Source organism: Paenibacillus sp. IHBB 3054 (assembly GCF_051594305.1).
Classification (GTDB): Bacteria; Bacillota; Bacilli; order Paenibacillales; family Paenibacillaceae; genus Paenibacillus_AQ.
On the sequence record NZ_JBOFBG010000053.1, the window covers coordinates 1 to 43,496 of the forward strand.

Here is a 43,496-nt window from a genome sequence, read left to right on the forward strand (position 1 = left end):
CAATTTACATGCATCAACTGCATTTTGAACAAGTTCTCTAATCGAATGGATTGGTTCATTATAAATTGACTTACCCATAAATAGTTGATACACCTTATCCATATCTGCCTCAAACGTATACGGAGTGTACTTGTAGCCGTGCTCAATAATGTTACAATTAACAGTCAGTGGAAGACAGAAGGGCCATTCTTCTTTGACTTCTGTAAATGTTCGTTTAGTAGATTTAATTTCATTTTGGATGTCTTCGCAAAATTGACTTAACGTATGATGTATAACATGATCGTAACAGTGCCCGTTATAATTTATTGCTTCTTCATTAATGGACCAATTGGAGATTGATAAATGTTTTCCCCACTCCAAATATGATCTATTTAGATAACTCAACGATGATTGAGGGAGCAAATAGTGAAATAAGACATTTGGTGTTCTCTCTCTATCAAAATCTAAAATGTCTGACAAACGAAGTGCCGCCGCCACTAATTGTAAATTCACTTTGCAGCCACCAATTGGATAGTCAATAGGAAACCTAAGTCTTCCAGGATTCAGCATACTGAACTGTGCTAATACTTCAGCGGGCTCATTGTGACTAACACATATTTCCACTAATATATCCAAGAAAGAATCACCTTGATAATTTAGTGCACTATAGATATTAATAATAGAACTCGGATTTTTTTGGTGAAAATTATGAAGCATACAAATAAGTTCATTGTACCTTTCTCTATTACCATGTCTCTCTCTAGTATCGAGGCATAACATTGCTTCTTGGGCCGAAGTAAGTCTCTGTAATGCTATAAATTGCTCGGAAGAGTCTTCACGAGTTATTTGTGTTTCGTTTATCATATGTTGATATTGATTTCTTTCGGTTATAGTCATGTTGTCCCATAAAGCCCTTAATCGAACCTCTCTCTCTTCCTTATTTAAGGCCATACCAAGGTCATGGAAAAATGAAGAGAATACAAGTAGCGCTATTTCAGGGGATTTATCAACTCTCTCTTCTCTAAACTCAAAATATTCCACATTAATTGAGCTACTTTCATACCATGGTTTTTATCATGCATTGTAAATAGCTCCAACTCTCTTGACGTTGCTCTATTAAGAATGGGCACAAAAACGTTGTTAATTAAATTTGTTAAATTATTATGTAATATCTCACAAGCTTCTTTCTCCTTTTTGCTCACCCCATCTTCTTTCCACGATCTATCTCCAGTGGAGTAATTCTTTAACAACTTCATTAGTTCCAAATCTTTAATTTCATCAGGTACGTTTATCGTCATATTACACCCTACCTTACATCTAGTTTTCTGACTAAATAATCTTTCGACACATTTACAATTTTACCCTTTACCCAGTGTATATAATTATTAATGTTATAGTTATTGGGCTAGATTATATCCAATAACCTCATAATTGAATCCAGTTCTAACATAAAGTATTTAACATTAATACTTATTTTTACATCACACAAGTAAAAAATTCAAAGTCCCTACTTCCTCACTCTGAAGTAATAGAAAGAAACCACCCCCAAATAATCTCCCGATTATCTGGGGGTAGCCCGCTTACTCTTTATTCACTCTTACATCCTATTATCTTCCTCAACCTCTCCTCTTTCACCCCCTCCCATTTATTTCCTTCCCCCGATACCTTAAAGCTAGCCGAAGTATTCAGGAACTTCTCGAAGGTGCGCCCGTCACCGTGTTGTTATTGAACACCGAGGTTCCGGTGGTGGAGCCTTGAATGTACACGTCGTAAGTCACCGAGATGTTCGCTGCCGGTTCCTCGATGAGGATGCCGGAGTAGGTCCTGTCTTGGATGGTGTTGCCGGATCGGTTACGGCCAGGTTCTGGGCTTTGCCAATTGTTGTTTAGCCAGTAGGCCCAGATGGCGCCGATCTGGTAGCCGTAGTCGCGGTGGGCGGAGCCTGTGCGCAGCAGTATGTTTTTCTGAATCGTCAGGGTATAGGTCATGGACGGCGGGTTGAAGTTCGTGCCGAGGGCAATTCCGGCGCCTGTCCGCTCGGTATCTGTAAGCAGGTTGCCGATGATTTTGTTGTCTTTGCCGCCATTAAAGGCGATGTTGTTCGCCAGGGTTGAAATCTGAACGATATTGTAGCTGAATGTATTGTTGGTATTCAGATACGTCGTCTCCGGTTTGCGGATGGAGTTGTTGGTGATAGTGAAATTGGCGGTGCCATAGTGGAGGGTGATTCCTTCTGCCCAGGCATTTCTGACTCTGGAGTTCGAGATAGTGAGCCGCTGTCCAGATAGAGTCTTGTTCCCGTGCTGTTATCCCCCACGCCCCAGATTCCTGTGTTCAAGTTGAATCTGCCTAATGGAATCCACGCGCCTGCGTGAGTGCCGCCGGAGTTCTTGACCGCGCTAGACCGCACTCGATCCCCACCTCTGCCCTCTTCCTAATAATTCTCCCCGCGATAATAGCGCTCCAGCTTATGCTCCAAGTGAATGAGTTGAGCTTTTTTCTTTTCAATATCGTCCAAAAGGGCTTGCTTCTGGTCCTGGATGAGTTTGGTTCTCTCCGGCAAGGTAGATGTTCCGGCTTTGACCATATCGTAGTACTTTTTGATCTCCTCGACACTCATTCCCGTTTCCCGCAGACATTTCAGAAATAGCAGCCAATCAATCTCGTTGTCGGTATACAGGCGGTTGTTTTGCTCATTGCGGACTACGGGCTCCAGAAGACCTTTTCGTTCATAAAAGCGAATCGCTCCAATATTTATCCCTACTTTTTTGGCAACCTGTCCAATGGTGAAAATTTTTGCTCACATCCTGACTTTTAGTGTTGACCTACACTTAGTGTAGCATAGTAAGCTACAAATTGTTGATAGATCATATCTTGCAGAAAGAAGGATGAAGATGACAAAAACCGCTTTTGTAACAGGTGCCAATAAAGGGATCGGCTTTGAAATCGCAAGACAGCTTGGTGAAGCCGGATGGAGGGTATTGCTTGGCGCACGCAGCATCGAACGGGGGAAGGCCGCAGCTTCTGAATTAACTAGCCAAGGGCTGGATGTGGAGTTCTTACCCATTGACATGACGAATCTGGAAAGTATTGAGCAGGCAGCCGATACGATTCGCAGCGATTATTCTGATCTGACGCTTATCATTAACAATGCCGGCATGCCGGGGGCGTTCTCCGGTTCATTCAGCGATACCCGGGAGGAGCATTTGCGGAGCGCTTTTGAGGTGAATTTCTTCGGCACCTTTCGCTTGAACCAATGGCTTTTTCCCATAATTAAAGAGAATGAAGGAACGATTGTGAATGTCTCCACCGATATGGCGTCACTGTACTTCATGCAGAATTCGGAGTATGCGCTGAATGCGTTTGACTACAATTCCTCCAAAACCGCAAACAATGCGATGACTGTAGCCATGGCCATAGAACTCAAACACAGCAAAGCTCAGGTATTCGCAGTAACCCCCGGCTTCACGAAGACGGATCTGAATGGTAATGCGGAAGGCGGGAAATCCAAAGAAGCTGGGGCGTCCATTATTGTGGGCTATGCCACGGATGGCAAACGCCATAACGGAGAGTTTTTGGATGTGAACGGGGTTTACGCGTGGTAATGCTGGTAATGAACGTGCTGTAACCTGCTCGGCTATTAATGCCCAACAACACAAAGGCTCCGTTACCGGAGCCCTGGGGTTTAACCATCTATTATCCTTCCATACCTGAAGCGTTCTCCCAACATTCAATGTGATCCAGACCTTTAATACTGTCTTTAACAAAGACCGGGTTTTTCCCAGCCTGTTTCTGCCGCTTGTAATCACGAAGGGCAGCAAAGGCTACTTTGGATAGGAGAAGGATGGCAATCAAATTAACTACCACCATGAGCCCCATAAATAAGTCAGCCAAATCCCATACCAGTTGAACCTTGGCAACCGAACCGAATATAATCATGGCCAAAACACTGTATCTGTAGAATATGACTACTGATTTCTTTGAGTTTAAGAACTCTATATTCGTTTCTCCGTAATAATAATTTCCAATTAACGTGCTGAACGCAAATAAGAACACCATGATAGCCAGAGAACCAGATGCCCAAGAACCGATATGCTCGCTTAGTGCAGCTTGCGTAAGCTTGATGCCATCCAGCCCAGGCTGCTTATACGCATCGGATAGCAAAATAATGAAGGCGGTGCTCGAACAAATAAGCAACGTATCTGTAAGCACACCGAATGCTTGCATAAGTCCTTGTTTTACGGGATGACTTGTCGTTGCCGTTGCTGCAGCATTCGGCGCACTTCCCATTCCCGCTTCGTTCGAGAACAAACCACGCTTCACCCCTTGCAGAATCACCGCCCCAAGAGACCCTCCTATGACTTGCTCAAATCCGAATGCACCCTTCACAATAAGCGCCAGAACCTCCGGCATTTTGGTAATGTTAATCAGCACAATGCATAAGGCAACAGCGATGTAAATCACGGCCATAAAGACTACAATATACTCGGACAATTTGGCAATACGTTTGATGCCGCCAAAGATAATACTTGCAAACGCAACAGCCATTAGAAGCCCAACAATAAAACGATTGGTGCCGAATGAATTTTCAAAAGCAACGGTAATCGTGTTGGACTGGACCGCGTTAAAGACGAGGCCGAAAGACAACGTGATCAGCACGGCAAATAAAGATCCCATCCAACGTTTCTTCAAGCCTTGCTCCATATAATAAGCAGGACCCCCACGAAATCCCGTCTTATCTCTAACTTTATACACCTGTGCTAAAGTACTCTCAATAAAGCTGGATGCTGAACCAATAATCGCAATAACCCACATCCAGAAGACAGCGCCCGGCCCACCTAAGGCAATTGCAATTGCAATTCCTGTTATATTGCCTGTCCCCACCCTGGCTGCCATGCTGATACAGAATGCCTGGAACGATGAGATGCTGTCTTTAGATTTAACATTAGACTCTTTTAGAACAACAAACATTTCCTTGAACATGCCCAATTGTACAAATCTCGATCGAATGGTGAAATAAAAACCACAACCAATAAGAAGAACAATCAGAAGCTTAGACCATAAAAAATCGTTAGTTAGACTGATACCCTCTAATACTTGTTGCATGTAATTCCGCCTCTCATCCTTTTATGCCGACACCTCAGCTGCTTACCCTCTCTAACATAGTATTTTCAAATATAGCAGTCATAATTTCAAAAGCCAATAAAAAAGTTATGCAAAATACTTCCATATGAGCACGCTCTGATGAATGGAACAAGCTGATGGCTTTTCTGAAGGAGATTATTCCTGATCCAACGGCTGCTGTATCCCGTCCTCATAGAAATCGAACACCACCTGCTGCCGCGTGCCTCTTACCGCATAGAATACATCGGCCAGCGACTTCCCTTTCTGCTTCTGCCTCAGCTCATTCTCCAGCCACTCCCGGGTCAGCCCATTCCGCTTCAGATTGTCCTCCACCACCACGCCATCCATAATCAGCTCCACGGGAAAAACCTGCGATTGCAGCTGCAGCCCCAGATCCTGCTTCGTGACGAACTGATACGCTTCCTTCTTCAGAACAGAGACCTGTCCGTTATCCTCAAGCACCGCATATTCGACCTCTTCGATATTAAATATATCCTTCTCTCTCAGCGCCTGGTCCAGCGAATCCAGCGTATAGTGGATCTTACGCATGTTGGCTTCCATGATTTTGCCGTCCTCGATCAGCACGGTGGGGGAGCCGGAGATCCAGCTGCGCAGGCTGCGGCTTTTGAGCGCAATGAAGGAGAGCAGGAACGAGATGGCTGTAATCACAACCAGAGACAGGACAAGATATGAGGATTTCAGGCTAATATTGAAGGCCAGGTTGGCCGCCAGGGAGCCCAGCGTAATGCTGGTCACGAAATCGTTCGACGTCATGCTCGAAAGGGTCTGCTTGCCTAAGATTCGGGGAATGAGCAGCAGCAGTCCCACTGCGAGAATGGTCCGCATTAGAATTTCTACATAGTTCATCTTCAAGCCTCCTCCCCCCATTATTTCCAAAAGGGTTCAAATGAAACAGCAGGGCTTGAGAATGCGCAGCGGGACCTGGTTGATTATTTAAGCAATGTAAGGATCTCCTTCACAAAATTATCGACGAATGACCGTTCAGGACGGGATTTCAGGATTACCGTGAGTCCTATCAGCGACACGACCAGTGTCTGTGCCAAACTTTTGGCGTTAATAGAGGTATCCAGCTCGCCTGAACGCAACCCCCGTTCAATCGTTTCCTGAAATATTACCGAAAGATACATCTGGTGCTCCCTCGTCAGGATTTCAAACTTCTCATCATGAGGTGCAAGCTCCACCATTGAATTGATGCAGAAACATCCCCAATTCGCGCCGTTTCCATATTCTTTTGCCACCAGAGCATCAAAAAAATCACGGAATGCCTCTCTAACCGTTACATTCTTTTGAAGGCTGGCACGAACATCAGAAGCGTGGGCACTTGTGTATTTCCGCAAAGCTGCCTCAAATAGTCCTTTTTTATCTCCAAAGGCCGAATAGATGCTTGGCCGCTGAATGCCCATAGCAGATGTTAAATCGCTTAATGAGGTCGCTTCGAACCCCTTTTCCCAAAATAGCTGCATAGCTGCATCCAGTGCCTTTTCCTCATTAAATTCGCGAAGCCTAGCCATAGTACACCCCTTTACGTATCGAACGGTATGTTATTTATATATAATACCATAGATCACTTATCAAAAATCCACATTTTTTAGCTCAATCCCCCGCATAATTTTGGTTTAACTCCTTGACAACCAGCATTTTATAGCAGTATATTTTCTAAGACTAATTATGTACCGATCAGTATGTTATTGTAAAATTTCTCAATATTAAATTCATGGAGGTATTAACTTTGAAGAAGCTTGATGCAGAAACGAAGTTCATTGCAGTAGAGGATACAGGCACCGGATTGGAGCCAGCTCAAGCAGAAGCACCCCGCTCTGCAATCCCCCGTTATGTGCCGCTCTTGTTTGCCATCGCCTGCGGGCTTGCTGTCGCCAATATTTATTACGCACAGCCTTTGCTTGACGCTATTGCGGATGAGTTCCGCATCCCCCATTCATCCGCCGGAATCGTTATTACAATCACACAAGCATGTTACGCCCTGGGACTGCTGCTGCTGGTGCCGCTCGGTGATCTTCTGAACCGGCGCTCACTAATCGCCGGACAGATGCTTTTATCCGTCCTGGCTTTAATTGTGGTGGGAACTGCCTCTTCCAGCATCGTATTGTTCATAGGAATGGCCACGGTTGGCCTGCTCGCCGTAGTGACGCAGACGCTCGTTGCGTTCGCGGCAACCCTTGCGGCGCCAGCCGAACGCGGGCGTGTCGTCGGTCTCGTAACCAGTGGAATCGTCATCGGCATTCTGCTTGCACGGACGTTTGCCGGCCTATTGACGGATTTAGCCGGCTGGCGCTCTGTTTACATAGTCTCTGCTGGATTATCGCTGCTTATGGCTGGCGTATTGTTCCGGGTACTGCCTCATGATGAGCATGAAAGAGAGTCATTATCCTATTTGCAACTGCTGCGCTCTACACTCACCTTGTTCTTGCAGGAACGAGTCCTGCGCATTCGTGCTGCCCTCGCCCTGATGATTTTCACTGCTTTCAGTATCCTATGGACTTCGCTTGTGCTGCCGCTTAGTGCTCCGCCGCTTTCTCTTTCACACACTGCAATTGGAGCGTTTGGCCTAGCTGGAGCCGCCGGGGCGTTAGCGGCAGCGCGGGCAGGGCGGCTTGCCGATCTGGGGTTAGGACAGCGGACCACTGGCGCGGCACTGATTCTGCTGCTTGTGTCATGGCTGCCTATCAGTTATACCGAACATTCACTTTGGGCCTTAATCGCTGGTATCCTCCTGCTTGATCTGGCAGTGCAAGCGGTACATGTCACCAACCAGAGCATGATTCTCTCTGTGCGGCCTGAAGCGCGAAGCCGGCTTACCGCCGGTTACATGATTTTTTATTCTATTGGCAGCGCCACCGGGTCCATTGCGTCGACTACGATCTATGAACACATGGGCTGGAATGGAGTATGCTTGCTGGGCGCAGTTGTCAGTGCATTGGCCCTGCTCTTCTGGGCATTGACCCGCCGATTGTACTGATTCCAACATCACAAAAAGCACTCATCCCTTTAAAGATGAGTGCTTTGCTCCAGCAGAATAAATTATGCTGTTGCGTATTTTTCCTTTAGAAATGCTTCAAATTCTTCAATATCCGCGAAGCGGTTGATCTCCACTCCCTTGGAGCGGAAAAGCCCTTCCAAATCAGCGTTTAACCGTTCCACAGCGGTTTGTAACGGTGATAGGTCATCCGGGTTCAGCAATCCAGCCAGCTCCGGGAATCCCAACCGCCGGTATACGTTCTTATAAGCCGAATGAAGCATCAAATCGCTAGGCCAGATTCCCGTCTCTGCAAGAAATAAAAAGCTGGCGATCTCCTCCTGTGCCTGTATGGCGGAAAAGAATGCCGTATCATAATCATTCCTTTCGCAAGCGGTAATGATTTTGTCCAGAACGCCCTTCACCTCTTCATAACAACCCTTCATGCGATCGGGGTAAGAAGGTGCGTCATAACCCATTTCCTGCTCCGCCGAGAGGATAGCAAATATACCAGTTACCAGTTCCTCACAAGCTTCTACAATCTCGCTTGTTACGCTGCTGCGCATAATGGTTTCCATCAGCGGCTCCAGGCGGGGCGGTTGTAACGGAAGGCTGAGAACTTGCCCCCGATTCTTACCGAAGCCGCTTTTATAGTATGTTCCATTCAGCAACGCCAGGCTTTGCAGCCCCCTCGTTAATAAGCCGTACGCTTCTGTTCTATAATACGCTATATTCTCGGATGCACCGGCGCGGCAAAGGTTATACAAATGTGTGTATACATTGCAGAACTCGGCTTCTGCTTTTCCGACCCTGTTGCTTCTGTTTTCGGGGGATTGCATGCTGGAAATAGGTTCACGCAGCTTCATGAATCTTTCCCGGTCTTCCTCTGAGCGTACATACAGCAGCTTGCAGTCAGCGATAATCGAAGTTTTGAATTCCTCGAATGAGGCCATGCTTGCCGCACGTTCCCAACTGATTGGCCAAAAGTCGAAACTGATTTCATCAATAATAAACTGAATGCTTGCCCCGTAACCTTTAGGCGTAGCCGGAATGAAAAAGAAGTCCAGGTCCGAGCGTTTAGTAGCCGTCCCTTGAGCATATGACCCGTAATAAGCAACCAGCGCGATATCTTCGGAATAAACTTTTTCAATTTGATTTACAAGCGTCTTGGCAACATCAAACACATTCAACATTTTATTTCCTCCCGTTGTGTAAGCCTTGCCCCGTCATCATATCAAAGTTTAATCCACCCGTTTAGGCAGAGTTCAGCTATAATTTTTGTCTACTGTCCAGAAGAACCGGCTATGTCCCTTCTTATCAAATGCAAAAAGGCCCTCCTTATAGAGAGCCTCTGCATTACAACTATTCAGCATGACGTCATTACACTGAACTACACAATTCTATCCGCGGCAACTCAGTTCTCCGCACTCACCAGTCCGCGAATAAAGGCCTCAAAATTATTGGCCAGCTTCGTGATCTTGTAGTTATTGTCCTTGTCCACATGAACAACCTCCGGTTCGCCGTCATTGCCGGATGAGCGGTAATCCAGCATTACTACTTCATGTTCTGCGGCAGGGGTGTCGCAAATAACTACACCAATCTCAGGGTAGCCGCCCTCTTCAATCCTAACCCGGCTGCCCGCAGCGCCGCACAGCGATTGACTCTTATCCCGTCCAATGCCCAGAAAACCGGAAATTTCGAGAGACTCCTGTCCCAAAGGAATACGCGTGTTGTGTGGAATCCCCCCGTTATGTAATTTCATCATGGAAGTATAGAACGCCGGCAGTTTGAAGACCAGTTCTTCCTCCACGGAAGCAATCAGCTCATCCGAAGGCAGCTCTGATACGTAGGTATCGAGCGCATACTCACTGTCATCCCAAAAGTTGGAGAAATCGAATTTTTGTACAGGCTTCTTGACAGTGGACTTCTTCTTAGCGGCTTTACGGCGGCTGAGTGCCAGAAACTCCAGGGTATCTTCATCTTCAGGGTCCAGCTTGTCAGCGATTTCAAACTCTCTGATGGCTTCATCATATTGCTTCAGATAGTAATGGCAGAAGCCTACGCGGAAATGCCACAGCGGATCCTCTTCACCCTCTTCGGCGATTTCCTCAAAAAGCTCCAGTGCCTCTTCATAACGTCCGAGATTATTCAGCGCTCTGCCCAAGTGGCTATTCAGCACATAATCCCGTTCCTCCGGATCAATCTCCTCAATCGCATCAACGATCTCCTGAATCTCATCTTCTTCATGCCACAATTCCAGTTGTTCCAACAGATTTTCACTCATTATTTATGCCTCCCAGTTCGATAACTACTACCTATAGGAATTATACCATTTCCAGCCTGATTCCAGCCAACCAAGGACGAAGTGGACTTTATGCTGCACCGGAAGACGCACAAGATGATGTTTAAATCATAGCAAGATTTATCAAAATCGGTTCAGATGTATGTTATATAGTATTACTTGTCAGAAGGGGTGAACACACTGTACTACCATTTGATCCATACGAGCATTGAATATATTGAACAGCATCTAGAAGAGGAGCTCAGCCTGGAACGGATTGCACAAGAAGCGGGGTTCTCCAAGTATCACTTCCACCGGATTTTTCGTAAATATGTCGGCAAAAGTGTGTATGAGCATATCCGCACCCGCAGGCTAAGCTGTGCGGCAAATCTCCTGCTTTATTCGGAGGAGCGTATTCTTGACATCGCACTGCAATATGGATTTGAGAGCCAGGAAGCCTTTACCAGAGCTTTCAAGGAAATCTATGCTTTACCGCCTGCCCAATACAGAGCGCAGATGAAACTGCTGATTCAGGAAAGAGAGGTCTACACAATGTCCGAAATTAAAGGCTGGAAAGTTACCGGAACGACTCCGGAGAAGTATAAGGTGACGCTGGATACCCGAATCCGCTATAAGACCACCCCCTCTGTCTGTCTGCAGTCTACGGCCGGAGAAACATTTGAGTTCAATGATTTCGGTACGGTGATGCAGCAATTCCAAGCCCAGCCGTATACGGGAAAGCGGATGCGGTTTTCCGGCTTTGTCAGTACGGAGAATGTCACCGACTGGTGCGGTTTATGGATGCGGATTGATGATAAGCTGCAGAACCTGTTAGCCTTCGACAACATGCAGCACAGAAGCATTCGGGGGACCACGGAATGGAACCATTACGCTTGTGTGCTGGATGTACCTGCCGAAGCCGTATGTATTAATATCGGAATCCTGTTGACAGGCCCCGGGAAGGTATGGCTGGGAGATTGTGAATTTGAAGAAGTGGGCAAGGATATCCCGGTAACGGATGGCCTGGTGGATGCAGAAGTCTTTCCGCCGGAACCGCAAAATCTGAAATTTGACCAATAGTTTCTTATACCGCATAGGTTTGGGGAGGCTGTAATTTGTTTTCATTCATCGGAGAAGTATTAAAGACAGGCATTAAATTTCTGACGGAGCTGCTTTCAGGGGAATTACCCGGATATTTCTATACATGCTGCATCGGAATTGCCCTGTATATCCTCATCTATTCCTATTGGGAGAAACGGTCGCAGTTCACTGCAAGAAGCTATTTGAAAAATATTCTTATAGAAACAGCTTCCCATCTGATCGCCTGGATCGCGGCCATGCTTATCGCAAAGTTTTTTGCAGGTATTATCGACCAAGGGGTTGCTCCGATGGAGGACCGCACCTACTATACGGCCGGTATGCTTATGCTGATTACGTATGATCTGTCCGTAGTTTTGTCACTGATTACCCAGAAATTGAACATGAAAAGAGATGCCGGGGAAATAAGCTCCTTTGTCTTCGGTCTGGGTTTGGCTTATGCCACCTTCCTGTTGGCCGGGAAGTATTGGTTTGCGGAATTGACGATGTCACAGCCCTATCTAATCACCCTATCCATTATCACTGCCATTTTTGCTGCACTGTTCAAGATCTCGCAAAGGGAAGAGTTCGGTTAGATACCCGGCAGCATCATGCTGGCGGAAGAATCAGTGTTATTAGAGAGAAACGGCTACTGTTCTAATAAGAACGGTAGCCGTTTCTTCGATCCTTTTACTCCACAATTCCCCTGCCATTATTCAACAAGGCCCTGAAGGGAGCGCAATGTTCCATTAAGGACTCGAAATCCCCTTCGCCCGCAAGACAGCCGTTCTCCATCACAAGAATCTTGTCGACCTCTTTAATAAAATTCAGCCTATGGGCTATAATGATCACCGTTTTGTGCTGAAATTCGCGGAAGACCGTTTCCATGATGCTTTTCTCCGTAATATTATCGAGGGCTGATACCGGTTCATCCAGAATGACAATATTTCTCTTCTGCAAAATAGCCCGGGCAAAGGCCAAACGCTGTCTTTCGCCTCCCGATAATTTGAGGCCTTTCTCCCCTACCAGGGTATCCAGCTGGTCCGGCAGCTGCAGCACCTTCTCCTTCAAATGAACCTTGTCCAGAACAGCATACAGCTCTTCATCCGGAAGGCTCTGCTCGAACACCATATTCCCCCGGATCGAATCGTCAAAAATCGGACTGTCCTGGGAGAGATAGGAGATATGTTCGTAATAGCTGTTCAGACAAATCTGATCCAACTCCATGCCGTCGAGCAGAAGCTGGCCTCCGCTCTTTTTCAACAGTCCGGCCATTAATTTGATGATCGTCGATTTCCCGCTTCCGCTCAGTCCCACCAGAGCAACCGATGTTCCGGGCGCAATCGAAAAGGATAATTGCCGCAGAACCGGAACCTCTCCATATCCAAAAGACACATCTCTAAATTCAAAAGCACCCCGCAGCTCCGTAACTGCTGTTCCGGCCTCCAGATTCCGGTCCTCCGGCGCATTGATGAACTGCTCAAACCGCTGGTAGGTTACCTTATTCAGCCGATAATTCACGAACAGCACATTGAAAATGGCAATCGGCGTATAAATTTTATCAATAAACATAAACAATGCGACCATCACCCCAAGGGAGGCCTGACCTGATACCACGTTTCTCACCCCGTAGATCAGCACAATCACTTTGATAACGGTAATAAACAGTTCGAAGATTGCAAAAAAGGACTCATGAATCATTTGCAGCTGAGCGCTTTTGTGAATGATATTTCTTGCGGTATCACTTATTTTACAGATCTCCTGCTCATACTTTCTGTTCGTCCGGAAGACGACCAGCTCCATAAATCCACGAATGGAATATCTGGACATCGCTTCTTGCTCTTGAAGTATGGTCGACTTGATCCGGTACAAAACTTTGAGCAATACGTTCGTGATCAGGAAGATCACAACATAGCCGGCAGCAATCACCAGCATGATCCGCATATCGTAGAAGCTGATGAAGATCAGGCTGAAGATGATCGTGGGCAGCAGCTCATGCAGGGTTTTGAGGAAAAAGGAGTAAATAATGCTGTTGCCGGCCGCTGCGCCGTTCTCAATCACTTTGATCATTTGGCCCGTACCCATCTCCTGATAGGCCAGATAATCGATTTTGGATATTTTGGACAGCGCCAGGATCTTCAATCGCTCCGTGATACTGTTCGACAGATGGGCGCTGGGATATTCATCCACATAGTTAAGGACGACCACCAGACCCAGCAGTACCCCATAGCTCACAATAAAACCCGATATTTCTCCTAAAGATGTTCCTTCCACAGCCCTATCCAGGATCTTCTGAAAGACCACAATCCCCAGACTGCTTAAGAATTGAATGGCAAAACCTAAACTGATATACAGCACAATCCACCCTTTCAGATGGACAAGACATTTTCTCAACATCACAGATATCCCCAATCTTTCAAATGAAGTATATAAAAAAGCCGGGACTTCCCTCGCCGTTCAACTCCAGAGAACCCCCACAATTCAAAAATGTGTGGCCCAAAGTTAAACCGCTTAGTGTCCCGGCTCCGTAAAATGACTGCCCGACACCATTCCGAATGCTAGTAATAGTCGATCAAAGAGACAGACTGCCCCCTTGATAGCTGGTACGCGTGTTACCCAGCCCGATTACTAGTTCCTCGGAACGATACGGAAAGACATCCATTCACCTCATTTGTCAGATTCTCCATATTATATATTTCGTATTGTTATTATTCAAGAGTGAAAAGCAAGGATACTGCCCTTTCTTGTCGAATACCTATGCCTTGAAGGCAACTGCGCATTGTCACAATATCTGCGAGGGTGGAGGAGTGTATATTATGGCTTACACGATTAATAATCTGAAAGATAACAGCAATGTGGTGATTAAGGAGCAGCTTGGCGGATTTACGGTCATCGAATATAAAGAGGATCTGAGCAGCACCACACTGCTGGAAGCCCAAAACAACTTCTTCATGAGCAAAAGCAATATGCGCAACAAGCAGCTTATGATTGAACTGAGCAACAGTGAGGTTATGCTGAGCGCAGGGGCGATGCAATATATGATTGGCAATATTGAAATGACCTCCGGGGTTAAGGGTGTTGGAGGGCTCATGAGAAACATCGTCTCCAGTGCGGTGACCGGCACCACGGCAATCAAACCGCTTTACAAAGGTACGGGAACGATTCTGCTGGAGACCACCTATAAATATTTGTGGCTGATTGATGTCGACAACGACCATATCGTCATTGACGATGGCATGTTCCTGGCTTGTGAGTCGACACTGGACGTTGCTGTCACTGCGCGTAAGAACGCATCCTCTGCCGTACTGGGAGGAGAAGGACTGTTTAATCTAAGCGCCAAAGGAAAAGGCATCCTGGCACTGGAAGCACCGATTCCTTCCGAAGAAGCCGTCGTCATCGAATTGCAGAATGATGTACTGAAGGTGGATGGAAACTTTGCGTTAATGTGGTCCAATTCCCTGGACTTCACCGTCGAGAAATCCGGCAAAACCCGGATGGGCTCTGCGGCCTCCGGCGAGGGACTGGTCAATGTATACCGGGGCACGGGTATGGTGTGGCTGGCACCGCTGATTCAGTACAAAAACAGTCTGTTCCAAGCGAATCCCACGTCTTGATCCGTAAACTAACTTATATTTTGAACAAGGGCCATCCGCTTGGATGGCCCTTTGTCTTCTTCGGTATCGAGGGATTTAATTCCTATTCCTGCCCTGTTACCCTTTTTTTATCGCTGCGGTAAGGACCATCTGCCCCCGTGGTGTTTCTCCACCGGCGTCTGGCTCAAGAGTGATCGCCACTGTATCGTATTCCTGCGGTTTGAATGAATAATAGAGCGCGCCACTCCCCTCACTAGATACAAAGGTTCCCGCATTCTGCGGGGCATCTCCCTTGATCAGCCATACCTGATACACTTCCGTTCCTGTCAGCTCGGGCAGATTCTCCGCTTGAATGACAAGATGGGTGCCGCTGCTGTCAACGAAAATCGTTGCCAAACCGCTGGCCACAATATCCTTGGCCGCCGGACTCAGCGCGACCGACTCATCAACCTTAAGCTCCTGTGCCGGCTTCGTGCCGCCGGCAAGCTGCTGCTGGAGCTGGTCCACATCCTGCCGCAGCTGTCCCGCATAGATCATCATAATCAGCACCGCTGCAGCAAGACCCAGGCTTACATACCGCCAGAACGGGATTTTTTTGGCGGGCGCTGCCGGGGGAACTGTCTTCACTTCGCGTTCTACAGGAAGTGCCTGGACCGGCTCCTCTTCTATTGAACGTTTGACCTGTGCCGGAGCATCCGCTACCAGTACCCGGGACATTATCCGTGCTTTCATTCCCGAGGGCGGCTGAACAGGCTCGGAGGCAAGAGGAAGCAGGTCCATCACGCCGCGATATTCCTTCACCCGCTTGCTACAATCTGTGCACTCCATTAAATGAGCTTCGAATTTCTGCATTTCATCTTCAGGCAAGGCTTCCAGAACATACAATTCAACCCGTTCACATCTATCGTTCGTCTCTTCAGTCATGAACATGCTCCCTCCTTCCCCAATGGCTCAATCGCTTCTGGAGCTGTTTCATCGCCAATCTTACCCTGCTCTTGACCGTGCCCAGCGGAATGGATGCAAGGTCTGCTGCCTCCTGCTGGGTTAAGCCCTGATAATAGATCATATCCAGAACCTGCTGCTGATCCCTGCTCAGCTCTCTCAACGCTGCCCTTACCTGCTCTCCAGCCATCAGCAGCTCGACCGTTTCCTCGGTCATCGTCGCCTGATCCTGGATCAGCTCCAGACTCTCTGATCCGGCTTGCTGCGGAACCCTTGTGCTCCGCTTGCGAAGATGGTCTATGGCAATATTGCGGGTCACCGTGAACATCCAGCTGGTGAGCTTCCCCTTGGCCGCATCAAAGTGCTCTGCATTCTTCCAAATACGCAGGAACAGCTCCTGCATCACTTCCTCAGCCGCCATCGAGTCCTTTACTATCCGGTAGGCAAAGCTATAGATCACCTGTTCATATCGGTCGTAAAGCCTATCGAGGGCATCCGGGTCTTTTTGCATTATGCGCTCAATCAATTGCCCATCGTCAGCTGTATCAAACAATCCCAGTCCTCCTTTTTCCCAGCGTTCCTCTACACTCATTCATTCAATTTTTCGCAAAAAGTTTTCTCACCCTGTGATCCAACTCTCACTATCCTGCGTTTCACTGAGTATAACCGCTTTTGTTAAGTGGCTCAACTTTGATTGAAGGAGTGAGAAAATGAAAAGATTACAAAGTAAAATGGCCATTCTTATGTTGTGTTTAAGTTTTTAGACCGGCTGCTTAGCCCAGCTGGAACGAAGCCACTCCGCCGATTGTTCCATGTAGCCCAAATGGTCCACTGCATCAAAATGCTCAATAGCCAGCGTATCATCGTAACCGCTTGCCTTCAGCCGGGTCAGAATCTCTTCAATCGGGATGAAGCCGTCCCCGGCGGGCGATGGGAACAGCCGGGCCCCACTCATGGCCAGCTTCGGCATGCCCCCATTCTGTTCATCCAGTGAGCGGTCTTTGCAGTGGACATGGACGATTCTGTGCTTAAGCTTCTCAAAGGCTTCCAGTTCATCCTCACCACGGTAAATGAAATTCCCTGTATCAAAAGTGATGTGCAGCTTGGGCACCTGCTCCAGGAACCAGAGCAGTTCATCCGAGCCGGAGAACGGCGCGCGAATGTCATCGAAGTCCTCCATCGTCACAAGAATGCGCTTACGTTCAGCATAATCGCAAATACTGTTCAAGGTCCCGGCCATCTTCTGCAGCGCCTTATTGCGCTCCTCGGCACTTGCTGATTCATCCACGAATCCGGGGATAATGAGCACTTTTCCCGCTCCCAAATATTCCGCCGTGTCGATAAATTCAAACCCCGGCTTGGCATCGGGGTCATTTCCAAAATCAAAAAAGCCGTACATCGACGCGACCGAAATACCCGCTTTTTCCAGCCGTTTCTTCATGACCTCCTTGCCGCAGCCTAAGGCCTCTTCCAGATCTAGCTCTACCGCACTGATGCCAAACTCATGTACTCTATTCAGTACTTCCTCCAATGTCAGCCCGGTTTGCTCGCCTGCCCTCACGATATGATTGTAAAACACAGATATGCGCACAAGAAATCTCCTTTCAGTGTCTTCAGCTGAAGCTGGCACCATTATATCACTTTAAATCACCCTAAATCACATGGGTCGAGGAACAGGATAAAGCGGTCCGCACTCCACCCAAAATATTGAATAATGATTTAAATTATGTTAATATGCGAACACAAGTTCCTATTCAATAGCTCAACTAGAGGGGAAATTCACTATGGAAAACAAAGATGATGCAGAAATGATCACAGACCGCCAGATCCTGGAATTAATGCAGGCTGTCAGGCAAAAGGACCCGGAAGCGATGCTGCAGCTTATTCAGCTCTATAAAGAAGATATAGTAAACATAAGCAAATTCATTCACATGCCCAAAGAAGATGCTGTTTCTGAAATCATCCTTGAATTTCTGGAGTATATCCAAAGGAGCGATTGATTCTGATATAATGTATTTTATTTCCTATACCAATTTATGGGGTGCTCTTTATATGTCAATTCAAGCCGTGTTATTTGATTTTGATGGGACGCTTGCCGATACTTTGCCGGTATCCTTCAGTGCCTTTAAAGCCGTGTTTAAGCAATACGATAATCGAGAGGTTACGAATGACGAACTGGTTGCCATGTTTGGCCCGACAGAGGAAGATATCATTGGCGGCAACTTCAAAGATAAAGCCTCCGTTCTGCAAGGTATTCAAGATTATTATTCGTTATATGAGAAGGGGCATTTTGAAGAAGATTTCCAGCCCGATCAGGGAATTATGGATCTGCTTCATTTATTGAAGGGACAAGGTGTGAAGCTTGCTGTAATCACGGGGAAAAGCAGACGCGCGTTTGAGATATCAACCGGGGCTTTGAACATGATGGACTTTTTTGATATCACGATTACAGGGGATGACGTGGATAGACCCAAGCCAGACCCCGAAGGTATACATAAAGCTTTGAACATACTGGGCCTTGATCCGGCAGATGCTGTATTCGTAGGTGACAGCAATGCAGACATCCTCGCAGGCAAGGCTGCCGGACTGCGCACTTACGGTGTCCGCTGGTTATCCACTTTCCAGAGCCTGGTCTACGATGTTTCGCCGGATGGCATTTTCAGCAATGTGGACGAATTCCGTGAACTTCTTGCTAAAGAGATCCGCATTCAAGATAATTAAGGGTTGGAAGATGCACAAAAGCGGCCAGCGAATGTTATCGCTGAAGCCGCTTTTGTCTTTTTATACCTTTTTCACAAACTCCGATTTTAATTTCATGGCCCCAAACCCGTCAATTTTGCAGTCAATATCATGATCTCCATCAATCAGACGAATATTTTTTACTTTTGTGCCTATTTTCACGACCAAAGACGTTCCTTTAACTTTCAGGTCTTTAATCACTGTTATCGTGTCACCATCGTTCAGGACATTTCCATTGGAGTCTTTAACAATCTTTTGAGCTTCGCTGTCCCCGGCTTCTGCTTCCAGACTCCATTCATGGGCACATTCCGGGCATACGAGCAAGCTGCCATCCTCATAAGTGTATTCCGAATTACATTTTGGACATTTTGGTAAATACGACATAGTATTGTTGTTCCCCATTTGCTGTTTTTCTATATAGTCCCATAATCCTTCCCTATTGGCAATCCTTAAAGAAACCACTCCTGAGCGGAGTGGTTTCTTTAGATACCGGATCACTGGACAGATCCTTGGCACAGGTCCTTATGAGGTACGCTTTAACGCACGTTTTCTTCTTACCACATGAATTCTCTTTTTTCTGGCCAAACGTTGCCTTCTCATTGCCAATTTGCGTGCTTTTCTCTTCTTTGCACGGTGTCCTTTAATCAGCCTTACCCGCTTGAGAGAGCGGAATTTGAGACGGATCAAACTTTTTCTTCTCAGTCTTAATTTTAACCGCAACACTCTACGGCGTTTCAGTCTGTGCCGCTTTACGGGAGGCTTCGCCGGAGCCGGTGGGGCCACCTCAGGGACTATGGGTGGCGGTGGTGGCGGTGGTGGCGGTGGTGGCGGTGGCGGCGGAAGCAGTATTTCTGCAGGCTGATGCACCTCTTCCACATGCTGTACCTCTTCTACATGATGGATTTCTTCTACATGATGGATTTCCTGGGCGGGTGGCTCAGGGGCGATGTAGACCGGCTCCGGTTCATAAACTGGCTCTGGTGTGAATTCTTTAGACCATGGAGTCATGGAAAGGAACCTATTGTACAGCGGTGATGCGGGAGACTCCGGCTCCCACCATTTGGTGTCTCCGGCGAAATGAACAATTTTATTATCTAAATCCAGCTCATCATTGGCGAACGTATTAAACCGCAGATCCATCTGCAAAAAGTTGGAGCTGTACACGGCATTCAGAACATCCTGATCAGGCATGGTCATCGTTGGATAATAGCGCAAGAAATGAAGCATTTCTCCATACCAGTTCGGATGCTTGCGGATATTGTCTAGCTGGAACAAAATGACTCCCGAGTTGAAATACACCTCCGCATTTAATCCAAGTGAAATAAAGTACTCCAGCATATTTTCGCCCTGATCCAGTACTGCGCCCAAATAGCGTTCTCCCAGATCGACGCTCCACAATTCGTTAATATCCATATTGACCAAAATGTCGCAGTCCAGATAAATAACCCTGTCAACCTGAAGAATTAGCGGAAACAACAAACGGTACATACTGGCTATCGTCCAATAGTCGATTTTTTGCACACCGGACGCAACCTCTTTCAAGTCATCAGGAACAGTAACATGATAAAAATAAATGTTGTGATAGAATGTTTCCACCAGCTGGGTAAGCTTCCACTTGTTTTCTTCGCTTAAGGTATCATCGTGCACAATGTGCACATTGATCGGTTGCTGGGTATTGGAAAAGATTGATGCAAGTACAACACCAGCATGTTCGGTATAGCTCCCATCTTTGTCATTGATCGTCAAAACCAGCTCAATCATTCTCAAGGATCACCTGCCCTTAAAAGTATACTTCTGCACATTTGTCTGATGCATTAGACTACTTTAAGTGTATGTTTATCCCTGTGTCTGGATTGGACTATTCCCCAGTACGTATCTAATTTATTTTGAATCGTCGTTTTGCGGGTCAGAATGGAGTCTTGTGACCGTTGAACGATCGCCCAGAATATGACGCGCCGGCTGCTCCTGAATTTCCTGTTCGGCCAGATGAACATGTGATCCAAATACACTTCCTGCCGCATGGACATGGGACAACCGTACCTCATCCGTCAAAATGCTATTGGTAAGAATGCAATCTTCGACGACACAATTCGGCCCAATATACACATGGGGTCCAATCACACTGTTCATTACGAGGGCGGTTGGGTCAACAATGACAGGAGGAATCCACTGAACCTTACTGTTCGGATCAGAGCGGTCTGCAAAGTTCTTTGGATCATGATCCATCTTGTAACGATTCGCCTCAAGCCAGCGTTCATGGGTTCCGATATCAAAAAATGGCGCTTCCGTCACACTGTACGCCACATGCCCGCCTTGTGAGATGATCATTTGAATGGCATCAGTCAACTCATATTCTCCACGGGGAGAAGGCGTAAGTCTCTCAATGACCGGCCAGATTGCCGCAGTTAAAGCATAGACGCCGACAATAGCCAAGTTGGATTTCGGAGATTTCGGCTTCTCCTCCAGACTGACAATTTGCTGGTCCTCAATCACAGCAACACCAAATTGACTGGGGTCCTCGACCCGCTGAAGCAATATCGAAGCCTCAGAATGATCCGCGTCCAGTGAGCGAATCAAGGGCTCTATATCCCCCTCATATAAATTATCGCCAAGCATCAATACAAAAGGAGAATCCGCCATAAAAGACTTTGCACTTTTGACCGCATCCGCCAGACCCTTAGCTTCATCTTGCAGCAGAAAGGTTAATGAGGCGTTCCACCGCTCCCCAGCCCCGATCGTTTCCCGGATCTCCCCTTGTGTAGCGTTCACTACGATTCCAATATCGGTAATACCGGCCGCAACAAGCTTCTTAATGATGGAGACAAGAATATACTCCCCGTTAACAGGCAACATGCATTTGGGTTTGGTATAAGTCGAAGGCCGAAGTCTTGTTCCCTTGCCGGCGCATAAGATTAATCCTTTCATAACCATCCTCCTCACTCTTAAAATCTGCAATCTTTGAAACTCGGCAAAAATGAGTCTCTTTATATTTTATGCACAAGCTGTGAAGGGGCTTGGGTATATAATAAGCAGCAATAACCTATTAATCTATCATCTGGATAGACTGCACGAAATGGCCCTTTTTGTAGAACAGTATCCTTCAGCTAAGCGTATGTTTGCTCGTAATAGCACTTTGTTTAGCGAATAGACACCTCCTTTGTCACCCTTGCAGGGAGTCGCTTAAAGACAACGAATTGGTTATAGCAAACACCCCGAAGCGGAGGAATCGAAATGGAAATGTTAAAAACAAAGGAAGCCGCAGAACTGCTGTCCGTTAGCCAGACGACAATCAAACGTTGGGCCGCCATGTTCCCTAATTTCTTTCCAAAGGACCGATTTGGGCACTACATCTTCACCGGGCAGGAAATCGGCCTGCTAAAATCTATTAAAGAGCGAATCGAGCATGGGGAGACCTTGGATAGTATTAATCTGGCGGGTAACAAACAACCTGAGCCGGCAGAGCCGCTGCAGGATATGCGCCTCCTGCACACACCGGATAAGCCTATGGAAGAGCTGTTATCCCGTATCGTTCATATTGAACACTCCCTTGACCAGAAAGCCGACGAAGTGGTCTCGGTTCAACTGCTCCGGCAGCGTGAAGAACTCGAGGACCTGCGCCAGATGATCCAGCAATTGGCTGTATCCATAGAAACGATCCAGAAACCAAACAGCAAAGCATTGTCCTCTGAAGAAATGCGCCCTATTGCCACTGCCAAGCTTCAGGCTCCACCCAGAAAGCGCGGCCTTTTGCGCACTTTATTCTCACTGTAAGGTACATGCAGCCTGAGTCCTGATGAATACAGCACTCGGGCTGCTGCTTGTGAACGCAAAAAAACCGTCCCCAGAGGGACGGAGTTAGCTATGTTAAGAATGATGTAGGTGATCCGGAAGAAGCACGCAAGCCTGTATAGCTGCTGCTGCAGCTTCATGGCTTAGGGTTGGTCTTTGTTCGCAAGCTGCTCCTGGGCAAGACGGACCATTTCCCGGACCATCGCGCCGCCGATTTTCCCGCCAATATGTCCGGCTGATTCCGTAGTCAGACCGCCATTGTTTCCTGACTGCAGAGGGATACCCAGCTCCTTGGCTACTTCGTATTTTACATCGTCCGGGTGGTTGGGATCAACGGCATAACCTTCGCTCTTCATCACATCTGCTTTGAATGTCTGCATCCCCTGTGCAGCCCCGGGCACGGCATATTTTCTATTTCTTCTGGCCATCCTCATGCACTCCCTTGATGTCTTTTCCCCTAACATACCCTGAAGGCTTGAGAGTTATCCCTGTTCATCCTCAACATCCAATGAAAAGACTTCCTTGAAGCCCCTTTTGCCCTCAGAAGTAATCTTTATGGCTCGTGTGTTAGGCAGACGCTGCACCCAATTCACCTCTAACAGCTTCTCCAGAAGAGCATTCCCTAATGCTCCGGCAAGGTGATGCCGTCTTTCACTCCAATCCAGACATTTGTGTGAAAATGAGCGGCGTTTCTTCTTAACCTGTTCAAGGTCAATTTGAAAGCTTGCAAAAAAATCCTCCCCGTCTTCAGTTACAGCAAACCCTTCCTTATCTTCACACAGAATACCTGCTCTAAGGAGGGCATTGGTTAATTGAACCCCTATACTCCCGGCGAGATGATCATAACAAGTTCTTGCGTAACGCAGTGCTTTATCATCTGAAGCTTGTCTTAAAGACTTAATTTGGGCCGGTGGAGCGAGTGATAACAAGGATTCCATCACCTGGGCTACTTCTTGATTTCGAATCCCATAGTACCGGTGTCTCCCTTGCTTCTCAACGGAAACTACGTTAGCATTGACCATTTTTGCTAAATGGAAACTTGCCGTTTGAGGCTGGATACCTGCCATATAGGCTAACTCACTTGCTGCATGAAACCTTCCATCCAGTAAAACAGTTAATATTGCTGCACGGGAAGTTTCGCTCACCAGAGAAGCAATCACAGCTACATTCGAATTTGCTTTCATTTTCGGCCTCCATTTTTGCATTCCACACTTCGATGATGATTGAACTATTTATATTATACAATCAGGGAGGATGTATACAAATAGGAGGAGAACGACTAATGAACAATACGAACCAGATGTCACAGACAGAAGTGATTAAACCTAAAATTCTCTATTATGGAACTCCGGTCATTTTGCTAAATACATTAAATGAAGATGGAACAGTAAATATTAGTCCTATTTCTTCATCATGGGCATTGGGAGATTGTATTGTGCTAGGGGTTGGTCTGGAGGGGAAAGCGATTGAAAATTTAGAACGGCTGCCTGAGTGTGTAATTAATATTCCGAGCCCTTCCCTTTGGGAGAATGTAGAACAACTAGCGCCTTATACCGGCAAAAATCCAGTTCCAGAACATAAGCAGAAATATGGATTCTCCTATCAAAAAGATAAATATGCTATAAGTGGATTGACTCCTACCCAGTCTATGGCGGTACAACCTGCACGAATTATGGAATGCCCGCTACAAATTGAAGCTCGCGTAAAAAACATTCGAATTCCTGAGCATTCCCCGGACTTTGCTATTATTGAGACCCAAGCTGTGCATGTACATGCGCATAAAGAAATTATCCTTGAAGGAGATCATATCGATCCGCAAAAATGGAGTCCGTTAATCTATAATTTCCGTCATTATTTCGGCCTGGGTCATCAGCTCGGTAAAACCTTTCGGTCAGAAACATAAATCCAAGACATTCCATAAAAAAGAAGACAGACTGCCAAGGGTATCCTTCGCAGTCTGTCTTTCTACCCTATCTCCCATGCTCACGGCTGCATCCCATCTTCGATCCGCTTCATGAAATCTTCAACGGCGCTGTAGCCGAGCTGCTTCAGGTACCAATTGTTGGCGGCTGCCTCGATCAGACCGGCGACATCACGACCCGGCTGAAGCTGGACCTCGATATGCGGAATTTGGACACCAAGATATTCGGTGAACTGAGGTACCAGCTCCAGCTCATTATTCAGAGAATTTTCCCGCCATGGGGACAGCTCAATGTCGAGAACGATTCGTGTCTCGTCCTGAAATGCCCTGCGCCCGTATTGGCGTACGACATTAATCAGCCCGATGCTCCGCAGCGCCAGAAACTCGCGTGTTGTCTCATTATGCGTCCCGAGAAGCGTAGCCGGCCCCAGCTTCTTAAGCACCACTATGTCGTCCGCCACGAACCGGTGGCCTCTTCTAATAAGCGTGTGTGCGGTTTCGCTTTTGCCGATCCCGGACTTGCCCCTGAGCAGAATGCCTATGCCCGATACGTTGACGCATACGCCATGGATCGACAGCTCGGGCGCCAGTGTCTTCACCAGATAGCTGTCCAGCTTGGCTATGAACTCGGTTGTCGTCTCTGCTGTCCGCAGCAGGGGAATGCCCTCCTGGTCGCAGAACAGGGTCAGATAAGGGATCTCCTGCTGGCCTGTCGTCACAATGAAACACGGCGGATGATATTTGACGATATTCCCGATATGCAGCCTGCGTTCTTCTACGCTTAGCGTCAATAAATAATTAATTTCCTTGCGCCCGAGCACTTGCACCCGCTCCATGGGAAAGAAATCAAAATACCCCACAAACTCAAGCCCCGGTCTATGCGTCCGCGGACGGGTAATTAAACGGTCCATACGGCTGGAACCCGCAAGCACCTCCAAATGAAACTTTTCCGTAAGACTTTGAACGGTGATCGACTTCATATTGTTCTCCTCCTGCGGCTAGGGCGTATCTGGATACGCCTACTTATTCAATAGTGCGGTTTCGGATATATTCAACGGCCGAATGGTACTTTCCTGTATTAATCCCCTTAATATCTTGTAATCTTTCCATGCTGATTATATATTAAAATCAATATATAAGACTCTAGACCCATACAGATTCAAATTACTAATAATAGCAAGAGGGTGCACCTATTGGCTTTGGAGTCGTGGATTGATTTGATACTTTGCTTCATTTTATTTCTTTTGTTCGTATACATATTTGCTTCGGTCACGATCACAAATCTGCATAAAGTATATTTGGCATTTCATTTATCCATGATGATATGGCCTTACTGCCAGTTCGCCATCAGAACCACCCAGGACCCCATTTACCAATTGTTTTATGTGAAGCTTGCCTTTGTAGATGCTTCTCTGCTGACTGCCGGCTGGATCTTCTTCACCATTCTACTCTCGGGCCAATTGCAATTTCTCAAGCGGAAAATATTAATGCTCCTGTTCATCCCGGCAATCATCTCATCGCTCGGTGTGGTGCTGAATCCCAAAGGCTGGTTTGTTCTCCCGGTAAACGGCGGATACGTCGAAAGGATCTATGGTCCTATTTTTTGGATCAATATTTCGATCCTCATTATCCATGCCATCGTATCCTTATATATCATTTATGTAGCCCTGGTCTCCGATCAGGCGCCCCGGATTAAAAACCAGGTCATGTTCATGCTGAAAGGGATACTGGCGGTGACCGTATTTCTTATGCTTGATATCTTCCTGAATGTTGTACTAGATGAGTATTTGCCCGTCATCCCGGGGTTCACCTCTCTGGGTATTGTGATCTCGGCTATTTTCTTTGTGATTACAATCCATCAGGATAAAGTGTTTGATATTGTGACCATCGCCCACCAGGATATTATAGATACGTTGGAGTATGGGATTCTAGTGCTTGATGATCATGAAAAGGTGGTGGAGATCAATCAGGCCCTGCACCCCCTCCTGCTTCTGGAGGCCGGTGACCTGTTCGACATGTCCGGCATCTTGCCCGGCAGCACCGTAGAGAACGCAAACTTCCTGCTTCGTTACCGGGAATGTCCTGATGAGGTGGCTGAGATTGAGCTCTGGCAGCCTGACGTCCAGCTATACATCCACATTCATGCCGCGCCCATTATGGTTAATGCTGTCAGGGTGGGGCGGATCATCACGTTTCAGGATATGAGCGAACTTCGCCGTCTTATTGAGGAGACTAATCATCAGAACAGCATTCTGCAGGAAAGAAACGAATCCTTAATCAAGGTTCAGGAGGAGCTGTTTCAGACCAACCGCAAGCTTACGAAGATGGCGATCACCGACAGCTTGACAGGATGCTATAATCGTCATTATTTGACTCAACAGCTGGAGAGTGAAGTGACCAAGAACCGGGAAGCTCCCACCCCTTCGACACTTATTCTGATAGATATTGATTTCTTTAAAGCGGTCAATGATCGTTACGGTCATTTGGCCGGAGATGCGGTAATTTGCGGTACGGTGGAGGTCCTGCAGCAAACGCTTCGGCAAGATGACATCTTAGCCCGTTATGGCGGAGAAGAATTCATTATTTATTTACCGGATACGGATGAGTCACAAGCACTGCTCCTGGCCGAACAGCTCAAAGCGAACATAGAATTCAATAAGATGAGTATCGAAAATGTGGACCAGCCTGTGTCGGTCACCATTAGTATGGGTCTTCTAAGTATCAATGATTTCACGGCCCGGCAGCCAAGGGACGCGGCTGCCTACTTAAGTGATTTGTTCAAGTCGGTGGACGAAGCCTTATACGAAGCTAAAGATCAAGGCCGTAACCGGATTGTTTCCATTCGAGGATAAGGACTTATATCCGGGATAGAGCCTTTATCCTACTGTATACAAAAAGTTGAACCGTACGAAACGGTTCAACTCAAGGATGGTTTATGGGGTCGTTTGCGGTTCTTTTTCACTTAGACCAAGTGTCTGCGTTAGGGAAGCCAGAATCTCCTGGAGCAATTCCGGGTTGTCCTCCAGTGAAACGCCGTAAGAAGGAATCATTTCTTTTATTTTCGGCTCCCATTGCTTGATATGCTGCGGGAAGCATTTCTCCAGTACTTCCAGCATCACGTGAACGGCAGTAGAAGCACCTGGAGAAGCGCCCAGCAGCGCAGCTACCGACCCATCAGCGGCACTAACTACTTCGGTACCAAATTGGAGCGTTCCTTTACCACCCTCCGTATCTTTGATCACCTGCACACGTTGGCCTGCTGCCACCATACTCCAGTCTGCACTTTTGGCGTTCGGAATAAACTCGCGTATTTCATCCATACGTTGTTCATTCGATAACATTAACTGCTGGATCAGATATTTGGTCAAAGACATTTCTTTTACACCTGCCGCCAGCATGGTGAGGAGATTATTCGGTTTTACGGAACCGATCAAATCCAAATTCGAACCCGTCTTCAGGAACTTTGGCGAGAAGCCGGCAAACGGTCCGAACAGCAGTGCTTTTTGGTTGCCGATATACCGGGTATCCAGATGCGGGACAGACATTGGCGGAGCCCCAAGCTTCGCTTTACCGTATACTTTTGCATGGTGCTGTGCGACCACTTCCGGATTGTGACAGACCATAAATAATCCGCTTACCGGAAATCCGCCAATATGTTTGGACTCTGGAATGCCGGTTTTTTGCAGTAAGGATAAGCTGCCGCCTCCAGCCCCGATAAAGACGAATTTGGCGGTATGGTACTCAATTTTACCGTTATCCAGATTATGCACTTTAACTTTCCACATACCGTCGCTGGTCCGTTTAATATCCTTGATCCCATGCTTATAGTTGATTTCGACGTTTTGGCTTTTTAGATGATCAAACAATAGGCGCGTCAAGGCGCCAAAGTTGACATCTGTTCCCGAGTCGATCTTGGTTGCAGCTACCGGTTCATTCGATGTACGGCCTTCCATCATCAGCGGAATCCATTCCTTCAGCTTCGCAGGGTCATCGGAATACTCCATCCCTTGAAACAGAGGATTTTTTGATAGCGCTTTAAATCGCCTGTTCAAATAAGAGACATCCTTTTCCCCTTGCACCCAACTCATGTGCGGAAGCGGCATAATGAAGTCCTGCGGATGACGAATCAAGTTGCGTTCCACCAGATAAGACCAGAACTGTCTGGAAAGCTGGAACTGTTCATTAATTTTTACAGCTTTGCTGATATCTATGGATCCGTCGTACTTCTCGGAAGTATAGTTGAGCTCACACAGTGCCGCATGGCCCGTACCTGCATTGTTCCATTCGTTAGAGCTTTCTTCTCCCGCGCCTGCAAGCTTCTCAAACACTTTAATTTCCCATTCCGGTGCTAACTCTTTCAGCAAAGCTCCCAAAGTCGCGCTCATGACTCCGGCACCAATTAAGATAATGTCTGTTTTTTTCTGTTCGCTGCTCATAAAAAACCTTCCTTATCTCTTTTATATTTGCAAAAAAGAGCCAGACCGACTGCTTAGGGGCTGTAAGAGGCAAGGCTCCACTCAGGAATACTATTAAAAACGTTATCGGCTGTTATCAGATAATTATATACAATTTGAAGCAAATAAAAAATCAAAAGTTTGCACAATCCGTATGACATTTATATGCAGATATTTGGTATGGAAATACCGGATTATTCGCTTTCGGCTTGACCCGTTACGTTTACACTTGTAAACTATAACTATCGTTTACAGACGTAAACAAAAATTATTGAAAAAAGGTGAAGACAATGCAGGAGTCCCCACGCATTACCGAGGCCGAAAGCGAAGTGATGAAGCTCCTCTGGCAAAAAGAGCCTTTGTCCGCAAATGAGATTATTTCTAAGCTGACGCAGCAGATGCAGTGGTCGGATCAGACGATTAAAACCTTTCTGAACCGGCTGCATAAGAAAAAAGCGATCGCATTCGAGAAGTCCGGCCGGAACTATCTCTACTCCCCCCTAGTTTCGCACGATGAATACTTAAAAACCGAAAACCGTTCTTTCCTGGACAGGGTTTATAAAGGGGCCGTCGGCATGTTATGCGCGAAATTTCTCGAAGAAGAGAACCTCTCGGAGAAAGAAATTGAGGAACTTCAACAACTTTTGGAGAAAAAGAAGAACTCATGAAATCTATCGACACCCTTTTCCTCCTCTTCCTGGCCGCATCCCTGGCTTCAACAGTCATCCTGTTATTGTTGCTCTTGGCCCGGAAGCTGTTCCTCAAGCGCCTAAGCCCTAGAATCCTGCATGCATTGTGGTTTATCGTTTTGATTAAGCTGCTGGTTCCCTTCGCTCCGCAAAGCCCTGTCAGCCTATTCAATCTAATACCGCAAGCGTTGCCTGTGGAATGGAGTCTGGATCAAAAGAATACCCTACCGATGGTTTCTTCCGAATCCGACTCCAGTACGAAGGTGACAGTAACGGATAGTGGAGAAAAAACCTTGCGTCCAGACACTGTCCCGATCCGTTCGGGAGAACAAGGTTCGTCTATTGCACAGCCGTCTCCTCAAGAGAACATCTATGAGAAAGTTCGCGATGGGCTGAGCGGGTTAGCAGTAAGCACGCTTGTTTGGCTTGGAGGACTCCTTATTTTCGCTTCATACTCCCTGTTCTTCACGCTCAAATTCAGAAGCAGGGTCGGAACCTCCCGCAAGTCAGACAACCCGGAGGTGCTCTCCGTTCTCGCGGCGTGCCTAGAGAAATTAGGCATTCGCCAAACCATTCCCGTCTATGAAACGAGCAGTCTTCGCAGCCCGTGTCTCTATGGTTTAATGAAGCCGAGAATTTATTTGCCCGAAGATATCGTAGCAATTGCCGATACAAGGCAGCTCACACATATTCTGCTGCATGAGCTGACCCACTATCAACGCAAAGACTTATGGTTCAACTCCCTGTGGACGTTAGCGGTCTGGCTCCATTGGTACAATCCGCTGGTTTGGCTGGCCATGAAAAAAATGAATGCCGATCGGGAGGTCGCCTGCGACGCAGGCGTGCTCGAGGTGCTGGGTGAAAAGGAAGCTTCGTCGTACGGTATGACACTTCTTATGCTGTCGCGCTTATTTTCCAGAACCTCTGCCCCGCGGGTCAATCTTTCGCATTTCTTTGAACACCAGAATGAAACGAAACGGAGAGTGACAATGATCGCCAAGTTCAAAAAAGGTTCGTACAAGCTGTCCGCCGCCGCTATTCTCTTGGTTCTTGCCTTGAGCATTGTCTTGCTTACTAAAGGGGCCGACGATGCAAATGGTATCAAGCCGGACAGCAATACCCATGCAACAGACTCCCAGAAGCAAACTGTTTCTTCATTCAGGATCGTCAACCCGATTGACTCGTTCAAATGGTTTAACCGTCTAGACCGGGCGATCGTTTTTTCCAAATTCGACTTTAAAGTACCTGACTATCTGCCCAAAGGTTACCAGCTTGAGAATGTGGCATTGAGTAAGCTATTCTCCAAAGCGAACCAAGTTGACCTCATTGATACAGTAACCATTACTTATGTATCCCATTTCGGACAAGAAGACGAGAAGCAGTTCGAGATGCGCGCCTCCAAAGGCAAGGGTAATATGCTGGAGCACCAGTTATTGTGGGGCGCTCCATATTCCCAAGAGAACACAGCCGCTCCGTCTTACCGGCAGGACATGGTTGCGATGGGCAATATCCAAGGCACTCTGTTCACGGCAACACAAGTCAACGGGCGTAAGCCGGGAACAGGAAAAAGCTTCCTCTGGCAGGACAAGGATATAGCATATGCAGTCAATTCCTATAGCCAGTTCACACAAGAGGAGCTATCAAAAGTCGTGCAATCCTTTGTTTCCCCGCAGCAGGTTAAGCATGTCAGCTACGATGGGGAGGGAAATTCTTTTCCTCTATACGACGAAAAAGATTTGCTCGAAGCGAAGAATATTCTCGGCTTTTACGTGAAGTTTCCGTTCGGTTTACCCGACACCCAGCTTACGCTGGCCAACTCGGTATTGCTGAAAGCCGGAGACCAGAACACAGGGTTCTCGTTCAGCCAGACCTCGGATGCCCTGTGGAATGACTATCGGGCACCTTACGATTCCAAAATCTATGATCCGAACGACGTAATTTCGCTTTATCAGAGCAAAGCTCCACTGTTCAATGTGTCCAAGCTCTCGTTCATTCGGAAACTGGAGATTAACGGCATCGAAATTTCAGCTTATGCCGATAACGCTCACGTATACTCTGGACCTTTCTATGCTGACAGCGGCTCAGACAAAACAAAGATAAAAACTCAAACTTATTACTTCTGGGAGCAGAACGGTCTGTACTATGCTGCCAACTTCCTGGGTATGGATAAAGATCAGGAATTAAATCTGAAGGCTTTAGTTCTCGCTCCCGTTCAATAAAACAAGAACATCAGAAAAAGACGACATTCATTCGCAGCTTGGCGAATGAATGTCGTCTTTTAGGAGGTACCACTGCTCTGGGGGAGCTTTTTTAGCTCATGAGCTTCAAAATCCGTTAGCGATATATGATAATCCGTTACTCTATTAATTCAATATGTGATTTCAAGTCTAGTTGCAAAGAATTTACAGAATACCAATTCCTGAATCCAATTCCAATCGCACTTAAATCGGAAAGCATATTTGTTCTGTAAACTTCTACAATGGATGTATCTTGATCAGCAACAGAAAATACATAATCTCCATTATTCTCAAGTCTCACTTGTAATATCTCAACATTCCGAGCTACATTATAACTAAATATCGGATCAATAGATTTGGATAAAACAACTTTTTCATTGTTAAAAACACCCCAAATATATGTCTCACCAAGTTTTGTTCTAAAGATAATACCCGCTTGATATGCAGACACTTTAGGTTCTTGTGCAATAGAAATCTGTACATTATATATAAAATTTTGATTAGGCTTTATATGATACATAAATTTAGGAGAATTATTGTAATCATATTCTTTATCAGTTTGAATGCAAAACTTAATAACATCTTCGTCAGACTGTATAATACCTTCTTCATTATTTTCTGCGTTCCAATTCATTTCAGGCATCTCTTTCTGTTGTATTTCCTGTAATGAATAAAGCATAATTAAAACTTCTTTTAAATAAGTTTTTAAGGAATTCTCTAATATTATTGCTTTTTCTGATGTCACTTGTACACTAAAGGAACGGTTTTCTGTAATTAAGCTTTTTAAATAAACCGCAATAACTGTTTTCCATTCTTTAATAAGTTGTGCGGATGTCTCCTCTATTTTTTCTATTAAGGTACTATTTACTGAAAAACGCTTAAATTGTATCACTAATTCTGCGTTAAGGACTTCCTTTGATTTAACCATTCCTAATAACTTGGTGCCAATGTATTCAGTAGTTGTTCCGCTGTTGTTCTCTTGGTGCTGTTCCATTGCTATAATCTCATTATTTATCGGTGCATTTAGGATCTCGTTTATACAGGTAATAAGTAATTCTGATTCTAGTGGTTCTATATGTAAGCTTTCAATTGAAAAAAAGTATTCTGTATTATATGTTTCATGAGAGGATGTCGCCAAACTTTCTAACATTTCCGTAGTGATAACAAATTCATCATATTTATAACCTTCATTTTTCTTTTGTGCACTGTCCATAATATAATAAACCCCTGTTGTGGCATTGTACCCTTTAATTAAAAATAAATGCATCCAATCAGATACATTATAATGATGACTGTAATAAAGCGTTTTCAAGTTGCCGGAGACTAGAACTGGTCTTTGGAGATTTATTTGTTCCCTAATAATCGTATGTATATCTTTGCACAGGGGGAAATAATGTACCTTTAGACCTAAAAGACTCATAACTTCTTCAGTGTTCTTACAAAACTGGTTAAAATCATTTTTTAAATTCGAACTATGATATAACTCAAAACACTTCTGAAGAATTAGATAATAGTTTGAAAAGTAACTCCTTTTCCCCTCTGCAACAATTAATAACGTTTTTTCTAGACAATTCACCTGATCAAGTAAATAATTATCTTTGTTTGGATGAATAAAAGGTAAAATTAAAGTCATACTCATAGTCTCCAATCTGATTAGAATAATGAGCCACTTGTGTTAATTAAAAACACAGTTACACAAATCTTCAACGGTTTCAAAGATTATAATATCTAAATCTTCATCATACATTTCCTCCTACTCCATTTTAGAAATCGTTTGCACAACTTTTCAATAGCATACCATTTATATGACCTTATGGGAATATAATACTAGTAAAAAGCTGCTGCGAATGAAGGGATTAAGTGCAAGCGCTATTTTAATGATCAGGCTGCTCAGGGAGCATGGAGACCACCAGCCTTTGGTTTGATACTTTAATTATACCGAAAAAAAAGACATTCTCCTCAGAAAAATGAGGAGAATGTCTTTTGGGTTACTAATGGACTTTTTCAGTGGTCTCCCCTTTGGGCGGAGGTTTTCCTTATTAGAGCTGTTTACTTGTTTGCCAAGAAAGCATCAATTTGAGCTTGCAGTTCAGCTTGGATTTTATCAATGCCAGCCGATTTCAGTTGCTTGTTCAGCTCTGCAAGGCCTTTGTCGATATCATCAATTACGCCGTACTCAAGCGGAACCGCATAGCGGAGCATCACATTGCCTATGTTGGCGATTTGCGTTTTCACTTTGCTGTTGTCGAATACAAACGTTTCAAGCGGATAATGGTAGACGTCTTTTGCCTCCCAGCCATTCACCAGATCGGAAATTTCTTGCGGGAAGGCTTCATTGTCACGGTTGAGCGGCGAGTTGAAGCTCCAGTTCGAGAAGCCGGTAAAGTTCGCATTTTTAGCGGTTGCTTTATATTTGTCGTCGCCCACCGCTTCATAGTGTACACCGCTCACGCCGTACATCATCAGATCATGCAGTTCTTTATCATTTTGCATCAGATCGATTAACATCAGGGAACGTTCCGGATTCTCGGAAGTTGCATGGACCGACGTACCGTTTTGTGTAGAAATAGCTACCGATTTTTTCTTGCCTTGGTTGATGTCGGCTAGTGCTACTTCATAAGGAGAATTTTCTTGGCGCATTAAAGCCATGAGGGCTCCAAGCGTTCCGTTGTTGTGCGTAATCGATGCCGTTTTGCCTGCTTTAAAATCCGCCTGATGATCGTTTTTGCTGTTCAGAACGTTCTTCGACCATGCATTGTTATCGGCAAGATCCTTGTAATACACGAGCAGATCTTTGAACTCTTGCGTTTCATATACGTTAAATATTTGCCCTTTTTCATCCGTCAATTTAAAGGCAAACGGAAGGTCGAGATCAAACATATTCCATTCGTTTTGCTGCTTCAGCAAGACGCGGTCCAAATTATGAAATTTCCAGTCCCCTGTTTCCGGAGTGAAAGGCGACACGCCCTTCTCATTTTGTGCTATCCCTTTCAAATAAGTAGCATAGGTTTCCGGACTGTTGATTTCTGGCAGATTGTGTTTCTTACGCAAATCTTCACGATACAGAATCAGCTTTTCGACCGACTCCCCTCTGTTTTGCGGAACCATGTACAGTTTTCCATTTACTTTCGCCTGATCCCAGCTCACATCAGACATGGCAGCCATCGTTTGCGGCATATATTTGGTAAGCAGCTCATCGGTCAATTCCAGGAATCCGCCTTTCAGCGCCTGATCATTGTAGCCGGCCCAGTTTGCTGAATAGATGAGGTCAAAATCTTCATCTGCCGCCAGCTTCAGTGGATACTTTTGCGCCCAGTCAGACCAGTCCAGGAATTCACCTTCGACCGTGGCATTGATTTTTTCTTTCAGCTTTTTATTAATCTCAGCAAAAACGATATCATAGTCTACAGGTTTGGGACCCACAAAAATCATTTTCAGCTTCACTTCTTTGGAGGTATCAATGGCGCCTGAGGTGTCTGAGCTGCCTGTCGTAACGCTTCCTGGCTCTGCTGACTCTGATGCATTGTTAGTAGCCTGAGCAGGTGCATTGGCATTGTTCTTTCCGCCGCCGCATGCACTCAAAATCATTACGAAGGTTAAAACGAGCGCCAACATGATCAATCTATTTTTCTTCAGCATTTCAAACCTTCCCCCTCATGTTTAAATATATTGATTAACCGGATTTCCCCGGGTTCACCCTTTCACAGCACCAATCGTCAAGCCTTGGACGAAGTACTTCTGTACGAACGGATAAGCTAGCAGAATTGGACCGGTTGCTACGACCGTCATCGCCATCTTCAAGCCTTCGGTCGGAATCGAAGTGGTAACGACGGCTCCCGCACCCATCATAGCTTTTCGCATACCATCCATATTGCCCAGCATTTTATATAAATAATATTGGAGCGGCATCAGGTTTTCATTGGATATAAATAGCAGTGCGTTGTACCAGTCGTTCCAATAGGCAAGTGCAAGGAACAATCCGATTGTAGCAAGCGCCGGTTTAGAGAGCGGCAGGATTAGACGAGCATAGATCTTGAAGTCACCTGCGCCGTCAATTTTGGCCGATTCTACAATCGCTTCCGGAATGCTGCCCATAAAAGACTTCATGACAATGATATAGAAGACGTTGAGCATCATTGGAATCACTAAGGCCGCCAGAGTATCTTTCATATCCAGGTAGTTGACCATAAGCAGATACCACGGGACCAGCCCGCCACTAAACAAAGTTGTAAAGAAAAAGAAGAAGGAAAATTTGTTGCGCCACTTGAAATCTTTTCTGGACAGCGCATAAGCGGTCATCGAGGTCAGAAACAAGCCCAGCAGCGTGCCTATTATCGTAACCCCTATCGTTACCAAGTAGGCCTGAATCATTTGCTCGGGATACTTAAACAAAATGCTGTAGGCTTCCGTAGAAAATGCAGTCGGTATAAATTGATAGCCTTCCGTTATGATTTTATTTTCTTCCGTAAAGGATGACGATACGACAAGCACAAAGGGAAGAATACATAAAATAGCGAGAAAAATCAGGGATACATAACCAATACCTGAGAATATTTTACGATCGAGCTGCTTCATATCGTTACCTCCATTTTGAAAAACTAAACTCCTTATGCGCTTAGAACAGGGCGCGGTCTTTGTCGTATTTACGGACAGCAAAGTTCACGGTCATGATCGTCACAAATCCAAGAACGGATTGGAAAACGCCAGCCGCAGCCGACATGCCGATGTCATTCGAAGTAATCAGCGATCTGAAAACGAAAGTGTCGATAACATCTGTCGAAGAGAACAACAAACCGTTGTTGCCGATCATGTTATAGAACATCCCGAAGTCACCGCGGAAGATATTCCCGACCGCCAGCAGCACCAGAATAATAATCGTCGGATAAAGATTGGGAATCGTCACTTTCATGATCCGCTGAAAAATATTGGCACCATCGATTTCAGCCGCTTCGTACATCTCGGTATCTATGCCCGTAATCGCGGCCAGGTACATCACCGTTCCGTATCCAAGACCTTTCCAGGCAGAAACGAGAACCAGGATATACGGCCAATAGGAAGGTGTATTGTAAATATCGACAGGCTCGAGTCCTAAGCCTCTAAGCAGAGCATTCACAGTGCCGATATCATAGTTGAGCAGGTTATAGGCAATCGCCCCGACAACGACCCATGAAATAAAGTAAGGAAGAAACAGCGCCGATTGTGTAATTTTCCGGAACCATTTGCCGCCGACCTCAAACAACATTATTGCTGCAAAAATTTGCAACGAGTTGTTCACGATAATAAACGCAATGTTGTACAATGCTGTATTTCGTGTGACCCGCCAGGCATCTCCCGATTCAAAGAAAAAGCGGAAGTTGTCGAGTCCGTTCCAGGCACTCCCAAAAATACCGCCGGCGTAATCATAATGCTTGAAGGCAATAATGATGCCTGCCATCGGGATATAGGCAAACAGGAGGAAAAATGCAACCGCTGGTGCCAGCATCAATAAGAGAACCCTATAGTTTTTTAAATCGCTCCAAAATGTATGCCCTTTCATCTTTGCACCCCTCTCTTCTCTATATCTCTGATTATAATAGGGCGGGTGCAGTAGCATAATTCAGCGAAACAACTAAACCTAATACTAATTCAACGATTCGACAAAAAATAAGCCCCTGTCCCGTCCGGAACAAGAGCCTCGCGAATAGATTCAAATTTTGTTTCTCTTCCGGTACTCGCCGGGCGACATGCCCATGTACTGCTTGAACTGCCTATTGAAATAAATAATATTTTTATATCCGGCTTGTTCTGCAATTTCATATATTTTCTTCGTCGGATCTCCGAGCAGCTCGCATACCCGCTTCATTCGCAATTCACTCAGGAAATCGCTGAATAAACTGTTGGTTTCGACTTTAAACAGATGACCCAGATAGTTGGGCGTAAAATCGAAATGAGCGGCAACTTCATTCAGCGTTACTTTTTGCTCCAATCTTCCTTTCACATATTCCGTAATTTCATCAATTAGCTTCCGCTTTTGTCTTTGCCGCTTCAAATACAGCAGCTCCGACAGTTCAAAGAACCTTCTTCTCAGCCACGAAAGGATATCATGCACCGTTTCGAACTGAAACAGCACAAAAGGATGATGGGAATCCCAATTCAAAATCTCGTACAAATGCTCATCCATTTGCCGCAGATCGGCATGAAGCTTGGAGGTAATCCGAATAATGATGTCGTAAATGTCGTTTTTCTGGGAGATCGGGCTGTCTCCGGCAAACAGCTGCAGCAAGCAATCGTCAATGGTTGTAAGGTCGTAGTCGAGCATAGCTTTAAGCATCCGGTCAACAATAACCTCTACATCCGCAGCGATCTTTTCCTTTGGGTGCCACTCGGAGGCGTCTTGGATGAGCCTGTTTTTGCCGACAATCCATTTGATGCTTAAAGCGGCCTGAGCCTGCCGGTAGGACTTATGCAGCTTGTCGAGTTCGGTTGTGTACATCCCTCGGCCGATGGTAATGGAAAAGGAAAATTCCTGATAAAACGCCCGAATCAGCTCTTCCATCAAAGCTGTGAAATATTGTTCCTGAACTGCAGCCAATATCACAAAGTGATAGTCATAGGTGGTGATGACCATGCCTAAATTTTGATCGTGAGCGAACTTCCGGATGAAATGATTGGCGCTGCTGCTCCATACACTCCGCTTCTCTTCAGTCCATGACTCTATTTTCCACGCCATGTCGTCGATCTCAACAATGGCTACCGCGGACGCATCTTGTAAATAGGGCACAAGAAAACTCTGAATATGCGTCTCGACCTGACCCGGAGTGGCCTCGTTAAACCAGCGCAGCAGCAGTTCCTGATTCACAAGCGTCAGCGTCTCCGACAAGGAAATATGCTGCTTCCGCTCTTTCTCAATCTTGGCGCAGAGTCCGCTCAGCATATGGTTTAGCTCGTCGTCATCGACGGGCTTAAGCAAATAACCGGATGCGCTCAATTGAATCGCTTCTTTGGCATAGTTGAAATCCTGATGTCCGCTAATAAAAACAATATGGACCTCGGGGTTGATCTCCTTCGCTTTCCGCGCAAATTCCATTCCTGACATGATGGGCATACGGATATCGGAGAGAATGATGTCAACAGGATACTGCTCCATCATTTTGAGAGCGGCAAACCCGCTCGTGGCCGTTCTAACATTATGCAAAGGCAAATGCTCATTGCCCGCCACACGCCGTCTGAGCCATTCCAAATCGACCACTTCGTCATCCACCAGCAGAACGTTAATCTCCATCGCCATAACCCCTACTCCCCCAAATCTTCCCGGATTTCCGCATTATCCACCGGTAAAATAATTTGAACTGTCGTTCCCGCCCCAAAATGGCTGCCAATCTGAATGCCGAAATCATTACCGTATCTCAGTTTGATTCGTTCTTCCACGTTTCTCAGGCCATAGCTGTCAGAATGAAGCGGGTTCGACCGCATTGTTCTAAGGGTATCCGGCCGCATACCGATCCCGTTATCAATGACCTTAAGTTCAATCCGGTCGCCAAGCCGCTTTCCGGTAATACGGATCGCAATCGTCTCACCAAACCAGGCGTGCTTGAATATGTTCTCGACAAACGGCTGCAAAATCAGCTTAATAATGGGAATCTGTAAAATTTCCGGATCGATATCATAATAAACCTTGAAGGCATCCGCATACTTTACTCTCTGGATTTCAAGATAGGTCCTTACCTGCTCCAACTCTTTTTCCAGAGAGATATACACATGCCCTTCGTTTAAGGTGAGCCGATAAAATTTGGAAAGGCCTTGTACCATCCTCGTAACCTTCTCAACCTCGCCCAAATTGGCCAGACTGCCAATCGTCGACAGTGTGTTGTACAAGAAATGCGGACTGATTTGGGCTTGCAGCACATCCAGCTCAGCTTGTTTTTTCTGGATGCCCTGCTCGTAGACGTCGCGGATCAGTTCCTGGATGCTCGTGGCCATTTGATTAAAGCTATTGGCAATGTAGACAAATTCATCGTTTCCTGAAAAGCCGATTCTTTTGTAAAAATTCCCTTCCTGAAACGACTGGACCAAATATACGATCCGTTTAATTTTCTTGCCGGAGATTCGGGCAACCAGGAAGCCGATAACAGCCATAACCAAAAAGCTGATGGAACAGACGGTGCCAATCACCTTCTGCATTCTGCTAGCGTCTTTGTTCAAATAAGTGTGCGGTACCCTTGCCTCGATGGCATAGCCCGGTATCGGAACATCTTCGCTAATAATCAAATAAGAATCTTGCTTCGCATGTTCATCTACAATACCCTGTTCATATATAGTCGATCCTTGCATCCTGTCAATCAAACGAAGGTCAAGCCCCTGTTCAATCGGAAAGGTATCGAAATTGCCAAAAAGCTCGTCAATTCTCGCCGTGACACGAATATAACCGATAACGGCCGGACCATTTGAAGAAACGAGCTTACGGACATACGAAATGTTGCCCAGCTCGCGATCGGTGTCTGCCTGAAGCCACAGACTGTCTTTGCTATCCGTGACGATCGACTGAAACCATTCCGCATTTTCGATCGTCCGGTAAGGAAGAACATAATAATCGCTTCTACCGATCGGCATCGACATATCGTCACCGGTAATTTCAAGCATCGTCTCATTCACGGTATAGAGCGCAAGTCTCAGCTTGTTCCCGTACAATTGCAGAGGGGCCTTCATATAAGGAACGATATCGTCTCTCATCTTAAGCATGTTATCCAAAGGCTCCCCCCTAAACTGAAGAGCATTCTGAAAGTTCGAATTGAGAAACAGCGAATTACTCATTCGTTTGATTTCATCCGTCTGGTATTCGATGTTGTTCCTTGTCTGCTTCAGAGCGGTCCTGATATTTGTTTCCGCCATCTCTGTCCTGGATTGAATGAGCATCGTATATGCGATATAGCCGACCAGCACATCTGTCAGCAATACAAGAATGAGATACGGAATCATCATCTTGTAGGTGAACGGAATATACTTTTTCCTGAACCAGAACCTCTCCATGGGCATGCTCCCTTGTAACCGTGTCAATGGAATACCTTCATTTTTATCTATTCTACAATGAAATGAAAGCGGTTACTATAGAATGCATTTGGAAATTCGACTTTTAATGACAAAAAGGGCTGCATTTAAGACCCCCCGAACAATAAAAGCTCGCAGCAGCTGTAATCATCCCCCTCTCCATGGTGTGTGTTTCTACCATAGCCGGAATGATGAAAAACAGGCTGTGCGAGCTTCATCTTCATACCTTTCTACCTATTCAAAAGAGGCGATGTTGGCTTGTTCATTCATGAACATGAACCAAACCTTGTTTTAAGCGGTCCAGCTGCAGAAGATGATGACGGTAGTGCATTTCAACTAGCAGAAACCATTCCTCTGCGCACAGTCCACCGAATCGCGGATGGGGCACTGTATTTTGTTTGGACGCTTCCTCAAGGGTAGGTTCAATCTCCTTCATTCTCTGGATGACCGTGTGCAGCCCTTGAATTAGCTGCTCTTTGCTTTCCGGCTGCTGCGGCGTATATTGGGGGGAAGGCGGAACCTGAACACGAACGGGCGGGAAACTTCCTTCAGCGAATATTGCCACACCTGCTTCGGTTTTTCCCGCTTGAGATACCAGGGAATCTTCGCTTGGCACCAGGCATTGATCTACATTGCGAAGCTGCATATACAGCGCCGAGTTAATGAGATGTTGAACCATCTGTCCGATAGACCACTCGTTGTCGCTTGGCTTTTGCTTCAGCTGCACCATACTGAATAGATCCAGTTCATGAATATAATGTGCCACAGTTTCCTCAAAACGTTGTAAGGCTTCCTTGGTTGTAACCATCATGTATTAGCTCCTTTAATCATCTTTTGATTCTAAGTATACAAAAACGCTACTGACACCCTTATGTCAGTAGCGTTTCAACATGTTCTCCAGTTCGTCTTTTACCCGATATCGGAAGGATTCCGGCTCCAGTACAACCACTCCGGCTCCCCAGCCGAGCACGGATTGCAGCAATTCCTCCGCCTGCCTAACACGAAAGGTTACCAGCAAGCCTTCCGGTTGTTCCTCTATCGTATCTATATAGAAGTTGTTCGACTCCCTTACCTTATCGGCAATGTCAGGCTGGACCCGGATGCGTACACGGATGTTGCGGTCATCTGGAGGCCGGTATGCCTCCAAATTGAGTACCCATGCCCCATGAAGGAGCACAAGCCCATAAGGAGCAACCGTACGAACGCTTTGGCGGTTTCCATCGGCTTCGGCGATTTTTTTGGAATAGTGGAAGCTTATTTTCCTTTCCTCCAGGATCGCCTGACGAATCGCTTCCAGGTATGCCTTCTCTTGTATTCGTGATACATCTTCAGCGGACGTACGCAACCGAATGCTCTTACGTATCCGGGCGGCCTCACTGCGGACCGGTTCCGGGAGGATGGCTTCAATCTTTCCTCTGGAAGTACGAGACTTACGGCCATAGTGGACATCAAACCACTGCTCGATAAAATCCGTCCCGATGAGTAACGTCACAGCTTCTTCTACCGTAAAGCTGACTGGCGGCAGGAAATACCCCTCCATTAAGGAGTACCCCTGTCCTGGCGCCCCTATCACGGATACACCGGCTTCACTCAGAGCCTGAATATCCCTATAAATGGTTCTCACACTTGTTTCAAAGGTAGCGGCCAAATCCTCGGCCCGCAGCACCTTATTACGCTGCAGCTCAAGCACTATGGCTAACAAACGATCCGTTTTGTTCATGCGGCTGCACCCTCCCCTAAGATTTCCCCATTTGGGCGAGGAGTAACTACGGTGAATATTTGGACTTCCGGCCGCTGTTGTCCCCGGATTTCTTGATTTGACCCGCTGTATGCGGTGGAAATCCGGTGACAAAGGCGGTCGCTATCGCTCCTACAGTTCCAAAATCCCCCTCCGCTACTTTTGCCCTTTTGTGTAGTTATTAAATTCATTCTATATAGCCTACCCTCCGGGCTTTGATCGCGAACATTTTCATATAACGCTTAATGCAGACATATTGGAATTTCTATACACCCATCATAAAAGATACTACAATTGTATATCAGTTCGTCACTAAAGCATATTTACTTTGAATCATGAACTCTATAATCTAAAATTGTTATAACAGTAGAATATGATAATAAGGAGGATTTCTAATGAAACAAATAGGGTTGGATCAAGGGGATACCGTTCATATTGATATTAACCAGTCTACTGGAGAAATCATTATCAGGAAATCAACGAAGGTAACGCTACCCCATGGAATTAGTGTCCAGGTGAACACATAGGTGTAAAAGACCAGGGGGTCTTGAATCCGCAGTCCTACGCCCACAATCTTCAGCTTTTGGAGAAGAAGCTTACGCAACTATTTCAGAAAAAGCAGATGATTTCACAGTTGATATGGTCAACCATAAATTCGAATTCCAGGAATTAGCTAATATTATTCAAGCACATTGTGTCCCTGACGAGATTATAAGAAAAAACACAGAAAAGCGGCCATTATAGGTCGCTTCTGGCTTTTTCTGATACTCCATATGGAGCCGAGGGGTGGACGTGCAGAGCCATAATTCGGCGGGGATTGCGGCTGATTAAGCCCCACTAAAAGCGACTTTTAATTGGGCTGCTCGGGATTTGACTGCTTTACATAGTGAGTGGAATAATGTCGTTCCACTTGG

At 46.0% G+C, this 43,496-nt stretch carries 41 protein-coding genes; 13 read left to right on the top strand and 28 right to left on the bottom strand.

The window, feature by feature from the left end; all coding sequences use genetic code 11:
• From ACQ76X_RS32725 to ACQ76X_RS32740, 4 genes are all read right to left on the bottom strand, one after another.
• Positions 1 to 1,020, bottom strand: a 1,020-nt coding sequence (locus tag ACQ76X_RS32725) for an HD domain-containing protein (RefSeq protein WP_438497948.1), incomplete at its 3' end; no start/stop codon positions are given.
• Positions 969 to 1,277 (bottom strand): hypothetical protein, encoded by a 309-nt coding sequence (locus ACQ76X_RS32730; RefSeq protein WP_438497949.1) that lies wholly within the window; start codon positions 1,275 to 1,277, stop codon positions 969 to 971. The genes ACQ76X_RS32730 and ACQ76X_RS32725, both read right to left, overlap by 52 nt.
• Positions 1,278 to 1,664: 387 nt before the next feature.
• On the bottom strand, positions 1,665 to 1,967 hold the full coding sequence (locus tag ACQ76X_RS32735; protein WP_438497950.1) for a hypothetical protein: 303 nt from the start codon (positions 1,965 to 1,967) through the stop codon (positions 1,665 to 1,667).
• Between the two features lie 446 nt (positions 1,968 to 2,413).
• Positions 2,414 to 2,773 (bottom strand): MerR family transcriptional regulator, encoded by a 360-nt coding sequence (locus tag ACQ76X_RS32740; protein ID WP_341097820.1) that lies wholly within the window; start codon positions 2,771 to 2,773, stop codon positions 2,414 to 2,416.
• A 100-nt stretch (positions 2,774 to 2,873) separates the two neighbouring features.
• On the opposite strand from ACQ76X_RS32740, the gene ACQ76X_RS32745 reads away from it, so the two are divergent.
• Positions 2,874 to 3,584, top strand: coding sequence for an SDR family NAD(P)-dependent oxidoreductase (locus ACQ76X_RS32745; protein ID WP_438497951.1), 711 nt, complete (start codon positions 2,874 to 2,876; stop codon positions 3,582 to 3,584).
• A 91-nt stretch (positions 3,585 to 3,675) separates the two neighbouring features.
• On the opposite strand, the gene ACQ76X_RS32750 is transcribed toward ACQ76X_RS32745, so the two are convergent.
• From ACQ76X_RS32750 to ACQ76X_RS32760, 3 genes are all read right to left on the bottom strand, one after another.
• On the bottom strand, positions 3,676 to 5,085 hold the full coding sequence (locus ACQ76X_RS32750; RefSeq protein ID WP_438497952.1) for an alanine/glycine:cation symporter family protein: 1,410 nt from the start codon (positions 5,083 to 5,085) through the stop codon (positions 3,676 to 3,678).
• 174 nt (positions 5,086 to 5,259) lie between these two features.
• Positions 5,260 to 5,970 carry a DUF421 domain-containing protein gene (locus ACQ76X_RS32755; RefSeq protein ID WP_438497953.1) on the bottom strand — a complete coding sequence of 237 codons (711 nt, stop codon included), beginning with the start codon at positions 5,968 to 5,970 and terminating at the stop codon, positions 5,260 to 5,262.
• Positions 5,971 to 6,053: 83 nt separating this feature from the next.
• Positions 6,054 to 6,635 (bottom strand): TetR/AcrR family transcriptional regulator, encoded by a 582-nt coding sequence (locus ACQ76X_RS32760; protein WP_438497954.1) that lies wholly within the window; start codon positions 6,633 to 6,635, stop codon positions 6,054 to 6,056.
• Positions 6,636 to 6,910: 275 nt separating this feature from the next.
• Between ACQ76X_RS32760 and ACQ76X_RS32765 the strand changes: the two genes are divergently transcribed.
• The gene (locus ACQ76X_RS32765; protein ID WP_438497990.1) at positions 6,911 to 8,101 is read left to right on the top strand and encodes an MFS transporter; all 1,191 of its coding nucleotides are present in this window, start codon (positions 6,911 to 6,913) and stop codon (positions 8,099 to 8,101) included.
• Between the two features lie 62 nt (positions 8,102 to 8,163).
• Here ACQ76X_RS32765 and ACQ76X_RS32770 read toward each other — a convergent pair whose 3' ends face one another.
• Both ACQ76X_RS32770 and ACQ76X_RS32775 read right to left on the bottom strand, forming a co-directional pair.
• Positions 8,164 to 9,291 carry a nucleotidyltransferase domain-containing protein gene (locus tag ACQ76X_RS32770; RefSeq protein WP_438497955.1) on the bottom strand — a complete coding sequence of 376 codons (1,128 nt, stop codon included), beginning with the start codon at positions 9,289 to 9,291 and terminating at the stop codon, positions 8,164 to 8,166.
• A gap of 221 nt (positions 9,292 to 9,512) precedes the next feature.
• Positions 9,513 to 10,382: an SMI1/KNR4 family protein gene (locus ACQ76X_RS32775; RefSeq protein WP_438497956.1), complete on the bottom strand. Its 870-nt coding sequence runs from the start codon at positions 10,380 to 10,382 to the stop codon at positions 9,513 to 9,515.
• 189 nt (positions 10,383 to 10,571) lie between these two features.
• Between ACQ76X_RS32775 and ACQ76X_RS32780 the strand changes: the two genes are divergently transcribed.
• Together ACQ76X_RS32780 and ACQ76X_RS32785 are read left to right on the top strand one after the other, a co-directional pair.
• Positions 10,572 to 11,459, top strand: coding sequence for a helix-turn-helix transcriptional regulator (locus ACQ76X_RS32780; protein ID WP_438497957.1), 888 nt, complete (start codon positions 10,572 to 10,574; stop codon positions 11,457 to 11,459).
• Between the two features lie 35 nt (positions 11,460 to 11,494).
• Positions 11,495 to 12,052: a DUF5823 family protein gene (locus ACQ76X_RS32785; protein WP_438497958.1), complete on the top strand. Its 558-nt coding sequence runs from the start codon at positions 11,495 to 11,497 to the stop codon at positions 12,050 to 12,052.
• 94 nt (positions 12,053 to 12,146) lie between these two features.
• On the opposite strand, the gene ACQ76X_RS32790 is transcribed toward ACQ76X_RS32785, so the two are convergent.
• Positions 12,147 to 13,853: an ABC transporter ATP-binding protein gene (locus ACQ76X_RS32790; protein ID WP_438497959.1), complete on the bottom strand. Its 1,707-nt coding sequence runs from the start codon at positions 13,851 to 13,853 to the stop codon at positions 12,147 to 12,149.
• Between the two features lie 419 nt (positions 13,854 to 14,272).
• Between ACQ76X_RS32790 and ACQ76X_RS32795 the strand changes: the two genes are divergently transcribed.
• Complete coding sequence (locus ACQ76X_RS32795) at positions 14,273 to 15,070, top strand: AIM24 family protein (protein WP_038597999.1); 798 nt, start codon at positions 14,273 to 14,275, stop codon at positions 15,068 to 15,070.
• Between the two features lie 96 nt (positions 15,071 to 15,166).
• On the opposite strand, the gene ACQ76X_RS32800 is transcribed toward ACQ76X_RS32795, so the two are convergent.
• From ACQ76X_RS32800 to ACQ76X_RS32810, 3 genes are all read right to left on the bottom strand, one after another.
• Positions 15,167 to 15,973, bottom strand: a complete 807-nt coding sequence (locus tag ACQ76X_RS32800; RefSeq protein ID WP_438497960.1) for an anti-sigma factor — start codon at positions 15,971 to 15,973, stop codon at positions 15,167 to 15,169.
• Entirely contained in the window at positions 15,966 to 16,544 is a 579-nt protein-coding gene (locus ACQ76X_RS32805) for an RNA polymerase sigma factor (RefSeq protein ID WP_438497962.1), read from the bottom strand. The genes ACQ76X_RS32800 and ACQ76X_RS32805 overlap by 8 nt, the downstream gene beginning before the upstream one ends.
• Before the next feature lie 207 nt (positions 16,545 to 16,751).
• Positions 16,752 to 17,582 carry a sugar phosphate isomerase/epimerase family protein gene (locus ACQ76X_RS32810; RefSeq protein ID WP_438497963.1) on the bottom strand — a complete coding sequence of 277 codons (831 nt, stop codon included), beginning with the start codon at positions 17,580 to 17,582 and terminating at the stop codon, positions 16,752 to 16,754.
• Positions 17,583 to 17,775: 193 nt separating this feature from the next.
• Here ACQ76X_RS32810 and ACQ76X_RS32815 point away from each other — a divergent pair, with 193 nt between their 5' ends.
• Both ACQ76X_RS32815 and ACQ76X_RS32820 read left to right on the top strand, forming a co-directional pair.
• Complete coding sequence (locus ACQ76X_RS32815) at positions 17,776 to 17,991, top strand: hypothetical protein (RefSeq protein WP_341380185.1); 216 nt, start codon at positions 17,776 to 17,778, stop codon at positions 17,989 to 17,991.
• Positions 17,992 to 18,043: 52 nt separating this feature from the next.
• Entirely contained in the window at positions 18,044 to 18,712 is a 669-nt protein-coding gene (locus ACQ76X_RS32820) for an HAD family hydrolase (protein WP_438497965.1), read from the top strand.
• Positions 18,713 to 18,772: 60 nt separating this feature from the next.
• Here ACQ76X_RS32820 and ACQ76X_RS32825 read toward each other — a convergent pair whose 3' ends face one another.
• The 3 genes from ACQ76X_RS32825 to ACQ76X_RS32835 form a co-directional block, all read right to left on the bottom strand.
• Positions 18,773 to 19,114, bottom strand: a complete 342-nt coding sequence (locus ACQ76X_RS32825) for a zinc ribbon domain-containing protein YjdM (RefSeq protein WP_438497991.1) — start codon at positions 19,112 to 19,114, stop codon at positions 18,773 to 18,775.
• Between the two features lie 138 nt (positions 19,115 to 19,252).
• A complete protein-coding gene (locus tag ACQ76X_RS32830; protein ID WP_438497966.1) occupies positions 19,253 to 20,491 on the bottom strand; it encodes a glycosyltransferase family 8 protein in 1,239 nt (412 codons plus the stop codon).
• Between the two features lie 120 nt (positions 20,492 to 20,611).
• The gene (locus tag ACQ76X_RS32835) at positions 20,612 to 21,655 is read right to left on the bottom strand and encodes a sugar phosphate nucleotidyltransferase (RefSeq protein WP_438497967.1); all 1,044 of its coding nucleotides are present in this window, start codon (positions 21,653 to 21,655) and stop codon (positions 20,612 to 20,614) included.
• A 306-nt stretch (positions 21,656 to 21,961) separates the two neighbouring features.
• Here ACQ76X_RS32835 and ACQ76X_RS32840 point away from each other — a divergent pair, with 306 nt between their 5' ends.
• Complete coding sequence (locus tag ACQ76X_RS32840; protein ID WP_438497969.1) at positions 21,962 to 22,501, top strand: MerR family transcriptional regulator; 540 nt, start codon at positions 21,962 to 21,964, stop codon at positions 22,499 to 22,501.
• A gap of 161 nt (positions 22,502 to 22,662) precedes the next feature.
• Here the strand turns inward: ACQ76X_RS32840 and ACQ76X_RS32845 are convergent, their stop codons facing one another.
• Both ACQ76X_RS32845 and ACQ76X_RS32850 read right to left on the bottom strand, forming a co-directional pair.
• Positions 22,663 to 22,947, bottom strand: a complete 285-nt coding sequence (locus tag ACQ76X_RS32845; protein WP_438497971.1) for an alpha/beta-type small acid-soluble spore protein — start codon at positions 22,945 to 22,947, stop codon at positions 22,663 to 22,665.
• A 54-nt stretch (positions 22,948 to 23,001) separates the two neighbouring features.
• The gene (locus ACQ76X_RS32850; protein WP_438497972.1) at positions 23,002 to 23,703 is read right to left on the bottom strand and encodes an ArsR/SmtB family transcription factor; all 702 of its coding nucleotides are present in this window, start codon (positions 23,701 to 23,703) and stop codon (positions 23,002 to 23,004) included.
• Between the two features lie 98 nt (positions 23,704 to 23,801).
• On the opposite strand from ACQ76X_RS32850, the gene ACQ76X_RS32855 reads away from it, so the two are divergent.
• A complete protein-coding gene (locus tag ACQ76X_RS32855) occupies positions 23,802 to 24,422 on the top strand; it encodes a flavin reductase family protein (protein WP_438497974.1) in 621 nt (206 codons plus the stop codon).
• A gap of 80 nt (positions 24,423 to 24,502) precedes the next feature.
• Here ACQ76X_RS32855 and hprK read toward each other — a convergent pair whose 3' ends face one another.
• Entirely contained in the window at positions 24,503 to 25,420 is a 918-nt protein-coding gene (gene hprK / locus ACQ76X_RS32860) for an HPr(Ser) kinase/phosphatase (protein WP_438497975.1), read from the bottom strand.
• A 213-nt stretch (positions 25,421 to 25,633) separates the two neighbouring features.
• On the opposite strand from hprK, the gene ACQ76X_RS32865 reads away from it, so the two are divergent.
• Complete coding sequence (locus ACQ76X_RS32865; protein ID WP_438497977.1) at positions 25,634 to 27,292, top strand: diguanylate cyclase; 1,659 nt, start codon at positions 25,634 to 25,636, stop codon at positions 27,290 to 27,292.
• A gap of 81 nt (positions 27,293 to 27,373) precedes the next feature.
• On the opposite strand, the gene ACQ76X_RS32870 is transcribed toward ACQ76X_RS32865, so the two are convergent.
• Positions 27,374 to 28,876: a malate:quinone oxidoreductase gene (locus tag ACQ76X_RS32870; protein ID WP_076114518.1), complete on the bottom strand. Its 1,503-nt coding sequence runs from the start codon at positions 28,874 to 28,876 to the stop codon at positions 27,374 to 27,376.
• 308 nt (positions 28,877 to 29,184) lie between these two features.
• On the opposite strand from ACQ76X_RS32870, the gene ACQ76X_RS32875 reads away from it, so the two are divergent.
• Complete coding sequence (locus ACQ76X_RS32875) at positions 29,185 to 29,562, top strand: BlaI/MecI/CopY family transcriptional regulator (protein ID WP_438497978.1); 378 nt, start codon at positions 29,185 to 29,187, stop codon at positions 29,560 to 29,562.
• A complete protein-coding gene (locus ACQ76X_RS32880) occupies positions 29,559 to 31,802 on the top strand; it encodes a M56 family metallopeptidase (protein ID WP_438497980.1) in 2,244 nt (747 codons plus the stop codon). The genes ACQ76X_RS32875 and ACQ76X_RS32880 overlap by 4 nt, the downstream gene beginning before the upstream one ends.
• Positions 31,803 to 31,938: 136 nt before the next feature.
• Here the strand turns inward: ACQ76X_RS32880 and ACQ76X_RS32885 are convergent, their stop codons facing one another.
• The 8 genes from ACQ76X_RS32885 to ACQ76X_RS32920 all read right to left on the bottom strand — a co-directional run bounded on the left by ACQ76X_RS32885 (position 31,939) and on the right by ACQ76X_RS32920 (position 42,564).
• Complete coding sequence (locus ACQ76X_RS32885) at positions 31,939 to 33,453, bottom strand: hypothetical protein (protein ID WP_438497981.1); 1,515 nt, start codon at positions 33,451 to 33,453, stop codon at positions 31,939 to 31,941.
• A gap of 416 nt (positions 33,454 to 33,869) precedes the next feature.
• Positions 33,870 to 35,459: an ABC transporter substrate-binding protein gene (locus tag ACQ76X_RS32890; RefSeq protein ID WP_438497983.1), complete on the bottom strand. Its 1,590-nt coding sequence runs from the start codon at positions 35,457 to 35,459 to the stop codon at positions 33,870 to 33,872.
• A gap of 54 nt (positions 35,460 to 35,513) precedes the next feature.
• Positions 35,514 to 36,395 carry a carbohydrate ABC transporter permease gene (locus tag ACQ76X_RS32895; protein ID WP_076113751.1) on the bottom strand — a complete coding sequence of 294 codons (882 nt, stop codon included), beginning with the start codon at positions 36,393 to 36,395 and terminating at the stop codon, positions 35,514 to 35,516.
• Between the two features lie 40 nt (positions 36,396 to 36,435).
• The gene (locus ACQ76X_RS32900; protein WP_038598029.1) at positions 36,436 to 37,356 is read right to left on the bottom strand and encodes an ABC transporter permease; all 921 of its coding nucleotides are present in this window, start codon (positions 37,354 to 37,356) and stop codon (positions 36,436 to 36,438) included.
• 150 nt (positions 37,357 to 37,506) lie between these two features.
• Positions 37,507 to 39,087: a response regulator gene (locus ACQ76X_RS32905; RefSeq protein WP_438497984.1), complete on the bottom strand. Its 1,581-nt coding sequence runs from the start codon at positions 39,085 to 39,087 to the stop codon at positions 37,507 to 37,509.
• 5 nt (positions 39,088 to 39,092) lie between these two features.
• Positions 39,093 to 40,826, bottom strand: a complete 1,734-nt coding sequence (locus ACQ76X_RS32910) for a cache domain-containing sensor histidine kinase (RefSeq protein WP_438497985.1) — start codon at positions 40,824 to 40,826, stop codon at positions 39,093 to 39,095.
• A 280-nt stretch (positions 40,827 to 41,106) separates the two neighbouring features.
• Positions 41,107 to 41,652: a DinB family protein gene (locus tag ACQ76X_RS32915; protein WP_438497992.1), complete on the bottom strand. Its 546-nt coding sequence runs from the start codon at positions 41,650 to 41,652 to the stop codon at positions 41,107 to 41,109.
• Between the two features lie 66 nt (positions 41,653 to 41,718).
• Positions 41,719 to 42,564 carry a helix-turn-helix transcriptional regulator gene (locus tag ACQ76X_RS32920; RefSeq protein ID WP_438497987.1) on the bottom strand — a complete coding sequence of 282 codons (846 nt, stop codon included), beginning with the start codon at positions 42,562 to 42,564 and terminating at the stop codon, positions 41,719 to 41,721.
• 413 nt (positions 42,565 to 42,977) lie between these two features.
• Here ACQ76X_RS32920 and ACQ76X_RS32925 point away from each other — a divergent pair, with 413 nt between their 5' ends.
• The gene (locus ACQ76X_RS32925) at positions 42,978 to 43,109 is read left to right on the top strand and encodes a hypothetical protein (RefSeq protein WP_438497989.1); all 132 of its coding nucleotides are present in this window, start codon (positions 42,978 to 42,980) and stop codon (positions 43,107 to 43,109) included.
• The last annotated feature ends 387 nt before the right edge of the window (positions 43,110 to 43,496 follow it).

Excerpts from the sequence above, each read along its gene's own strand:
- ACQ76X_RS32815 (WP_341380185.1), top strand. The coding sequence starts at position 17,776 with ATGGAAAACAAAGATGATGCAGAAATGATCACAGACCGCCAGATCCTG.
- ACQ76X_RS32735 (WP_438497950.1), bottom strand. The coding sequence starts at position 1,967 with ATGACCTATACCCTGACGATTCAGAAAAACATACTGCTGCGCACAGGC.
- hprK (WP_438497975.1), bottom strand. The coding sequence starts at position 25,420 with ATGAAGTCGATCACCGTTCAAAGTCTTACGGAAAAGTTTCATTTGGAG.
- ACQ76X_RS32755 (WP_438497953.1), bottom strand. The coding sequence starts at position 5,970 with ATGAACTATGTAGAAATTCTAATGCGGACCATTCTCGCAGTGGGACTG.
- ACQ76X_RS32790 (WP_438497959.1), bottom strand. The coding sequence starts at position 13,853 with ATGTTGAGAAAATGTCTTGTCCATCTGAAAGGGTGGATTGTGCTGTAT.
- ACQ76X_RS32795 (WP_038597999.1), top strand. The coding sequence starts at position 14,273 with ATGGCTTACACGATTAATAATCTGAAAGATAACAGCAATGTGGTGATT.
- ACQ76X_RS32850 (WP_438497972.1), bottom strand. The coding sequence starts at position 23,703 with ATGAAAGCAAATTCGAATGTAGCTGTGATTGCTTCTCTGGTGAGCGAA.
- ACQ76X_RS32880 (WP_438497980.1), top strand. The coding sequence starts at position 29,559 with ATGAAATCTATCGACACCCTTTTCCTCCTCTTCCTGGCCGCATCCCTG.
- ACQ76X_RS32830 (WP_438497966.1), bottom strand. The coding sequence starts at position 20,491 with ATGATTGAGCTGGTTTTGACGATCAATGACAAAGATGGGAGCTATACC.
- ACQ76X_RS32910 (WP_438497985.1), bottom strand. The coding sequence starts at position 40,826 with ATGGAGAGGTTCTGGTTCAGGAAAAAGTATATTCCGTTCACCTACAAG.
- ACQ76X_RS32770 (WP_438497955.1), bottom strand. The coding sequence starts at position 9,291 with ATGTTGAATGTGTTTGATGTTGCCAAGACGCTTGTAAATCAAATTGAA.
- ACQ76X_RS32890 (WP_438497983.1), bottom strand. The coding sequence starts at position 35,459 with ATGCTGAAGAAAAATAGATTGATCATGTTGGCGCTCGTTTTAACCTTC.
- ACQ76X_RS32775 (WP_438497956.1), bottom strand. The coding sequence starts at position 10,382 with ATGAGTGAAAATCTGTTGGAACAACTGGAATTGTGGCATGAAGAAGAT.
- ACQ76X_RS32920 (WP_438497987.1), bottom strand. The coding sequence starts at position 42,564 with ATGAACAAAACGGATCGTTTGTTAGCCATAGTGCTTGAGCTGCAGCGT.
- ACQ76X_RS32870 (WP_076114518.1), bottom strand. The coding sequence starts at position 28,876 with ATGAGCAGCGAACAGAAAAAAACAGACATTATCTTAATTGGTGCCGGA.
- ACQ76X_RS32895 (WP_076113751.1), bottom strand. The coding sequence starts at position 36,395 with ATGAAGCAGCTCGATCGTAAAATATTCTCAGGTATTGGTTATGTATCC.
- ACQ76X_RS32915 (WP_438497992.1), bottom strand. The coding sequence starts at position 41,652 with ATGGTTACAACCAAGGAAGCCTTACAACGTTTTGAGGAAACTGTGGCA.
- ACQ76X_RS32840 (WP_438497969.1), top strand. The coding sequence starts at position 21,962 with ATGGAAATGTTAAAAACAAAGGAAGCCGCAGAACTGCTGTCCGTTAGC.
- ACQ76X_RS32835 (WP_438497967.1), bottom strand. The coding sequence starts at position 21,655 with ATGAAAGGATTAATCTTATGCGCCGGCAAGGGAACAAGACTTCGGCCT.
- ACQ76X_RS32745 (WP_438497951.1), top strand. The coding sequence starts at position 2,874 with ATGACAAAAACCGCTTTTGTAACAGGTGCCAATAAAGGGATCGGCTTT.
- ACQ76X_RS32845 (WP_438497971.1), bottom strand. The coding sequence starts at position 22,947 with ATGGCCAGAAGAAATAGAAAATATGCCGTGCCCGGGGCTGCACAGGGG.
- ACQ76X_RS32875 (WP_438497978.1), top strand. The coding sequence starts at position 29,185 with ATGCAGGAGTCCCCACGCATTACCGAGGCCGAAAGCGAAGTGATGAAG.
- ACQ76X_RS32730 (WP_438497949.1), bottom strand. The coding sequence starts at position 1,277 with ATGACGATAAACGTACCTGATGAAATTAAAGATTTGGAACTAATGAAG.
- ACQ76X_RS32760 (WP_438497954.1), bottom strand. The coding sequence starts at position 6,635 with ATGGCTAGGCTTCGCGAATTTAATGAGGAAAAGGCACTGGATGCAGCT.
- ACQ76X_RS32820 (WP_438497965.1), top strand. The coding sequence starts at position 18,044 with ATGTCAATTCAAGCCGTGTTATTTGATTTTGATGGGACGCTTGCCGAT.
- ACQ76X_RS32855 (WP_438497974.1), top strand. The coding sequence starts at position 23,802 with ATGAACAATACGAACCAGATGTCACAGACAGAAGTGATTAAACCTAAA.
- ACQ76X_RS32885 (WP_438497981.1), bottom strand. The coding sequence starts at position 33,453 with ATGACTTTAATTTTACCTTTTATTCATCCAAACAAAGATAATTATTTA.
- ACQ76X_RS32905 (WP_438497984.1), bottom strand. The coding sequence starts at position 39,087 with ATGGCGATGGAGATTAACGTTCTGCTGGTGGATGACGAAGTGGTCGAT.
- ACQ76X_RS32750 (WP_438497952.1), bottom strand. The coding sequence starts at position 5,085 with ATGCAACAAGTATTAGAGGGTATCAGTCTAACTAACGATTTTTTATGG.
- ACQ76X_RS32800 (WP_438497960.1), bottom strand. The coding sequence starts at position 15,973 with ATGACTGAAGAGACGAACGATAGATGTGAACGGGTTGAATTGTATGTT.
- ACQ76X_RS32900 (WP_038598029.1), bottom strand. The coding sequence starts at position 37,356 with ATGAAAGGGCATACATTTTGGAGCGATTTAAAAAACTATAGGGTTCTC.
- ACQ76X_RS32925 (WP_438497989.1), top strand. The coding sequence starts at position 42,978 with ATGAAACAAATAGGGTTGGATCAAGGGGATACCGTTCATATTGATATT.
- ACQ76X_RS32825 (WP_438497991.1), bottom strand. The coding sequence starts at position 19,114 with ATGTCGTATTTACCAAAATGTCCAAAATGTAATTCGGAATACACTTAT.